Raw genomic sequence first — 56,289 nt, 5'->3', positions numbered from 1 at the left:
GTCAGCACCGCCCCCAAGGAGAAGACATCACTGGCAGGCCCGATCGGCTTCCCGGTCAACTGCTCGGGCGACATGAACCCCGGTGTGCCCACCACCATGCCGGTACGGGTCAACGCACTGGCCTCATGAGCCACCGAGATCCCGAAGTCGATCACCCGAGGGCCGTCCGTGGCGAGGAGGATGTTGGACGGTTTGAGGTCCCGGTGGACCACGTCCACCGCATGGATCGCCTCCAGCGCCTCGGCTAGACCGGCACCGAGCGCCAGCACCGGCCCCTGCGGCCAGGGCCCGTGCGCGGTGACGGCCTCGCTCAGCGCGACGCCCGGTACGTACGCCGTCGCCAGCCACGGCGGCGACCCCTCCGGGTCGGCGTCCACGACCCCGGCGGTGAACACCCCGTTGACGCGTCGGGCCGCGGCCACCTCCCGGGCGAACCGGCGCCGGAACTCGGCGTCCTCGGCCAAATCCGCGCGCACCACCTTCACCGCCACCGCCCTGCCACCGGGCGAGCGCCCCAGATAGACCCGGCCCATTCCGCCCGCGCCCAGCCGCGCGACGATCCGGTACCGCCCGATCCGCTCCGGGTCCCCCGACTCCAGCGCCTCGTACGCCTCCACCCGCAACCCCCTGCCCCGCCCGGTCCCCCGCCGCCGGCCACCCGCCCCGCGCCCTGACTCCTTGAGCCCTTGAGCCCTTGAGCCCTTGGCACCTTGAGCCCTGCCGAAGGCCCCACATCATCCCCGACTCACCCGTCCCGCACTACTGCCCCTCCCCTGCCGATGTCCACGGGGCGACCGAGGCGCCCACCGCTGAACAAGCGGTGCGGCAACCGGAGTCGGCGGGCCGGCTGCCGGGCGGCCGGGCTCTGCCCAGAGCAGATCCTCCTCCTGGGGCAGCGCCACCGCCGTACGGTCGGAGCATGAGACGTGCTGTGGTGATCGGGGCGACGGGACAGATCGGGCGTGTGGCCGTGGGCGTGCTGGCGAGGGACGGCTGGGAGGTGACGGCCCTGTCGCGGGGAGGCGGGCGGGACGACGGCTGGCCCGAGGAGGTGCGGGTCGGACGCGTGGACCGCGCGGACGACACGGCGCTGGCGGCGGCGATCGGCGACAGCTGCGACGTCGTGGTGGACATGGTCGCGTACGGGCCCGAACACGCACGGCAGTTGACCGCGTTGGCCGACCGGATCGGCTCGGCGGTCGTCGTCTCCAGTGTGTCGGTGTACGAGGACGACAAGGGCCGCAACTTCGACACCCAGACCGAGCCGGACGGCTTCCCCGAGTACCCCCTCCCCCTCACCGAGGAGCAGCGGACGATCCAGCCCGGCGAAACGTCGTACAGCACCCGCAAGGCGGGGCTCGAACGGGAACTCCTCGCCGCCGGCGACCGGTTGCCGACGACGCTGCTGCGCGCGGGCGCCATCCACGGGCCGCACTGCCGTACGCCCCGTGAGCTGTACTTCGTGAAGCGCAACCTCGACCGGCGGCCCCGGCGGATCCTCGCGTACGGCGGGCGGAGCCGCTTCCATCCGGCGAGCGTCACCAACATCGCCGAACTGATCCGCCTGGCCGCCGCCCGGCCGGGTTCCCGGGCACTCAACGCGGTCGACCCCGACGCGCCCACGGTCGAGGAGATCGCCGCCGCGATCGACGCCGTGATGGGCGTCACGGTGGAGGACGTGCTCGTCGACGGGCCCGCCCCCTCGCCCACGGTGGGCGACACCCCATGGTCCGTGCCCACGGACGTGGTGTGCGACATGTCGGCGGCCGAGCGGGAGGTGGGCTACCGCCCGGTGGTCCGGTACGCCGAGACCCTGCCGGAGACCGTCGCGTGGATCGAGAGCCGGCTGGTGGGCGGCCGGGACTGGCGGGAGGCGTACCCCAAGATGGCCGCGGCGTACGGCGACCTCTTCGACTACGCGGCGGAGGACGCCTGGTTGGCGGAACACCGGCCGTGAGCGGCCGAGTCCCCTGACACAGGGTCGGACCAGGCACATGATCGGGCCTGACACATGAAGGAAGGGCGACCGGTCGGCCCGGTCGCCCTTCACGCACTCAGTTCCCTACGGTGCCGGCGTGGCGTGCGGGGTGCACTTCACGTCGGACTTGCCCACCTTGCCGGTGAGCAGGTAGGAGTCCACGCGCTCGTTGACACACGCGTTGACCAGGCCGGTGACTCCGTGGGAGCCGGCCTTCGTCTCCGTGATCAGACGCGAGCCCTTGAACCGCTTGTGCAGCTCGACGGCACCCTCGTACGGGGTGGCCGCGTCACGCTCGGACTGGACGATCAGGACGGGCGGCAGGCCCTTCTTCGTCTTGACCTCCACCGGCGTGTACTGCTTCGACGGCCAGGTCGCGCACGGCAGGTTCATCCAGGCGTTGGCCCAGGTCATGAACGGGTAGTTCTTGTGCAGCCGGGTGTTGTCGCGGTCCCACGTCTTCCAGCTGGTGGGCCACTTGGCGTCGGTGCACTCGACCGCGGTGTAGACGGCGTTGCCGTTCTCCGACGCCGCGTTGCCCGCGGTGTCGCTGAGGTCCGGGGCGGCCGCGTCGACCAGCGCCTGGGTGTCACCGGCGGCGTACTTGCTCCACACCTGCGCGGTGGGCACCCACGCGGAGTCGTAGTACGGGGCGCTCTGGAAGAAGGAGATCAGCTCGGCCGGGCCGACGAGCCCGCCGATCGGGTTCTTCTTCGCGGTGGCGCGCAGCTCCAGCCACTTCGCCTGCACCTTGGCGCGGGTGTCACCGAGGTGGAACGTCGCGTCGTTCTGCGCGACCCACTTCGTCCAGTCCTTCCAGCGCCCCTCGAAGGCGACGTCCTGGTCCAGGTTGGCCTGGTACCAGATCTTCTCGCGCGAGGGGTTCACCACGCTGTCGACGACCAGGCGGCGCACGTGGGTCGGGAAGAGGGTGCCGTAGACCGCGCCGAGGTAGGTGCCGTACGAGACGCCGAGGAAGTTGAGCTTCTTCTCCCCGAGGGCGGCACGGATGACGTCCAGGTCACGCGCCGTGTTCGCCGTGGTCATGTACGGCAGCATCGCGCCGCTGCGCTCCTTGCAGCCGGCCGCGTAGGCGGCGGCGAGCTTGCGCTGCTTGCGCTTGTCGGCCTCGGTGTCGGGCACCGGGTCCATCTTGGGCGCCTTCACGAACTCCTGCGGGTCGACACAGGAGATGGGCGCCGACTTGCCGACACCGCGCGGGTCGAAGCCCACGAAGTCGTACGCCTTGGAGACGTTCACCCACAGCGGGTTCTTGGTGGTGACCCGGCGCGGGAAGCGCAGACCCGAGCCGCCGGGGCCGCCCGGGTTGTAGACGAGGGCGCCCTGGCGCTCCTCCTTCGTGCCCGTGCTGCCGATGTGGTCCACGGCGAGCTTGATCTGCTTGCCGTTCGGCTTGGCGTAGTTCAGCGGCACGGTGACCCAGCCGCACTGGATGGGCTTCTCCAGCCCCCATGCCTCGGGGCAGTCCTGCCACGTGACGCCCTTCTTCGCCGCCTTGGCGGCGGCGACGGCGACACCCTTGGCCTCCAGGTCCTTGCCACCGCCGCCGGCCGCGGCGTTGGCCACGGGGGCGGTGACGGCGCCGGCTATCAGGGTCGCCGTGACGAGCAGTCCGGCGGAGCCGAACGCTGCCGCCCTTCTCGTCGGCCTCATACCTCTCAAGAGGGAACTCCCCGTACATCGTTTCGAAGTTTCGAATGGTCACGGGGATCCTCGTACTTGTGAGGCATCGGGGAACAGGGGGGCGGAACGTTCTTTACTAATCCGATAACCGGTGAGGAACGTTCCGTTGAGCGGGCTGCGGGTCAGCCGTCGAGCCCGGCCAACGCCTCCTCCAACACCCGCCGCAGCAGCAACGCGTCGGGCGCCAGGGCACTGACGAGGACGGCGGGCCCGGCCAACGGAGTGAGCGTGGCCGCCTCCCCCAGCACCCGGGGTTCAGGCGCCCGCTCCGCGAACTCCGGTCGTACGACGACGAGTTGCCCGAGCGCACGATACCCGCCCAGCACGGCGGGACCGTCCCAGCCGCCGGGTGCGCCCGGACCGCAGGACACCTCCTGGTCGAGCAGCGCCCGCCCGTCCAGCCGCACGGTGAGCCGGCTGCTCAACCGCCCGGGCTCCTCCCCGGCCCGCCCCAGCACCTGCTCCTCCCGGAACACGAGCCGGGCACCGGACGCGAGATCCAGTGAGGTCGACACCCGCAGGTCGCTGCCGCAGGCCGAGATCAACTGCTCGGGCAGCCACCGCAGTTCGCCCCCGGCGGCGACCCGGACCCGCACGTCGTAGCGGGCGTCCTCCTTGCCCTGCCCCGGCAGCGCGATGGTCGCCGCCGCGGACCCCAGGTGCAGCCGGGCGCCCTCCCCGACCTCCGCCTCCACGGCAAGACGGTCGCCCCCGAGCGGGCCGCTCATGGCGCCGACCAGCATGACCCGGGCCTCGTCACCACTCCCCCGGGTGCGCCGCAGCGCGAGCGGCCCATGGCTCTCCAGCACGGGCAGAGCGGTATCGCCGCGCCCGTCGGCACGGGCGGTGAGCCGTGCGGTGGCGCGGACACCGGTCGTACTCATGGCGGGCGTACGAGCGGGACCCGCGTCCCGCGGCTTCGTCGCGCCCGTACCCCGCGGCCCAGCACCTCCCGCCGCCGTCATGCGGTCCACGCCGCGAGCCGTTCCCGTACCCAGGCGGCGACGTCGGTGACACCGGCCTCGCTCCTGAGCGACTGGAAAACGACCGGCAGTTCGGCGCGCTGCGCCTTCGCGTCTGCGGCCATCCGGCCGAGGTCCGACCCGACGTACGGCGCGAGGTCCGTCTTGTTGACCACGAGCAGATCGGCGGTGGTGACGCCGGGACCGCCCTTGCGGGGGATGTCGTCGCCGCCGGCCACGTCGATCACGAAGATCTGCGCGTCCACGAGGCCCTTGGAGAACGTGGCGGTGAGGTTGTCGCCGCCGGACTCGACGAGGACGAGATCGAGCGGGCCGACCTCGTCCTCCAGGTCCTCGACGGCTTCCAGGTTCGCCGAGATGTCGTCCCGGATCGCCGTGTGCGGGCATGCGCCCGTCTCCACGGCCGTGATCCGCTCGGGCGGCAGCACGGCCTCGCGCAGCAGGAACTCGGCGTCCTCCCGCGTGTAGATGTCGTTGGTCACGACGGCCAGGGCGAGCTCGTCCCGCAGCGCACGGCACAGCGCCGCAACGGTCGCCGTCTTGCCGGACCCCACGGGTCCGCCGAGACCGATCCGCAGCGCGCGGCGACGCCCGTCGGGCCGATACGCGTCCGCGCTCACCGCGGAGGGACCGTCATGGAGATGGTCATGGTCGAGATGCATGAAGCGGCTCCTTTGTTATTGGGCTGGCCGAAGAGTTCGGAGGCGTGGTGATCAGGCGGGTGCGGCGCGTGGGTGGTTGCTCGCGCAGTTCCCCGCGCCCCTGAAAAGCAGGGGGCACACCCGAGTCTTTTAGGGGCGCGGGGAACTGCGCGATCAGCCCACGACAACCCGCACCCGCCGACGAATCACACGCCCCCGAGCTCGAACGCGGGGGTCGAAGGGGCGCAGCCCCTGGGGATGGGACGGGTAGGGGCGGCGGGGGCGACCCCCTCCTACGAGGCGAACAACCGCACGGCCCAAGCCGCATGCACCTCCGCCCCGATCTCCAGCAACGGCCCGGAAGCCGCCGGCAGCACATCCACCCCTCCCCCGACGGCCTCCCGCCCCGCCTCGACGGCCGACCGCACCACACGGTCCATCTCGGGAGCCAACCGCGCCACCACCCCCGTCGCGTCGAACGGATCCAGGCTCAGCAACCGCACGGTCGCACCGGCCGGCCCGCTCACGCTCTCGTACACGGAGCAGTACGCGGCGTCCTCGGGCCCGAGCCCGGCCGCCCGCGCCGTGACCCCCAACACCACCGGCTGGTGCGCCCCCTTGGGGAACTCCCGTGCCAGCACGTCCAGTTCACCGGACGGCCAGGTCGCCCGGGCCGCCCGCATCAACTGCCGCCCCAGCTTGCGGGAGGCGCCCCGCAGAGCGAGCGACGGTGTCCGGGCGTCGGCCGCCGCGTCCAGTGCGACCGGGTCCACCCCGAGCGCCGCAGCCGCGGCCAGCGCCGCCGACACCAGCCCCACCGTGTGCAACCGACCCCGGCAGAACGCCTCCAGCCCTTCCGCCCCGCGGATCAGCCCGGCCTTGACGGCCGCCTCGGCCCCGCCGGAGTGCGCGTGCCCCCCGGCGGGAAAGCGGCCGTCGGCCAGTACGAGAAGAGTCGCCCTGGACATCAGAAGAGGAAGTACCGCTGAGCCATGGGCAGTTCGGAGGCCGGTGTCGCCTCCACCAGCTCGCCGTCGATGTGCACGGCGAAGCTGTCGGGGTCGATCCGCACCTCGGGCCGCGCGTCGTTCTCCCGCATGTCGGCCTTGGTGACCCCGCGCGTCGACTCGATGGCGACGAACCGCTTCCCGAGCGAGAGCCGCTCCGGCAGTCCGTCCTCGATGGCGAGCGGCGCCACGAAGTTGAACGAGTTGGAGGCCGGCGCCCGCCCGATCGCCCCGTACATCGGGCGCGGGAGGATCGGCTGCGGTGTCGGGATGGACGCGTTGGCGTCGCCCATCTGCGCGTACGCGATCTGCCCGCCCTTGATCACGAGCTGCGGCTTCACCCCGAAGAACGCGGGCTCCCACACCACCAGGTCGGCGAGCTTGCCGCTCTCCACGGACCCGATCTCACGGGCGAGGCCCTGCGCGAGCGCGGGGTTGATCGTGTATTTGGCGACATAGCGACGTACACGGTGGTTGTCGGCGCGGTCGTCACCCGGCAGGGCGCCCCGTCGCCGCTTCATCACGTGCGCGGTCTGCCAGGTGCGCAGGACGACCTCGCCCACACGGCCCATGGCCTGCGCGTCGGACGAGATGATCGAGATGGCGCCCAGGTCGTGCAGTATGTCCTCGGCCCCGATGGTCGACGGCCGGATCCGCGACTCGGCGAACGCCAGGTCCTCCGGCACCGCCGCGTTCAGGTGGTGGCAGACCATCAGCATGTCGAGGTGTTCCTCGGCGGTGTTGACGGTGTAGGGCCGGGTCGGGTTGGTGGAGCTGGGCAGCACGTGCGGCTGCGAGACCACGCTCATGATGTCGGGCGCGTGCCCGCCGCCCGCGCCCTCGGTGTGGTACGCGTGGATGCCCCGTCCGGCGATGGCGGCCAGCGTGTCGCCGACGAACCCGGCCTCGTTGAGGGTGTCCGTGTGGATGGCGACCTGGATGCCGGTCCGGTCGGCGACGGTCAGGGACGCGTCGATGACGGCGGGCGTCGACCCCCAGTCCTCGTGCAGCTTCAGGCCGAGCGCCCCGCCCCGGATCTGGGACAGCATCGCCTCGTGGGAGACGGTGTTGCCCTTGCCGAGGAATCCGATGTTCAGCGGGTACTGCTCCATCGCCTCCAGCATCCGGGCGAGATGCCAGGGGCCGGGGGTGACGGTGGTCGCCTTGGAGCCCTCCGCCGGTCCGGTGCCGCCGCCGACCAGAGTGGTCACTCCGGAGGCCAGCGCCTCGTCGGCGATCTGCGGGCAGATGAAGTGGACGTGCGCGTCGATGGCACCGGCGGTCACGATCCGCCCGTTGCCCGCGATGATCTCCGTCTCGGGCCCGATGACGAGGTCGGGGTGGACGCCGTCCATGGTGTCGGGGTTGCCGGCCTTGCCGATGCCGGTGATACGGCCGTCGCGGATGCCGATGTCGGCCTTGACGATGCCCCAGTGGTCGATGATCACCGCGCCGGTGATGACCGTGTCCGGGGTGCCGTCTGCGCGCGTAGCGCGAGCCTGGCCCATGGATTCACGGATGACCTTGCCACCGCCGAACACGGCCTCGTCACCGGCGAGTCCGGGACCGCCGGAACGGTCCTCCTCGATCTCGACGAGCAGATCGGTGTCGGCGAGCCGGATGCGGTCACCGGTGGTCGGTCCGAACAGGTCGGCGTACGCGGCACGCGAGATCTCAGGCATCGAGGGCACCTCCGGTCTCCCCGCGCAGTCCCGGCACGACACGGGCGCCGGTGAGCGGGACGAGTTCGACGTCGACGGGGATCCCGGGCTCGAACCGCACGGCGGTGCCGGCGGCGACGTTCAGCCGCTTGCCGCGCGCGGCGGCACGGTCGAACTCCAGGCCGGGGTTGGCCTCGGCGAAGTGGTAGTGGGAGCCGACCTGGACGGGCCGGTCGGCGGCGTTGAGGACGGTCAGGCGGGTGACCTCACGGCCCTCGTTGTACACGATCGGGCCCTCGGCGAAGAGGATCTCTCCGGGAATCACGGCAGCCCCCTTCAGACGATCGGGTCGTGGACGGTGACGAGCTTGGTGCCGTCCGGGAACGTCGCCTCGACCTGGACGTCGTGGATCATCTCGGGAATGCCCTCCATCACGTCGTCGCGGGTGAGCAGCTTCCGCCCGGACGCCATGAGTTCGGCCACCGTACGGCCGTCCCGCGCGCCTTCCAGGATGTGCGCGGTGATCAGGGCGACGGCTTCGGGGTGGTTCAGCTTCAGGCCCCGGGCCCTGCGCTTCTCGGCCACGTCCGCCGCCACATGGATCAGCAGCCTCTCCTGCTCGTGCGGGGTCAGTTGCACGGCGTCCCACCTCACATCCTCGCTCCGGACCGTGCGGGGTCCGGTTGCCTCGCCACCGCGCAACATCGCAGGTGGCGTGGCCGCAGGCTAATTGGGCGTCGTTTCGGTGACGTTAACCGACCGATGTTGCCCGCACATCGCCCCACGCCGATCCAGCCACCGCCGACACGGCCCGCCCCACCGGCCCGGGGCCGACGCCGGGCAACTCGGGCCTGCGCCGGGGGCCGGGGCGCGAATCCGGTCGGCTCGGGCCGACGCGACGGGCCGACGCGACGGGCTGGGGCCCACGGGCAGTACGACACCGACGGGGCCCGTCCGGAGTCACGCGGCGCGGCGCGGCGCGGGCGCGGCGTGGCGTGGGCGCGGCGTGGCATCGACGCGGCGTGGCGTCGACGCGGCGTGGCGTGGGCGCGGCGTGGCGTCGACGCGGCGTCGCGCGGCCGGCTCAGCTGCGGGCGGCCGGGTGCTCCATGCCCATCAGAGCCTTCAGCCCCAGCTCGACCACCTGGACCGGCATGTCCCCGAAGAGCGCGTACTGGGCCGCGAAACCCTGGGCGAGCGCGATCAACGTCCGCGCCACGCTGAGCGCCGGGATGTCGGCCCGCATCATCCCCGCGTCCTGGTACGCCTCGACGATCTCGATCCACGGCTGCCGCACCTGCGCGAAACCGTCGTTGAGCATGTTCTGCAACTCCGGGTTGCGGATGGTCTCGGCCCACACCTGCACCATCAACCGGGGGTAGAGGGACCCGCCACTCGGCCCCAGCGTCGTCTCCTTGCCGAGGATCTGCCGGATGACCATGCCGATGAGGATGTCCGGGGACGGCAGCGGCCGCTGGGCAGCGGCTTCCTGGAACGCGCCCCGGATCTCACTGATCACCTCCGCGACGATCGCGGAGATCAGCTCTTCCTTGCCGCTGAAGTAGCGGTAGACGGCCCCGGCGGAGAGGTCCGCCTCCTTCAGTACGTCCTGCATCGACGTGGCATGGAACCCGTTGCGGGCGAAGCAGCGGGCCGCGGCGTCGAGGATCTGGCGGCGGCGGGCGTCTAGACGCTCCTGCGATACGCGAGGCATGCCCCAAAAGTAAAACGAACGTTCCTTCTTGACAAGGCGCGCCTCGGCGAGCATGGTGAAGACAAGAAAAACGAACGCTCCTTCTTTTTAGTGGCCGGGAGCGCGCCGAGGCCGACCGAGACCCGGCACACCACCGCTCCCCACCCACCCCATCGGTATGGAGGGAAACCATGTCCGCCACGTCCACCGCACCCTCGGCGGCCGAGCCCGCCGCCCCGGCCACACCGGCCGTTCCGACCGGCTCCGGGGCGCACGTGATACCGCCGAGTCGCCGGATGGTCGCGGTCATCGTGCTGATCCCCGTCATCGCGGCACTCGCGCTCTGGGCCTTCGCCTGGCCCAACGCCCGTATCGCCCCGCGCGATCTGCCGCTCGGCGTGGCGGGGCCCGCGACCGCCGCCGCGCAGGTCGAGCAGCGCCTGGAGCAGCGGGACGGCGCTTTCGAGGTGCACCGTTACGCCGACGAGGCAGCCGCGCGGGACGCGATCGAGGACCGGACCGTGTACGGCGCGGTCGTGGTCACCGAGGCGGGGCCGAAGCTGCTGACGGCGTCGGCGGCGAGCCCGATGGTCGCGCAGTTGCTCCAGCAGGCGGTGGGCGAGCAGGCCGCTCAGGAGGGCGCCCGGGTGGAGGTCACCGATGTGGTGGCGACCCCGGCAAAGGACCCGCGCGGGTCGGTCTTCGGTTCGAGTGTGCTGCCGCTGGCGCTGGCCGGTACCGCCTCCGGCGCGGTGGTGACGCTGCTCGGGTTGCGCGGGGCGCGTGCGGCCGGCGCACTGGCCGGGGCGGCCGTCCTGGTCGGTCTCGCCGCCGCGGCCCTGGCGCACACCTGGCTGGGCGTGCTCACCGGTGACTGGTGGGCGGAGGCCGGCGTACTGAGCCTCACCACGCTCGCCGTGGGTGCCACCGTGGCCGGCCTGGCCGCGCTGCTGGGCCGGGCGGGCCTCGGTCTGGGCGCGCTGCTGATCGTGTTCCTCGGCAACCCGTTCTCGGGCGCCGCCTCGGCACCCCGGATGCTGCCCGAGCCCGCCGGGACGCTCGGTCAGTGGCTGCCGCCGGGCGCGGGCGCGACCTTGCTGCGCTCCGTCTCGTTCTTCGACGGCGCCGCCGCCCTCAGCCCGGCACTCGTCCTGACCTGGTGGGCCGTACTCGGCCTGGGCGCGGTCCTCCTGGGCCCCCTGCTCAAGCGGCCAAAGAAGCCCAACACGTCACAGCCCGCCGCACCCACCACCGGCCGCACTCCGGCCCCCACGCCCGCGTACTGACCGCGAGCGGCTCCGGGCCAGAACCGGCGTCGGATCCGGAGCCGACGCCACACGAGAAGCGGCCCCACAGACAGGCCGTGCGCCCCCGCTGTAGCGGACGGGGGCGCACGGCCTGCTCGTATATGTGGCAAGTGACGCGCCCGCGCGCCCCTAGGAGGCGCCCGACCCCCGGTGCTCCGCCGTGATGCCGAACCGCTGCTGGTCCCGGGGAGGCGACGCCACCTCTCGGACGCCGGAGACCGCGCTGATCACGGGTTCCTCCGCGGGATCCTGGAGCGCTTCGAGCTGCTCCAGATCGGCGGCGGAGACCAGGGCGACGAGGGGCTTGCCGTGCCGCGTCACGACGACGCGCTCGCCGCCGTAGACCACTCGGTTGATCAGATCGGCGAGCTCAGCCCTGGCTTGCGTCACCGGAATCTCGTAGGCCATGGGGTCCAGCTTAGACCGGGTCCCCCCGCCTCCCCGGAGCGGAAGATCCCATTCTGCCCCATGACGCTCCGTACGTTCGTACGATCACAATGACCTCCACCGGGAGGCGTTCATGACAATCAATCGGGGAGATCGATCATGTCCAGCCTTTCCAGGCGCACACTGCTCGGATACACGGGGACAGCGGCGGCGGGGACAGCGGCGGCGGGTCCCGCGCTGTTCGCCGGCGGACCGGCCCGCGCGGCCGAGAACGGGAGCGCGGACGAAAACCCGACGCCGGTGCAGGCCCAGGCCCAGGCCCAGGAGAACGCGACGGCCGACTTCCCGGAGGGCACCAAGTTCAGCGGGTACGTCCGCATGCCCGGTACCGAGATGACGGAGCTCACGGTCAGCTTCACCGTGAGCACGACGGAGGCGCCGGCGGCCCAGCGGATCTCGGCGCTCGAGGTGGCGAACGCCCTCAACGAACTCGCCGCCACCCGCGGCTGGCCCCCCATCACCTTCTACGGAACCCCCGCCCCCGCCCCGCTCAACTGACCCGACGTCCCACCCGCGCGCCCCACCCGACACCCCACCGCTTACCCGGGCCCGAGACCGATCCCCGTGGAGTCACGCTCCGCGGGGATTTTCGCTGTCGGCCAAGTCTTACCCCGAAGCGACGTACGTCCTGTACATTTTTGACAGAAGTCGATCAGAGGAGACTCCCATGCCCGCCAACCGCCCGTCGGCCCGCCATGTGCTCCCCGAATTCACCGAACGCACAAGTACGGGTCACCGAACGATGGATCCGTATGCCAAGTTGCTGGAGGAGCGGATCGTGTTCCTCGGGACGCAGATCGACGACACGTCGGCGAACGACGTGATGGCGCAGTTCATGCACCTGGAGTACCAGTCCCCTGAGCGGGACATCTCTCTCTACATCAACTCCCCCGGCGGCTCGTTCAGCGCGATGACGGCGATCTACGACACGATCCGGTTCGTCACCTGCGACGTGGAGACCGTCTGCCTCGGCCGGGCGGGAGCCTCCGCCGCGGTACTGCTGGCGGCGGGCACCCCGGGCAAGCGATCCGTGTTGCAGGGCGCGCAGGTGGTGATCCATCAGCCGGCGCTGGCCGAGCCGGTCACCGGGCAGGCGAGCGATCTGGCGATCCAGGCCGAGGAGCTGCTGCGCAACCGCCGACGGCTGGAGGAGCTGCTCGTACGGCACACCGGGCAGAGCCACGAGCGGATCAGCGGCGACATCGAGCGGGACAAGATCCTCGACGCGCACGGAGCCGTGGAGTACGGCCTGGCCGACCGGGTCGTGCCGAGCCGCAAGGGCTCGCGGGCGCTCCCCGGCGCGAGGTGAGCCGCCGATGCTCCCACCCGAGCTGCCGCCGTTGCCCGCGCTGACGCGCGCCGAGGCGGAGTTGATCGACCGTTATCTGGACGTGGTCGACCTGCTGGGCCGGATCAACCCGGCCCGCCCCGGCGACACGTATCGCGGGCTGCGGGCCGCACAGGCCCTCGTCAGCCGGGCGACGGCGCTGCGCGACGCGCTCGAACTCATGCACGCGCGTGGTGAGAACGAACTGCACGCCCCCACCCTGGCCCGTGCCCTGCGGGTCCTGGACGGGGAGCGACGGGCGGCCCGGGTCACCCTTCCGCCGGAACCCGAGGACTCCCCCGCCTGACCCCGAGGACTCACCCGCCTGAACCGATCGGGCGTCGCGCGCCGTACTACTGACGGGCCCTCCGGTCCGGGTCTCGACCCTCCGGACGGCCTACGCGGAACAACCCATCGGCCCATCCGTCCCCGAAACCGCCGGAGTTGCGCATCATGCCTGCAAGAGTGCCGGAAGCTGCCATTCCGATGCTGGTACGGACGTCCTCGACTCTGTGGACAGAACAGCTGAAAAAGGTCTGTCCACCCGAACGGGCGAGTGGTGAGTAACACCACAAATCCCTGATTCCGTTGGGATTTTCGGACTTCAGTGCGTCAAGATCCCTTCCTGACGACAAGCCCCCGCCGCAGCGGCGGGGCGATCCGGGCGGACGCCGAGTCCTGCCGCCGTCCGGATGACCGGTCGACAGGAGTGGATCGGCAGGAGTGGAGGACCCAAGCACGACGGGTCGCCGGGACGGTCACGCCATGACCGGGCCGAGCAGCCCTTGGGGTGAAGCCGCGTCAGCGGCCGGGCAACTTCGCCAGCCCGAATCCGACAGGTCATCCTTCACAGGCGGCTGACGAAGGGTTGCGCATGTCTGCGCTCAATCGTGTCCCGTCGCTGTTGACCCGGGCCGGCACGGCCTCGGCTCTCACCATCGCCGCCGTCGGCGGCAGCATCGTGGTCCCGGGCGTCGCATCGGACGCCGAGGCCGCCACAGTGGCGTCGAAGGCACTTCAGGTCGCGGCTTCCAAGAAGGGCTCCCCCTACCGGTACGGCGCGACGGGCCCCGGCAGGTTCGACTGCTCAGGGCTGACGCTCTACTCGTTCAAGAAGGCGGGCAAGAAGCTGCCCCGTACTGCCCAGCAGCAGTACAACAAGACGAAGCACGTCTCCGCGAGCAGCCGCAAGCTCGGAGACCTCGTCTTCTTCCACTCGGGATCGAACGTGTACCACGTCGGGATCTACGCGGGGAAGGGAAAGATCTGGCACTCGCCGAAGACGGGTGACGTCGTGCGACTGCAGAAGATCTGGACGAAGAGCGTCTGGTACGGCCGGGTCCGCTGACCCGCCGGGGGGCGGCCGGAGCACCGGCCGCCCCCTCGGTCGCCCCGGGGCCGCCCTCTCGGTCACCCCTGCCGCGGCCTCGTCGTCCCCGGCCGCCCTTTGTGCCTCCGGCCGCTCCCAGGTCGGTACCCAGGTCCCCCAGTGCCTCAGAACCCTCTTTCGCCCCCTCCTCGGCAGGCGTGACACGGGCCCGGATGGTTACTCGCACAGCTATGGCCGACGAACGCATCAGCCCCGCTCGCAACGAGACGCCTCTCGAGCGGGCCGACCGCAACTTCTCCGAGTTGCTGCAGGAGCTGCGGGTCACCCAGACGGGGGTGCAGATCCTCTTCGCGTTCCTGCTGACGCTGGCCTTCACCCCGCGTTTTCCGGACCTGGACTCGTTCCAGCGCGGCACCTACGTCACCACACTGCTGCTGGCGGTCCTCGCGGCGGCCCTCTTCACCGCCCCGGCCGCCCTGCACCGCTCGCTGTTCCAGCAGAACGCCAAGCCCACCATCGTCCGGGTCTCGTCCAGGCTGGCCGGCGTCGGCCTGGGAGTGCTCATGCCGGCCTTCGCGGGATCGGTCCTGCTCGTCGTGGACGTGACACTCGGCCGGGCCGCGGGCCTCACCGCCGGCGGTGGCACGCTCGTGGGCTGTCTGCTGCTGTGGGGCCTGCTGCCGAGGCTGGTGGGACGCTCCGTCCGCGGGAACCGCACACCGCCCGCGCCGCGCCCCAGCGGGACGGTCCCCGCTCCTCAGGGGCGGGACTCCGTCAGGGCTCCTGCGAACCGCCTGCCCTGACCGGCTGCACGGGGACGGCCCACGGAAGCTCGATCGCCACCGTCTTGCCGCCCTCCCGCGTGGGTCTGACGCTCAGCCGCCCACCGCACTCGGCGGTCAGCCAGCGGATGATGACCATGCCCCGCCCGTTGTCCTGCTGGACGGCGGCGGGCAGACGTTTCGGGAAGCGCGGATGACTGTCGGTGACGCCGATGTGCAGATGCTCGTCACGGTCGAGGACGAGGTCCACGGTGAACGTGGGTGACTGACCGAAGGTGTGCTGAACGGCGTTGGTGGCGAGTTCGGACACGATCAGGCGCACGGTGTCCGCGATGTCCGTGTCCCTCGGCAGGCCCCATTCGGCCAGCACGGTGGCGACGTATCTCCGGGCCGCGGACACCGAGGCGGGATCGCTCGGCAGAGTGACGGATGCTTCCTGGTGATCTGCCATGGCGGTGCGTCCCTTTCCCACGGGACCGATGTCCGACTGGGAGCGGATGACTCGAGTACGGTCCCGGACTGGTGCTTCGCGCCAGACTGCCACTACCTGGGCCGTCACGGGTGGCGATCCACCAAGATATGCATATATCTGTCGCTCGAAGCGGTGAACTCTCCGACGGCCGACCGTATTCGAGGGGCCCCTCGGGCCATCCTCTACCGTCACCCGACTTCCCGCGCCGGGCGGAAGGAGACACCCATGCAATACGGTCCGGCGGTGCGCCGCCGCAAGCTCGGCGCCGAGTTGCGCCTCCTGCGCACCCGCGTCGGCATCACCAGCATCGAGGCCGCCCGTCTCGTGGGCTGGCACCAGTCGAAGGTGAGCCGCATCGAGACGGGCGCCAGCGGGGTGAAGCCCGCGGACGTCCACCGGCTGCTGGACGCCTACGCGATCGACGACACGGAGTTACGGGAACTGCTGATGGCGCTGGCGGGCTCCGAGGACGGGGGCGGACGGCACAACTGGTGGCACGCGTACCGAGGGGTGCTGCCGCCGACGTACCGGGACTTCATCAGCCTGGAGTCGCAGGCGAGCGGGATGCGCACCCTGGAGACCTCGGTCGTGCCGGGCCTGCTGCAGACCCCCGAGTACGCACGGGCGGTGACGCGGGCCGCGGTGGAGGGGCTGGAAGACGACAAAATCGACGCGCTCGTGGAAGTGCGGCTCGCGCGGCAGGACGTTCTGCGCGGGCGTCCCCCGATGGAGCTGAGCGCCGTGCTCGACGAGGGCGTTCTGCGACGTGAGGTGGGCGGACCCGAGGTCATGGCCCATCAGCTGGAGCGGTTGATCGAAGCGGCGCGTCTGCCTCAAGTGAGGCTGCAGGTGCTGCCGTTCACTGCCGGGGCGCACATCGGCATCACCGGTCCTTTCGTAATCTTCTCATTTCGAAGCACTTCCGATCTGGACGTGGTTGTTCTGGACCACTTGACGAGTAGCCTCTACCTCGAACGGAAAGAAGACCTCAGGGCTTATGTCGAGGCCTTCAACACCCTTCAGATCCACGCCCTTTCGCCCGAGGACTCGTTGGATTACATCGCCGGACTGGCTCAGGGCTAGCTTCCGGCGCGTAAGGAGGCACCATGTCAGCTCTGCCTCGGAACGTACCCACCAGTACCGCGCTACACGGTGTGCGCTGGCTGCGCAGCAGCCGCAGCACGGGGATGAACAACTGTGTGGAAACGGCCCGTCCCGGGTCCGGCCGACTGGCCGGACTGGTGGCCGTGCGCGACTCGAAGAACACGGCCGGGCCCGCCCTGCTGTTCACCCCCGAGGCATGGGAGGGATTCGTCACCACACTTCGGTGAGCACCACCGACCGCACCACCGGTTCCGCTTCTGGCGACACACGGCCGCGACGCCGACTCACGGTCGCGTATCGCCGATGATGCCCACGGCTCGGTCGATCTGCGCCTCGGTGAGATCCGCCCGGGCGGTCAACCGCAGCCTGGAGATGCCGTCGGGCACGGACGGTGGGCGGAAACAGCCGACGGCGAGACCCGCCGCCCGGCAGTCCGCCGCCCACCGCACCGCCTGATCCGGAGACGGCGCCCGCACGGACACCACGGCGGCGTCGGGCCGCACCGCTTCATGGCCCGACGCCGTCAGCCGTGTGTGCAGCGCCCGAGCCACCTCACGGGCCCGGGCGGCCCGCTCCGGCTCACGGCGCAGCAGTCTGAGCGCGGCGAGGGCGGCGCCCGTCGCAGCCGGGGCGAGCCCTGTGTCGAAGATGAACGTCCGGGCCGCGTTGACCAGGTGGTCGATCACCTTCGCCGGTCCGAGGACGGCACCGCCCTGGCTGCCCAGCGACTTCGACAGGGTGACCGTCACGACGACGTCCGGCGCCCCGGCCAGCCCCGCCGCATACGGCGCGCCCCGGCCGCCGTCGCCCAGCACGCCGAGCCCGTGGGCGTCGTCCACGACGAGCCCGGCGCCGTACGCGCGGCACGCGGCGGCCAGTCCGGCCAGCGGGGCGGCGTCGCCGTCCACCGAGAACACCGTGTCGGAGACCGCGATCGCGGGTCCCTTGGCCGTGCCGAGCGCCTTGCGGACCGCGTCCGGGTCGGCGTGCTCGACGACCTGCGTGGTCCCGCGTGCGAGTCGGCAGCCGTCGATCAGGGAGGCGTGGTTGCCCGCGTCGGACACGACCAGCGAGCCGTGCGGGGCGAGCGCGGTGACGGCGGCGAGGTTGGCGGCGTAGCCGGAGGAGAAGACGAGGGCGGCCTCGAAGCCGCAGAAGGCGGCCAGTTCGCGCTCCAGCTCGCCGTGGAGTTCGGTGGTGCCGGTGACGAGCCGGGAGCCGGTCGCCCCGCCGCCCCAGGTGCGTGCCGCGTCGGCCGCGCCCTCGATGATCTCGGGGTGGTGGGCCAGCCCCAGGTAGTCGTTGCTCGCGAGGTCGAGCAGGGGCGAGTCGGCGGGGCGGGGGCGCAGGGTCCGTACGAGCCCGGCGCGGCGGCGCGCCGACGCCTGCTCGTCGATCCAGCCGAACGCCATGAGTCCTCCGGGGGTCGCGTGGGCAGCCCTCGGCGCCGGTGCTGTCATCGGGCAGCGCGGCGGGGGCTTTTGTAGGCAGTGCACAGACACTAACGGGACGGCCGGTCGCCCACGATGTGGCGATACCCACACGTCGATCCGACTCTGTTGTCCGAAGTCTCCTTGGCCGGGAGCGGTCCGGTAGGACAGGATCGGCTCTCATGGACCTGCTGAACACGCTGGTGGACAAGGGGCTCCGGCGCGAGCCGCTGAGCCGTGCCGAGGCGCTCGCCGTTCTCGGCACCTCCGACGACGACCTGCTCGACGTGGTGGCCGCGGCCGGAAAGGTGCGCAGGCACTGGTTCGGGCGACGGGTGAAACTGAACTATCTCGTCAACCTGAAGTCCGGGCTGTGTCCCGAGGACTGCTCGTACTGCTCCCAGCGGCTCGGCTCGACGGCCGGGATCCTCAAGTACACCTGGCTGAAGCCCGACGAGGCGTCGAAGGCCGCCGCGGCCGGTCTCGCCGGCGGTGCCAAGCGGGTGTGTCTGGTGGCGTCCGGGCGCGGCCCGACGGACCGTGACGTCGACCGGGTCGCGGGCACCATCAAGGCCATCAAGGAGGAGAACGAGGGCGTCGAGGTGTGCGCCTGTCTGGGTCTGCTCTCCGACGGTCAGGCCGAACGGCTGCGCGAGGCGGGCGCGGACGCCTACAACCACAACCTCAACACGTCGGAGTCGACGTACGGGGAGATCACGACCACCCACACGTACGCCGACCGGGTGGACACCGTGCAGAAGGCGCACGCGGCGGGTCTGTCGGCGTGCTCGGGTCTGATCGCGGGCATGGGCGAGACCGACGAGGACCTCGTCGACGTCGTCTTCTCGCTGCGTGAACTGGACCCGGACTCGGTGCCGGTCAACTTCCTGATCCCGTTCGAGGGCACCCCGCTGGCCAAGGAGTGGAACCTCACGCCCCAGCGGTGCCTGCGGATCCTCGCCATGGTGCGGTTCGTCTGCCCGGACGTCGAGGTGCGCATCGCGGGTGGCCGCGAGGTGCATCTGCGGACGATGCAGCCGCTCGCGCTGCACCTGGCCAACTCGATCTTCCTCGGCGACTACCTCACCAGCGAGGGCCAGGCCGGCAAGGCCGACCTGGAGATGATCGCGGACGCCGGGTTCGAGGTGGAGGGCGCCGACCAGGTCACGCTGCCGGAGCACCGGGCGGCCGGGGGCGGCTGCGGGTCCCACGAGAGCGCCGGGTGCGGTGCCCACGAGGGCGGCGGCTGCGGGTCCCACGACAGCGGTGGCGGGTGCGGGTCGCACGAGGGGGGCGGCGTCTGCGGGTCCGCGGCCACCACCTCCTCCACGGCGGCCCCGCAGGCGGGCGAGGCCCGGACGGATCTGGTCGCCGTGCGGCGTCGGGGTGCCGGAACGGATCTCGCGCCCAATGCCTGAGGGGCCCGACCCGAGCGTGGCCGAGCTGCTGGACCTCGACCGGCGGCATGTGTGGCATCCGTACGGTCCGATGCCGGGCCGGGTGGACCCGCTCGTCGTGGAGTCGGCGAGCGGGGTCCGGCTGCGGCTCGCCGACGGCTCGGGCGAACTCGTCGACGGCATGTCGTCCTGGTGGTCTGCCATCCACGGCTACAACCACCCGGTGCTCAACGAGGCCGCGCGCGAGCAGCTCGGCCGGATGAGCCATGTGATGTTCGGCGGGCTCACCCATGAGCCCGCCGTACGACTGGCGAAGCGCCTTGTCGACATGTCGCCCGATGGTCTGGAGCATGTGTTCCTCGCCGACTCGGGTTCGGTGTCGGTCGAGGTCGCCGTCAAGATGTGCCTGCAGTACTGGCGTTCGCTCGGCCGTCCCGGCAAGCAGCGCCTGCTCACCTGGCGCGGCGGCTACCACGGGGACACCTGGCAGCCCATGTCGGTGTGTGACCCCGAGGGCGGGATGCACGAGCTGTGGCAGGGCGTGCTGCCGCGGCAGGTGTTCGTCGAGGCGCCGCCGGCGGAGTACGACGAGGCGTACGCGGAGCGGTTGCGCTCGGCGATCGAGCGGTACGCCGACGAACTGGCCGCGGTGATCGTGGAGCCGGTGGTGCAGGGCGCGGGCGGGATGCGGTTCCACTCCCCCGCGTATCTGCGGGTGCTGCGCGAGGCGTGCGACGCGCACGACGTGCTGCTGGTGTTCGACGAGATCGCGACCGGGTTCGGCCGGACGGGCGCGCTGTTCGCGGCGGAGCACGCGGCGGTGACGCCGGACGTGATGTGCGTGGGCAAGGCGCTGACTGGCGGATATCTGACGATGGCCGCGACGCTGTGCACGGCACGGGTGGCCGACGGGATCTCGCGGGGCGAGGTGCCCGTGCTCGCCCACGGGCCGACGTTCATGGGCAATCCGCTGGCCGCGTCCGTGGCGCTCGCCTCGATCGAGCTGCTGCTGGGGCAGGACTGGCTCGCGGAGGTCCGGCGGATCGAGGCGGGACTGCGGGAGGGGCTGGCCCCGGCGCTCGACGTGCCGGGGGTGAAGGACGTCCGGGTCCTCGGCGCCATCGGTGTCGTCCAGCTCGACCACGCGGTGGACATGAGGGCGGCGACGGCGGCCGCGGTGCGCGAGGGCGTGTGGCTGCGGCCGTTCCGCGACCTCGTGTACACGATGCCGCCGTACGTCACCGGTGACGAGGACGTGGCACGGATCGCGCGCGCGGTGTGCGCGGCGGCACGGGAGGGATGACATGGCGATCCTGGTGGTGACGGGGACGGGCACGGAGGTCGGCAAGACGGTCGGCACGGCGGCCGTCGCAGCGGTGGCGGCGGCCGCCGGCCGGTCCGTGGCGGTGCTCAAGCCCGCGCAGACCGGGGTACGGCCGGACGAGCGCGGCGACGCGGACGAGGTGGTGCGGCTCGCCGGGGACTCCGTCGCCGCGCACGAACTCGCCCGCTACCCGGAGCCGCTGGCCCCCGCGACGGCCGCCCGGCGGTCCGGGCTGGCCCCGGTCCACCCCGAGGAGGTCGCCGAGGCGGCGGCGAAGCTGGAGACCGACCACGACCTGGTCCTGGTCGAGGGCGCGGGCGGCCTCCTGGTCCGCTTCGACGAGGCGGGCGGCACGCTGGCGGACACGGCGCGGCTGCTCGGCGCGCCGGTACTGCTGGTCGCCTCGGCCGGGCTGGGCACGCTCAACACGACCGAGCTGACGGCCCGCGAACTCGCCACGCGGGAGGTTCGGCTGATGGGCGTCGTCATCGGCAGCTGGCCGAAGGCACCGGATCTGGCGTCCCGTTGCAATGTGGCGGACCTGCCGGTGGTGGCGGGAGCGCCGCTGCTGGGGGCGGTGCCGGAGGGCGCGGGCGCGCTGTACCCGGCCGAGTTCCGGGCGGGGGCGGGCGGTTGGCTGGCGCCGGCGTTGGGCGGCACGTGGGACGCGGCGGCCTTCGCGGCGCGGGAGACCGTGTAACGGTCGGCCCTCTTGGAATGGCCCCCGGCGCTGTCGGCTGTGCCCACCCGTTCCGCCCTGCGGAACGACTGCCCACAGCGGTGACAGGAGGTCACGGCAGCGGTGGCTCGGTATGACGATGGCGGCTCGGTGCGACGGTGGCGGGGTTCAGTTCGCCGTTTCTCCCAGCAGGCGCACCAGTTCGATGCGGGATCTGATGCCCAGGCGGGCGAAGACGCCGCGGAGGTGGTGGTCGATCGTACGGGGGCTCAGGAGGAGGCGGGCGGCGATCTCCCGGTTCGTGGCGCCGTCCGCGGCCATGCGGGCGATGGTCAGTTGCTGGGCCGTGAGCCGGCCGGTGAGGTCGTCGGGGCCCTGGGCGGCGGGTGCCCTCTCGCCGAGGGCGCGGAGTTCGGCGCGGGCCTGGTCGGCGCAGTGGGGCGAGCCGAAGTGGTCGAAGGCCTCCAGCGCGCTGTGCAGCCGGTCGCGGGCCTCGGTGCGGTTGCGGAGTCGCCGCAGCGCGCTGCCGAACAACAGTTCCGTGCGGGCCCGTTCGAAGTCACGGGTGCCGGAGGCGTGCAGATCGAGCGCGGCCCGGTAGTGCTCCACGGCCTCCTCCCCCGTCGCGAGCAGCGCCCGGCAGCGGGCGCTGAGGGCGAGGTCGTCGGCGCTGCGGACGGTGCGGGCCCAGTGGTCGTAGTCGGCGTGCGCGGAGCGGGCCACTCGGGTGTCGCCGGTGCGGACGGCGGCCTCGACGTAGTGCGGGGTGGCGAGGTGGCGGATGGCCCGGTGCCCGTGCCCGGGGCCGAATCCGGCGAGCGCGCGCAGGCGGGCCGCCGAGGCGGCGTAGCGGCCGGCGGCGAGGTCGAGGAAGGCGAGGGCGTACCTGGCGAGCGCGGCCGGGAGTCCGAGGCCCCGTTCCAGCGCGTGGGCGCGGGCGGACTCGGCGCGCTCCCGGCACACCTGCTCGTCCCCCGTGACGGCCGCGAACATCGCGAGGGCGGCCTGAAGATGGCAGGCCCCGTTGTCCTGCCCGGTGGCGTACGCCTGCCGCAGGGCCTCCACGGCGGCGGCCTCGGCGGCCCTGGGGCGCCCGGTCCAGAACTCGGCGTACGCCCGGAACTCCATGGCCTGCGGCACGGTCACCGTCTCGCCCCTGGCGCGGGCGGAGGCGGCGGCGCGGGCGGTGGCGGTGAACGCGCGGGTGTGGTCGCCGAGCAGCAGGGCGGCGATCCCCGCGTGGATCAGCGCGGTGGGGTCGCCGCCGGGGCCGCAGCGGCCCGCCGCGGCTTCGAGGACGTCGCGGGCGTCGTCGTAGCGTCCCTCGAACGCGGCGGCCAGCGCGCCGAGGGTGCTCGGCGGCAGGATGCCGAGCCGGTCGGCGACGGCGGCGGCCTCCCGGCAGCGGCGCAGGTCCCCGGTGTAGATGGCGGCCTCGGTGGCCCGTGCCAGCAGATGGGCGGCCGTGTCCGGGTCGTGGTCGCCGCCGTGCCGGACGGTGGCGGTGAGCAGGGCGTCGAAGGCCTCGGAGGCGTTGCCGGAGCGGAGGGCGAGGAGGCCGGCGAGGGCGTCGTCGTCGGTGGCGGCGACGAGTCGGCGGGCCCGGTCGCCGTCGCCCGACTGCCAGGCCTCCGCCGCCGCCCGCGCGAGCAGGGGCATGCGTTCGGCGGGGTCGGGGGTGAGGGCGGCGGCGCGTTCGGCGAGGGCGGAGGCCAGCGCGGGCTCCCCGATGGCACGTGCCACCTTCGCCGCGAGCCGGAGTTCGGCGGCGAGCCGGCGGCTGGGGCCGAGGGCGGTGGCGGCCCGGTGCCAGGAGCGTCCGGGTCTCTCGCCCTCGCCGCTGAGGACTCCGGCGAGCAGGCGGTGGGCCGCGCGGCGGTCGGCCGTGGAGGCGGACTCGTAGACGGCGATACGGGTCCAGGCGTCCCGGAAGACGACGCCCTGGGCCGTGGTGTCCGCGATGCCCGCCGCCTCGGCCGCGTCGAGGAGCCGGGTGTTGAGTCCGGCGGCCGTGACGGCCCGCTCGTAGGCGTGGGTCGGGATCGGGTACTGGTCGGCCGCGGCGAGGAGCAGCAGGAAGCGGGTGTCGTCGGGCAGGGCCCGTACGTCCCGCCGGTGGGCCCGTAGCAGGGCCGGGGCGAGCGCGAACGGCTCGGCGGGCAGCGGGTCGAGCCCGATGGCCTGGCGCGGGGTCAGGGCGGCGGCGAGTTCGGCGGCGGCGCGCGGATCGCCGTGGGCGGCGTGCAGCAGACGTACGCGCACGCCTTCGGACAGCAGTGGCGCGGGCACGCCTTCGGGTGGCGTCGGCGCGGCGGCCGATGCCGTGTTCGGGCTCGGCCGCGTGGTCCTGGGGGGCGGTGGCGAGCGATGCGGAAGTCGTGGGGGGTTCACCGGAGTCACCACACTCATCACGTTACTTGCGAGTTAACCGACCAGTAAAGACCGGCGATTTCACCGATGCGGCGCGCGTAGACCCCGCTGACACTCCTGACGAACCCCACCCGTTTCAGGAGGCTCCATGCATCGCCGCATGCGCCGTATCGCCACGGCCCTCGCGACCGTGACCAGCACGCTCCTGCTGTCCCTGACCTTCTCCGCGGCCCCCGCCCGGGCCGCGACCCACAACCCGGTCGTCTTCGTGCACGGTCTGAGCAGTTCGTCCAGCAGCTGGGACGACTGGATCGCGTACTTCAAGGCGGACGGTTACGCCGCCTCGGAGCTCCACTCCTGGTCGTACGACTGGGGCCAGTCGAACGCCACGACGGCGGCGCAGCTGAAGACGAAGATCCAGAGCGTGCTCGCCTCGACGGGCGCCTCCAAGGTCGACGTGGTCGTCCACTCGATGGGCGCGCTCAGCTCCCGCTACTACCTGAAGAACCTCGGCGGGACGGCGTACGTCGACGACTTCGTCTCCACGGCCGGCGTCAACCACGGGACGACCGTGGCGGGTTGGTGTCGCTGGCTGTACACCTCGTGTGCCGAGATGTACACCGGCAGCTCGTTCCTGACCTCGCTCAACTCAGGTGACGAGACGCCGGGCAGTGTGTCGTACGCCAGCTACTGGTCGAACTGCGACGACGCGCTCACCCCGGACACCACCGCGATCCTGAACGGGGCCACGAACGTCGAGGTCGGCTGTATCTCGCACGACGAGATGAACAACGACCACGGCGTCTACGAGCAGGTGCGGAACTTCATCGCCTGACGGCCGGCATCGCGGAACACCGCCCGCCGTACGACCGGTGCCCGTCGCGCGACCTCCTCCCCAGGGCCGCGCGGCGGGCGCCGTCGTGTCCGCCTCTCGGCGCGGGACGGGTGAGCCGGTCCCCGACGGGGGACAATCCGGGTATCTGTCGTCCTCCTCGGGAGGTCCGTCATGGTCCGTGCCGGCCTGGACGCCGTGCGCCATCCCCTGTTCGCCCGGTTCTACGCCCGGCTGAGTGTGTCGGCGGAGCCGATGGTCGGCCCGTTGCGCGACGAGTTGCTCGCCGGGCTCTCGGGGCGGGTCATCGAGATCGGCGCCGGCAACGGCCTGAACTTCGCGCACTACCCGCGTACGGTCGCGGAGGTCGTGGCGATCGAACCGGAGCGCTCCCTGCGGAAGTTGGCCCTGGAGGCGGCGCTGCGCGCCGATGTGCCGGTGGATGTCGTGCCGGGCGCGGCGGAGGCCCTGCCGGTCAAGAGTGAGGCGTTCGACGCTGCCGTGGTGTCGTTGGTGCTGTGCAGCGTGCGGGATGTGGAGCGTGCGCTGCGGGAGATCCGGCGGGTCCTGCGTCCCGGCGGTGAGCTGAGGTTCTTCGAGCACGGCGGGGGCGGCGGCCGGGTGATGCGCACGACCCGGCGGGCGCTGGACCACACGGTGTGGCCCCTGCTGTTCGGCGGCTGCCATGTGTCCCGCGACCCGTTGGGCGCGATCGGCGCCGCGGCGTTCGAGATCGAGTCGGTCAAGGAGCTGTCCCTGCCGCCGCGGGGCCCGCGCCTGCCCAGCTCGCACCACGTACTGGGCCGGGCCCGGCGCTCCGGCCCGGACGAGGAGGTCGCGGGTTAGGGCCGGCCTACGGAATCCGCTCGGCGGCGTGGCGGCGGGCGGTCGGTCACCGGCTCCACTGGCGCAGTTCCTGGGCGATGTCCTGCACCGTGGCCTCGCCGCTCTTGACGAGTCTGGCCAGTTCACGCACCTGCTCGGCGGAGGTGACGACCTTGACGCCGCTGGCGACGAGGTAGCCGTAGGCGACGGCGGAGGCGAACAGCGCGTTGGAGCGCTCCAGGGCCGGGACGTGCATCAGCAGCTGCAGGAGGGAGGCGGCGCGGGCGTGCGGGGTGTCGTAGACGGGGACGTCGAAGATCTGCGCGTCGTGCCGGGCGACGGCCGCGACGAGGGCGCCCCAGTCGCTGACCTGGGGATCTCCGGGCGTCTTCTGTTCAGCGACCATCAGCAGCCAGGCGAGGTCGATTCTGAGCTGACTCAAGGGATCAGTGACGTCCCTCGCGCCCGCCCCCGGGTTCCCCCGTCGTTTTCGGCGTCGTCCGAGTGGAGGCGCCGTCGAACTCCTCGGCGAAGACCGCCTCGTACTGCTTCATGAAATCGGCCGCGGACTCCACGAAGGTGTGGCCCACCTCTCCGGTGTCCTGTCTGACCAGCTCCTCGATGTACCGGTTGACACTCATCCCGCGCTCCAGGGCTCGCTCCCGGGCGGCTCGCGCCGTGTCCTCGTCCACCCGTACGTTCAGCTGGGTCTTGGCCATGCCTCGACGCTAGCGCCGGAGTGCTAGCACGGCAAGGGCCCTTAGGCGCGCGACACCCATGCCCCTTACACCGACATCGGGTGCCCGACCTGCGACGGAGGCCGCGTCGGACCTGGGAGGGATACCCCGTGTGGACTGGATCACATTAGGCTCGTCCGGGAACGTCTGGAATGCGAACTCGTTCGAGCAGGGAGGCCGTTTTGTCCACTGCTGCCGCTGAGCACTCCCTCGGCCGCGCGGAAGCCGACGGTGTCGCCGCCCGCGCCCGGGGCCTGACGAAGGCGTACGGCTCGGGTGAGACGGCGGTGCTCGCCCTCGACTCGGTCGACGTGGACATCACGCGCGGCCGCTTCACCGCGGTGATGGGCCCCTCGGGCTCGGGGAAGTCCACGCTGATGCACTGTCTGGCCGGGCTCGACACCGTGTCGGCCGGGCAGGTGTGGCTCGGGGACACCGAGATCACCGGGCTGAAGGACCGTGAGCTGACCCGGCTGCGCCGGGACCGCATCGGCTTCATGTTCCAGTCGTTCAATCTGATCCCGACGCTGAACGCGGCCGAGAACATCACCCTGCCGATGGACATCGCGGGCCGGAAGCCCGACGAGAAGTGGCTGGACCAGGTCATCGACACGCTCGGACTGCGGAACCGGCTGGGGCACCGGCCGTCGCAGCTGTCCGGCGGCCAGCAGCAGCGGGTCGCCTGCGCCCGCGCCCTCGCCTCCCGGCCCGAGCTGATCTTCGCTGACGAGCCGACCGGCAACCTCGACTCGCGGGCCGGGCTGGAGGTGCTGGGCTTCCTGCGCGAGGCCGTCGACCAGCTGGGCCAGACCGTCGTCATGGTCACCCACGACCCCGGGGCCGCCGCCCACTCCGACCTGGTGCTCTATCTCGCCGACGGACGGATCGTGGACCGGATGGAGCACCCCACGGCCGAGGCGGTCCTCGAACGCATGCGCCTCTTCAGCGGGAGCGGCGCCCAGCCCTCCGGGCTCGACCCGCGCGCCACGGCCGACGGGGCCGGCGCCCCCGCCGACGCCCGCACTGCCGGGACCACCGACCTCGACAAGGACTGAGACCGTGCTGAAGGCGACCCTGCGGAGTTTCCTGGCGCACAAGGGGCGGCTGGTGCTCTCGGCGCTGGCCATCGTCCTGTCCGTGGCGTTCGTCGCGGGCAGTCTGATCTTCTCGGACACGGTCACCCGTACCTTCGACCGCCTCTTCGCCTCCACCTCGGCCGATGTCACCGTCGGCCCGAAGGACGACGACCTGGAGGGGCAGATGCCGTCCGGGGCCGTGGACACCGTTCCCGCCTCGCTCGCGGAGCGGGTCGCGAAGGTCGACGGCGTCGCGGACACCCATGTCGACGCGGCCGTGGAGAACATCACCGTCGTCGACCGGGACAACGAGTCCGTGGGCCCGACGACGGGCGCCCCCACCATCGCGACCAACTGGTACCCCACCGACCGCAGCCCCGTGGAGCTGACCAGCGGCCACGCGCCCGAGGGCCCCGGTCAGGCGCTGCTGGACGCCGACACCGCGAAGAAGAAGAACGTGGCGATCGGTGACACGCTCACCGTGCTCGCCGCACCCGGCTCCTTCAAGGTGAAGATCGTCGGCATCGCCACCTTCACCACCACCAACCCCGGCGCCGCGCTGGTCTTCCTCGACACCCCGACCGCGCAGACCCGGCTGCTGGGCGACCCGGACGCCGCCACGAGCATCTCGGTGACCGCGGCTCCCGGTGTCGGCGACACCCAACTGAAGGAACGGATCGCCGCCGCGCTCGGGCCGGGCACCTACGAGTACCAGACCGCCGACGAGCAGGCCGATTCGGCGGCCGCCTCGCTGGGCGGGTTCCTCGACGTCATCAAGTACGTGATGCTGGGCTTCGCGGGCATCGCGACGCTCGTCGGGGTCTTTCTCATCGTCAACACCTTCTCGATGCTCATCGCCCAGCGCACCCGTGAGCTGGGCCTGCTGCGCGCCCTCGGCGCCGACCGGCGGCAGGTGCGCCGGTCCGTGCTCACCGAGGCGGCGCTCCTCGGCCTCGTCGGGTCGACGCTCGGCCTCGCCGCGGGCATCGCGCTGGCCTTCGGGCTGATCGAGCTCATGGGCGCCTTCGGGATGAACCTCAAGTCCACCGAGATGGTGGTCGGCGTGGGCACGCCGATCGCGGCGTACGTCGTCGGGCTCGGGGTGACCTTCGTGGCGGCGTACCTGCCGGCGCGGCGCGCGGCGACCGTGTCGCCGATGGCGGCGCTCACGGACGCCGAGATCGCCGGGATGGGCCGGCCGCTGCGGACGCGGGCGGTGGTCGGCGCGGTCGTCGGCGCGGCCGGCGCCGCCGCACTCGTCGGGTGCGCGCTGTCGTCGGACACCGGCTCGGCGGCCTCGCTCCTCGGTCTCGGCGTCGTTCTCACCCTGATCGCGACCGTCATCGCGGGCCCGCTCCTGGTGAGGCCCGTGATCCGGGTCCTCGGCGGCGCGTTCCCGGCGCTGTTCGGCTCCGTCGGCCGGATGAGCCAGCGCAACGCCCTGCGCAACCCGCGCCGTACGGGAGCCACGGCCGCCGCGCTGATGGTGGGGCTCGCGCTGGTCGCCGGGATGTCCGTGGCGAGCGCGTCGATGACCAAGTCGTTCGACAATGAGATCGACAAGACGCTGGGCGCGGACTTCGTCGTCCAGAGCCAGAACTTCCGCCCGTTCCCCCAGGAGGTCACCGACAAGGTCCGTGACACCGAGGGTGCCGGCCTCGTCGTACGGCAGCGGTTCGCGCCCGTCGCCGTACGGCTGCCGGACGGCAAGCGGATCGAGACCACCGCCGCCGCCTACGACCCCCGGCTCGACGAGGTCGCGAACGTCACCTACGCCGAGGGCGACAGCGGCGCCGCGCTCGCCGACGGCGCCCTCGGCATGGACGTGGACTTCGCCCGCGAGCACGACGTGACGATCGGCGACACGGTCCCGGTGCGGTTCCCGGGCGGGAAGGACGCCGAGCTGAAGGTCGCCGCGCTCACCGACCAGGACACCGCCGACGGCTTCGGGATGCAGGGCGGCCTCTTCTTCGGGACGGGCACCGTCGAGCGGTACGTGCCCGAGGGCCAGGACTCGGCGCTGTACGTGAACGCCGCCTCCGGGGTCGGCGCCGACCAGCTGCGCGCGAACCTGGAGCGGACGCTGGACGCGTACCCCCAGGTCCAGGTGCGGGACCAGGCCGACTACAAGGAGCTGGTCCGCGGCCAGATCGCCGTGCTGCTGTACCTGGTGTACGCGCTGCTCGGCCTCGCGATCGTGATCGCCGTGCTCGGCGTGGTGAACACCCTCGCCCTGTCGGTGGTCGAGCGCACCCGGGAGATCGGGCTGCTGCGCGCGATCGGCCTGGGCCGGCGGCAGTTGCGGCGGATGATCCGGCTGGAGTCGGTGGTGATCGCCGTGTTCGGCGCTGTCCTCGGGCTGGCGCTGGGACTGGTGTGGGGGGTGTGCGTGCAGCAGGTGCTGGCGCTCCAGGGCATGAAGGCACTGGCGATCCCGTGGGGCACGGTCGTCGCCGTGGTGATCGGCTCGGCGGTGGTGGGGGTGGTGGCCGCCCTGCTGCCGGCGCTGCGGGCGTCGCGCATGAATGTGCTGGCGGCGATCGCGCACGAGTGACCGTCCGGAGGGGCCGCGGGCCGGGCGGCCAGGCGGCCAGGCGGCCAGGCGAGCCTATGCCGCGGCCGAGCGTGCGGGGGCCCGCAGGCCAGGCTTGCGAGGGTCCGCAGGCCGGGCGTGCTGGCAGCGAGCGCGCCCGGGTGGTGTACTCGCCGGGACACACAGGCTCAAATCCCCTGTCGGTGAGGAGAGTTCATGCCGCGCCCGTTCCGTTTCGGAGTCAACCTGCTCAATCCGACCTCGGCCGAGGAGTGGCGCGCGAAGTGCCGCAGGGCCGAGCGGCTCGGCTACGACGTGATCCTCGTCCCCGACCATCTGGGCATGCCGGCCCCGTTCCCGGCGCTGGTCGCCGCGGCGGAGGCGACCGAACGGCCGCGGGTCGGCACCTTCGTGCTCAACGCGGGCTTCTGGAACCCGGTGCTCCTCGCCCGCGAGGTGGCCACCACGGACGCGCTGACCGACGGACGCCTGGAGCTGGGGCTGGGCACCGGGTACGTGCCGGCCGAGCACGAGAAGGCGGGCCTGCCGTGGGGGTCGCCGCGCGAGCGCGTCGACCATCTCTCCCGGACCATCGCGGAGTTACGGCGGCTCCTCGACTCGGAGGCGCACCAACCGCGCCCCGTGCAGCGGACCGTACCGCTGCTCGTCGGCGCCAACGGCGACCGGATGCTGCGGGTCACCGCCGAGCACGCGGACATCGCGGCGTTCACGGGCGCCCGGCCGGGGGCGGGCGGCACGCTGGAGGCGCTGACGGCGGAGGAGCTGGACGAACGGGTCGGCCGGTACCACGAGTTCGCCGCCGGCCGGGAGGAGCCGGCCGAGCTCAACCTGCTGATCCAGATCGTGGAGTTCACCGAGGACCGCGGCGCCGCCGTACGGCCGTGGCTCGGGCACATCCCGCATCTGAGTGAGGAGCAGGTCCTGCGGCTGCCGCTGGTCCTCGTGGGGACGCTGGACGAGATCGTCGAACAGGTACTGGCGCAACGGAAGCGGTACGGCTTCACGTATCTCACGGTCCTGGAGCCGAACATGGAGGCGTTCGCCCGCGTCATCGAGGCGCTGCGCGGCAGGTGAGGGGAAGGGGACCCTCGCCAGAACGAGGGGCGCGGTGGCGGAAAATCCGTTCGCCGGACAGGCGAGCGCTCTGCTTGGCTCGTCCTATGAGTGATCTTCGCATTCGCTGCGCCGCCCCCTCGGACATCGACACCGTGCTGCGGTTCTGGCGCGACGCCGCGGAAGGAACGAGCATCAGCGACGACCACGACGGAGTGACCCGGCTCCTCACTCGGGACCCCGAGGCGCTGATCCTCGCGGAGCGCGACGGCGTCCTCGTGGGAACCGTCATCGCCGGCTTCGACGGTTGGCGGTGCTCGGCCTACCGGCTGGCGGTGCACCCGGACCGCCGTCGGCAGGGCATCGCCACCGCGCTGCTGGAAGCGGTGGAGCAGCGGTTCGTCGCCCTCGGCGGGCGGCGCGTGGACGCCATGGTCCTGGAGGCCAACGAACAGGCCCACCACACCTGGGCGGCCACCGGGTACCACCGCGAGGACCACTGGCGACGCTGGGTCAAGCCCCTGTAGACACCCGGACGCCCCGGAAGCCCCTGACGCCGCGCGGCGGTGCGCACGGAGCGGCGATGCGCGCCGGCGCGGCAGACGGCTCATGCGCGGCGATCGCCTGGGTACCTGCTCAGGAGGATCGGGGGCGGTGGGTGAACCGCCGCTCGGGCCGAGGAGGCCGACGCGACCGGGACGGCGAGCGCCACTTTGCCGACCCTTTACCATAGGTGGATCAGTGAACCTCTACGGAAAGGTCGTGAGCGTCCGCCCATGGGCGAGCCTCCCAGCAGCCGGCCCGGCGCCCGGCGCGCCCGAGCCGGTGCACGACATCGCGCGATCATCCTGCCCCTGCCGGATCATGGGACGGGGGTGACCCGATGACCGAAGTGCTCCTCCTCCTGGTGGCGGTGCTGCTGTCGCTGGTCTGCGGCGCGTTCGTGGCCGCCGAGTTCTCGCTGACCACCGTCGACCGCGGCCGGCTGGAGCAGGCCGTGGAGCGCGGCGAGCGTGGTGCCGCCGGCGCCCTGAAGGCCGTACGGAACCTGACGTTCCAGCTCTCCGGCGCGCAGCTCGGCATCACCGTCACCAATCTGGTCGTCGGCATGCTCGCCGAGCCGTCCATCGCCAAGCTCATCGCGGGCCCGCTGGAGGCGGTGGGCGTGCCCGCCTCGGCGTCGATTTCCGTCGCCCTGGTGATCGGTACGGCCCTGTCCACGATCGTGCTGATGGTCGTGGGCGAGCTGGTGCCGAAGAACTGGGCGATCTCCTCGCCGCTGTCGGTGGCGAAGAAGGTCGCGAACCCGCAGCGCTGGTTCAGCGCGGCGTTCCGCCCGTTCATCACCCACCTCAACAACTCCGCCAACCGTCTCGTCCGCCTGTTCGGGATCGAGCCCGCCGAGGAGCTGGCCTCCGCGCGTGGCCCCCAGGAGCTGGCAGCCCTCGCCCGGCACTCCGCCAAGGAGGGCGCGCTGGAGCCGGACACCGCCGAGCTGTTCGTGCGGACGCTGAACCTGGCCGACCTGACCGCGCAGAACGTGATGACGCCGCGCGTGCAGGTCATCGCCCTCGACGCCCAGGCGACCTGCGAGGACGTGGCGAACGCCACCCGGGCGACCGGTCTGTCCCGCTTCCCCGTCTATCGGGGCAGCCTCGACTCCGTGGTCGGCACCGTGCACATCAAGGACGTCCTCGCCGTGCCCGCCGAGCGTCGCCTGCGCACCTCCGTGGCGGAGCTGCTGCGCGAGCCGCTGCTCGTCCCCGAGTCACTGACCGTCGACCGGCTCCTCGACCGGCTCTCCGGCAAGCGCACGATGGCCGTCGTGATCGACGAGTACGGCGGCACCGCGGGCGTGGTGACGCTGGAGGACATCGTCGAGGAGGTCGTCGGTGAGGTCCGCGACGAGCACGACCCGCACGAGACACCCGACCTGGCCCCCGTCGGCACCGACGAGGACGGCCGTGAGCTGTACTCGGCGGACGGCGCCGCCCGCACCGACCAGCTCGCCCGCGTCGGGCTCAAGGTGCCGGAGGGGCCGTACGAGACGCTCGCCGGCCTCGTCGCCACCGAGCTGGGTCGTATCCCGGCCGTCGGCGACACCGTCGAGGTCGCCGGCTGGCGGCTCGACGTCGTGGACGCCTCCGGTCGGCGGGCCGCCCGGGTGCTGCTGCACGCACCGGTCGACGCCGGCGACGAGCACGAGGAGGAGACGCGATGACCGCCGTCCAGCTGCTGATCGGCTTCGCGACCCTCGTCGTCAACGCCTTCTTCGTCGGCGCCGAGTTCGCGCTGATCTCGGTCCGCCGCAGCCAGATCGAACCGTACGCCGAACAGGGCGACCGCCGGGCCCGCAGCGTGCTGTGGGGGCTGCGGCACGTGTCGGCGCTGATGGCGGCCGCGCAGCTCGGCATCACCCTGTGCACCCTGGTCCTCGGTGTGGTCGCGGAGCCCGCGATCGAGCATCTGCTGGAGCCCGTATTCCACGCGGTGGGCGTGCCGGAGGGCGCGGGACACCTCATCTCCTTCGTGATCGCGCTGACCCTCGCCACCTATCTGCACATGCTGCTCGGCGAGATGGTGCCGAAGAACATCGCGCTGGCGGAGCCGGTGCGCTCCGCCCTGCTGCTCGGCCCGCCGCTGGTGACACTGTCCCGGGCGCTGCGGCCGGTGATCTTCACGGTCAACGCCTTCGCGAACGCGCTTCTGAAGCTGATGCGCATCGAGACGAAGGACGAGGTGGCGGCGACCTTCTCGGACACGGAGCTGGCCCGGCTGGTCCGCGACTCCACCGAGGCCGGTCTGCTCGACGACCGTGCCCGGGAGCGGCTGCACGACGCGCTCGAACTGGGCCGCAGGCCCGTCCGGGACGTCGTGCTCCCGCTGGAACGCGTCGTCTACGCGCGCGTGGGCGTCACCCCGGAGGAGCTGGAGCGGCTGTCGGCGGAGTCCGGGTTCTCCCGCTTCCCCGTGGTGGACGAGGGGCGCCGGATCGTGGGCTACCTCCACGTGAAGGACGCGCTCGACGCGGCCCCGCGCGACGTGCCCTTCACGATCCGGGACATGCGGCCCATCGCCCGCGTCCGGGAGACGACACCCCTCGACGACGTGCTCACCGCGATGCGCCGCAGCCGTACGCACCTGGCGGCCGTGCTGGGCGCGGACGGACGGCTCGGCGGGATCGTGACCATGGAGGACGTCCTGCGGGAGCTGTTCGGACAGCCGGCGGCCTGACACCGGCGTGGCGCACGGCCTGACACCGCTGCGGGGAGAGGCTGACCGACCGCTGGGTATGTGAAGGCGATAGCATCGGGTACGCCATGCAGACGAACGCCACACACACCCACGACACCCCTCCCCCGTACTCCAGCCTCGTCGCGGTCGGCGACTCCTTCACCGAGGGCATGTCGGACCGGCTGCCCGACGGTTCCTACCGCGGCTGGGCGGATCTCCTCGCGAGCCGGATGGCCGCACGGTCGCCCGGCTTCCGGTACGCCAACCTCGCGGTGCGCGGCAAGCTCATCGGCCAGATCGTCGACGAGCAGGTCGATGTGGCGGCCGCCATGGGCGCGGATGTGATCACGCTGGTCGGCGGTCTGAACGACACCCTGCGCCCGAAGTGCGACATGGGCCGGGTGCGCGGGCTGCTGGAGGAAGCCGTGGAGCGTCTCGCGCCCGCCTGCAAGCAGCTCGTCCTGATGCGCAGCCCCGGCCGCCAGGGCCCGGTGCTGGAGCGGTTCCGGCCGCGCATGGAGGAGCTGTTCGCCTGCGTCGACGACCTGGCCGCCCGGCACGGCGCGCTCGTCGTCGACCTGTACGGCGCGCCCTCGCTGTCCGACCCGCGCCTGTGGGACGTGGACCGGCTGCACCTGACCGCCGAGGGGCACCGCCGGGTCGCCGAGGCCGTGTGGCAGGCCCTCGGACATCCGGCGGAGGACGCCGAGTGGCGTACGCCGATGGCCGCGACTCCGCCGCCCGCCTGGGTCGCCCGGCAGATGGCGCACGCGCGGTTCGCCCGGCAGTACCTGCTGCCGTGGATCGGACGCCGGCTGACGGGCCGCTCGTCGGGCGACGGGCTGCCGGCGAAGCGCCCCGAGTTGCTGCCGTACGAGGGCCCGGCAGCCTAGAGTCGACGGGGGTCCGACGAGGGTCCGGACCGAAGGGAACCGAACGTGACCACGACCGTGATCAACCTGAAGGGCCGTATCCAGGACTTCGGGCCGCGGTTGGAGAAGGCCCCCGACGACGTCGTGTACATCGGCCGCCGCTGGACCATGGGCCACTGGGACCTGCCGCAGCACCCGCTGTACAACCCGTTCCAGCCCGACACGGACAAGAAGAAGCGGGACGGGACACGGGCCGAGGTCATGGCGAAGTACCGGGAGTACCTGTCGGCCCGGCCCGAGCTGCTGGAGCTGGTCCGGGAGCTGCGAGGCAAGACGCTGGCCTGCTGGTGCGCGCCGGAGCTGTGCCACGGGAACGTCCTGGCCGAGCTCGCCGACGAGCGCTGAGGCAGCCCTCCGGACCCGTCGCCGAGCTTGCCGACGAGCGCTGAGGCGACCCTCAGGACCCGTGCCGACCAGTGCCGAGACCGCCCTCCGCGCCCGTGCCGGGCGGGGCGGCCCCAGCCGCCCCGGGGCTGTGACCGGGCTCTCGTAGGTTCCGACGAGCAGGGCCGCGGCGCTCACCTGCATGAATCGCCAGTAGAATCCGTACACGTGACTTCTGCGCCAGCCAAGCCCCGCATCCCGAACGTCCTCGCCGGACGTTACGCCTCCACCGAGCTCGCCACGCTCTGGTCGCCCGAGCAGAAGGTGAGGTTGGAGCGACAGCTCTGGCTGGCCGTGCTGCGGGCCCAGAAGGACCTCGGCATCGAGGTGCCGGACGAGGCGCTCGCCGACTACGAGCGGGTCCTCGACACCGTCGACCTGGCCTCCATCGCCGAGCGCGAGAAGGTCACGCGGCACGACGTGAAGGCGCGGATCGAGGAGTTCAACGACCTCGCCGGGCACGAGCACGTCCACAAGGGCATGACCTCCCGCGACCTCACCGAGAACGTCGAGCAGCTCCAGATCCGGCTCTCCCTGGAGCTGATGCGCGACCGTACGGTGGCGGTCCTCGCCCGCCTCGGCAAGCTGGCCGGCGAGTACGGCGAGCTGGTCATGGCCGGCCGTTCGCACAACGTGGCCGCGCAGGCCACCACCCTCGGCAAGCGTTTCGCGACCGCCACCGACGAGCTTCTCGTGGCGTACGGCCGGGTCGAGGAGCTGCTCGGCCGCTACCCGCTGCGCGGCATCAAGGGCCCCGTGGGCACCGCCCAGGACATGCTGGACCTGCTGGGCGGGGACGCCACGAAGCTGGCCGAGCTGGAGGACCGGATCGCCCGGCACCTGGGCTTCTCCCAAGCCTTCACCTCCGTCGGCCAGGTGTACCCCCGCTCCCTCGACTACGAGGTCGTGACGGCGCTGGTGCAGCTGGCTTCGGCCCCGTCGTCGCTGGCGAAGACGATCCGGCTGATGGCCGGGCACGAGCTGGTCACCGAGGGCTTCAAGCCGGGCCAGGTCGGCTCCTCGGCGATGCCGCACAAGATGAACACCCGCTCCTGCGAGCGCGTCAACGGCCTCATGGTCATCCTGCGCGGCTACGCGTCGATGACCGGCGAGCTGGCGGGCGACCAGTGGAACGAGGGCGACGTGTCCTGCTCGGTGGTGCGCCGGGTCGCGCTGCCGGACGCGTTCTTCGCGCTGGACGGTCTGCTGGAGACGTTCCTGACGGTGCTCGACGAGTTCGGCGCCTTCCCGGCCGTCGTCGCGCGGGAGCTGGACCGCTACCTGCCGTTCCTCGCGACGACCAAGGTGCTGATGGGCGCCGTGCGCGCGGGTGTCGGCCGCGAGGTCGCCCACGAGGCGATCAAGGAGAACGCCGTCGCCTCGGCCCTCGCGATGCGCGAGCAGGGCGCCGAGCGCAACGAACTGCTCGACAAGCTGGCGGCGGACGAGCGCATCCCGCTGGACCGGGAGCAGCTCGACGCGCTGATGGCGGACAAGCTGTCCTTCACGGGCGCCGCGGCCGACCAGGTCGCCGCCGTCGTCGGCCGGGTCGAGGAGATCGTCAAGCAGCGCCCGGAGGCGGCCGGTTACACGCCGGGAGCGATCCTCTGACGCGCTTCACCCCGCAGGAGCTGGAGGCCGCCCGCGACCGGCTGGTGCCGGACGTGGTCGCGGACGGCCTCCGGGTGCTGTTCTGCGGCATCAACCCGGGGCTGATGACGGCCGCGACCGGCCATCACTTCGCCCGGCCCGGCAATCGCTTCTGGCCGGTCCTGCACCTGTCCGGTTTCACGCCGCGGCTGTTGAAGCCGTCCGAGCAGGGCGAGTTGCCGTCGTACGGGCTCGGCATCACGAACGTGGTCGCCCGGGCGACGGCGCGTGCCGACGAGTTGACGGCGGAGGAGTACGTCGAGGGCGGCCGTCTGCTCACCACGAAGGTGGAGCGGCTGCGGCCGCGGTGGCTCGCGGTGGTCGGTGTGACCGCGTACCGGGCCGCGTTCGGTGACCGCAAGGCCGTGGTCGGTCCGCAAGAGCGGACGATCGGCACGTCCCGGGTGTGGGTCCTGCCCAACCCCAGCGGCCTGAACGCGCATTGGACGGCGGCGACGATGGCCGAGGAGTTCGCCCGGCTGCGGGTGGCGGCGGAGCACTGAGCCGAGGGGATGGCGGCAGAGGACTGAGCGGAGGGCCGCGCGGCCTGCCGGTCGTGGGGTCCGGGACCCGCCAAGCGTGGGACCCGTCACGCGTGGGACCCGCTCGGTCAGGGAGGGTCCGTCTCCGTTATCAGGGCGACCAGTTGGAACGGCAGCTCCTTGTCCCACTGGGAGACGCCGAGGGCGACCCAGCGGCCGTCCACCTGCCACAGGTGCACATCGGGGACGTGCGAGCTGAGCACCGCCCACGGCTCCGGTATGTCCTCCCCCTCCATCGAACGGTCCTGAACGCTCCAGAGGCTGATCACGTCCGGTGCTCCCCAGCGGTCGGCGAGCCGCTCCGACAGGGCGTCCCGGTCCGCCTCGTACTGCTCCTCGGTCTCCTCCCGGCGGGTGCCGTCGTCCTCCCAGAAGTCGGCGCTCGTCTGTAATTCGGCGATGTGGTAGCCGGGACCGCCCGTGCCGGCGTCCGACCGGCCGGGCTCCGCAGGGAACTCGGCGGAGCACAGCCTCTCGATGAGGGCGAGGTGCCGGGTGATGCTCATGCGTCCAGTAAAGCGGGCACCACTGACAATTGGCGTCCCGTCAGTGGCCCGCCCCCGCGGCCCGACGCCGGACAGGACGGTCGGGGAGGGGAGCGGGACCCGAGGCCGGGCGGCTGCTCGGTGGGGCTCGCGTCCGGCGCGGGGTCCGACCGGCGCGGGGTCCGACCGGCACGGGGTCCGACCGGCGGGGCGACCGGCCGAGCGGGGCGACCGTCGGCCGACGACGGCGGGGGCGGCGACCGTCGGCCGAGGGCCCGAGGGGCGACGGCCGACGAAGTAGCGACGGCGGGCAGGCGGCGCGGCGACGGTGGGCCCGTGGGGCGGCGACAGTGGCATGTAGGCGCGGCAGCGGGGGGCCTGCGGGGTGCTCGGCAGGTCGGGGGCGGTGGGCACTCGCCGGGGTCCCCCTTGGCGAGTACCATCCGGCAGACACGCGTGCTAGCTGGGAGGACGGACGTTGGGGCAGCTGACCGGCGGGGATCCTTCTCTGCTCCGGAGAATCAACTCGGCGGTGGTGCTGCACGCGCTGCGCGCCACGGATCACGCCACGCTCACGGAGATCACCCGGGTCACCGGGCTGTCCCGGCCCACGGTCGAGGGCGTCGTCGAAGGGCTGGTCGAGGCCGGGCTGGTGGTCGAGCGGGCCGCCGAGGAAGGGGCCGCCAGGCGCCAGGGCCGACCGGCGCGCCGGTACCGGTTCCGGGCGGAGGCGGGGCACCTGCTCGGACTGGAGGTGGGCTCGCACGGCGTCACCGCGCTGCTCGCGGACCTCGACGGGCGGGTGCTGGGCTCGCTGGCCAAGGACGTGGCCGAAACCGCGCCGGCCGACGAACGGCTGGAACGGCTGCGCTCGATCGTCGCGGAGCTGCTCCGCAGGTCCGGTGTCGCGCGGGACTCGCTGCGCGCGGTCGGCGTGGGCACCCCCGGCATCGTCGAGGCGGACGGCACCGTACGGCTGGGTACGGCCCTGCCGGAGTGGACGGGGCTGAACCTGGGCGAGCGGCTGAGCCGTTCCTTCAAGTGCCCGGTCCTGGTGGAGAACGACGCCAACGCCGCCGCGGTCGCCGAGCACTGGAAGGGCGCGGCCACCGAGTCGGACGACCTGGTGTTCGTGCTGGCCGGGCTGAGCCCCGGCGCGGGTTCGCTGATCGGCGGGCGGCTGCACCGGGGCTACGGGGGCGCGGCCGGGGAGATCGGCGCGCTGCATCTGCTGGGCCGGGAGGCCACCCCGGAGGCGCTGCTGTCGACCACCGGCGAGCCGCTGCACCCGCTCGACGAACAGGCCGTCGCAGAAGTGTTCCGGCACGCGCGCGAGGGCGACGAGCGGGCCCGCGCCGCCGTGCAGCGCTTCATACAGCGGCTGGTGCACGACGTGGCCGCGCTGGTGCTGGCGCTCGACCCCGAGCTGGTCGTCGTCGGCGGCTGGGCGACCGGCATCGACGACGTCCTCGAACCCCTGCGGCAGGAACTCGCCCGCTACTGCCTGCGCCCGCCCCGGGTGGACCTGTCCCGGCTGGGTGAGACGGCCGTCGCCATGGGCGCGCTGCGGCTCGCGCTCGACCATGTCGAGGAGCAGCTGTTCGCGGTCGAGGGCACGGTCACGGCCCGGCGCTGAGCCTTCTCGACACTTGACGCACCCTTCACCCCATGTGAAACGCCGTGCCCCGGAGTGTCCGGGGCACGGCGGATGCGGCTCGTGGAGCCGGTGTCCTCAGGACGCGCGGCGTTCCGGGCCGTGGTGGATCTCGACGTCGCCCGAGGCGCCGAAGGTCAGGCGGCAGGTGTCGGCACGGTAGGTGGCCAGGGAGACCGCGGCGGCACGTCCCTCGGCGAAGAAGCGGGTCGTGACGACGAGGACGGGCGCCCCCGGCAGCCGGTCCAGTTCCTTCGCGTCCTCCGCGCGCGCGGAGCCCAGCTCCACCGAGCGGTCCTGCCCCTCCAGTTCCAGCCGCTGCAACTCGCGCAGCACCGCACGCGCGCGTGCCGCGCCGGAGGGCGCGTCTATGGCGGAGAGGGCGGGCACGGAGGCCGCCGGGATGTAGAGCAGCTCGGCGGCCACGGGCTGGCCGTGGGAGACGCGGGAGCGGCGTACGACATGGACCTGCTCGCCGTGGAGGGTGTCCAGGATCTCGGCAACCGCGGTGGGCGGCGCCGCCTCCGCACAGTCCACGGCCTGCCAGGCGTCCCCGGCCGTGCCCGGCCAGGCGTGCTGCTCGCCGCCGACGGAGACGCCCACGCGCGGCGGGGCCACCGTGGTGCCGACGCCGCGCCGGCGCTGGAGCCGGCCTTCCAGTTCGAGCTGTTCCAGTGCCTGGCGGAGCGTGGCCCGGGCGACGCCGAAGCGGGCCGCCAGGTCGCGCTCGTTGGGCAGGATCTCGCCCACCGAGAACTCGGAGTCCAATGCCTCACTGAGCACGGTCTTCAGGTGCCAGTACTTCGGTTCCGGCACCGATTCGAGCTGCTGGGTCCCCACCCTGTCCTCCGCTGCTTCGCCGTGTCCCGGCGGCGTTTTTAGCGCCCTTGTTTATTAAAGGTTGTTGCACTTTCTTGCGACCATAGGCCCGCCCCCACCCTTGGTCAAGACCAATCCTCGAAGCCTCGGGCATCCGCCGCGCGGGGCGTGGCACAGCGTTCACGGAGCCTTCATGAGGGCATGCCGAACCGCCGTACGACCGGTCATCTGACGGGTCGTACGGCGGTTGACGGGCGGATGCCCGACGGCCCACCGGCTACTGGTCGAGCGGCAGGGCGAGCAGCTTCTCCGGGTTGCGGACGATGTGGATGCACTGAATTCGTCCGTCGGCGACGTCGAGCTGGAACACGGCGTCGGGCTTGCCTCCGGTGAGGACGACCAGCGCGAAGCCGCCGTTGATCTCCATGAAGCGGAACGAGGCGTCCGCGACGCCCTGGCCGGACACTCCGTGCAGGAAGCGCCCCACCTTGTCGGCGGACTCGATGATCCGCACCGGGGCCTTGGCGAGGCCACCGCTGTCGGCGACGAGGCGGACGTCCGGGGCGAGCAGCGCCATGAGCCCGTCGAGGTCGCCGCCGGCCGCCGCGGCGAGGAACCGCTCGGTGAGCTCCCGGCGTTCGGCCGGGTCGACCTCGTAGCGAGGGCGCCGCTCGTCGACGTGCCGACGGGCCCGTCCGGCGAGTTGGCGCACGGCGGGCTCGGTGCGGTCGAGCATGCCGGCGATCTCGGCGTACGGGTAGCCGAAGGCCTCCCGGAGCACGAACACCGCGCGTTCCAGGGGGGAGAGGGACTCCAGGACGACGAGGACGGCGAGGGAGACGGTGTCGGTGAGCACGGCGCGTTCCGCGGTGTCCGGGACGGTGGCCTCGTAGTCGGTGACGTACGGCTCGGGCAGCCACGGGCCGGGATAGGCCTCGTTGCGCGACTGCACCTGGCGGAGCCGGTCGATGGCGAGGCGGGTCGTCACACGGACCAGGTAGCCGCGGGGTTCGCGTACGTCGGACCGGTCGGCTCCGGTCCAGCGCAGCCAGGCCTCCTGGACCACGTCCTCGGCGTCGGCGACCCTGCCGAGCATGCGGTAGGCGACTCCCATGAGGACGGGGCGGTGCTCTTCGAAGACATCGGTCGCGGTGTCAGTGGTCACCGTCCCATCCCATCCGACGCGTGGGCCGGTGTCCAGGGCGTTTGTTACCCACGAGGACTACCCGTCGGTAGTAGTTGCTGACAAGCTGTCTAGGAATGCCGTTCGACGGCGCGCCCCACCCTCACAGACGAGGAGCTGCACCATGTCCGCCACGGTCTCCTTCCAGGTCCCTTCCCCGCTCGGCCCGCGGTCCGTGACGGTCTCCTACGCGCGCGAGGGCACCGGCGAACCGCTGCTCCTGCTGCACGGAATCGGCCACCACCGGCAGGCCTGGGACCCGGTGGTGCACCTGCTGGCGGCCGAGCGCGAGGTCATCAGCGTGGACCTGCCCGGCTTCGGCGCGTCCCCCGGCCTCCCGGACGGCCTGGCCTACGACCTGCCCACGACCACCGCCGTGTTCCGCGCCTTCTGCGAGACCCTGGAGCTCGACCGCCCCCATGTCGCGGGCAACTCCCTCGGCGGTCTGCTCGCCCTGGAACTGGGCCGGGAGAAGCTCGTACGGTCGGTCACGGCGCTGTCGCCCGCCGGGTTCTGGAACGAGGCCGAGCGGCGCTACGCGTTCGGCATCCTGCTGACGATGCGGCACCTCTCCCGGCGGATGCCGCTGCCGCTGGTTCAGCGCCTGTCGCGTTCGGCGGCCGGCCGGGCAGCCCTGACGAGCACCATCTACGCCCGCCCGAGCCGCCGTTCACCCGAGGCCGTGGTCGCCGAGACGCTCGCGCTCGCGGGGGCCACCGGGTTCGACGCGACCCTCAGGGCCGGCGGGAGCGTCCTGTTCACCGACGACATCCCGGAGCTGCCGGTCACCGTGGCCTGGGGCACGAGGGACTGGCTGCTCGTCCCCCGGCAGGGCGTCCGCGCCAAGCGGGTCATCCCCGGCGCGCGGCTGGTGCGGCTGCCCGGCTGCGGCCACTGCCCGATGAACGACGACCCGGCGCTGGTGGCCCGCGTCATCCTCGACGGCAGCCGCTGAACCGCGGCGCACGGTCAACCCGGAGCCCAGGGCGACCCCGGCGCCCACCAGGGCGCTGCCCACCGCCTGGGCGGCGCCGTAGGGGCCGGTGCCGACGAGGGGCGCGGTGCAGGCGGCGGCCACCGGGATGAGGCCGGAGAAGAGGGTGGCGCGTTCGGCGCCGATGCGTTGCATGCCCATGTACCAGCACACGAACCCGATGACGGTGACGACCGCCGCCTGCCACACCAGTGCGGCGGCCTCCGTGCCGTCCGGGCGGCGCAGCCAGTCACCGCCGTCGACGCTCAGCCCGACGGCGGCCGACTCGGCCGCGGCGACACCGCACACGGTCGCCGACAGCAGCCGTGGTCCGAGCGGCCGCAGGACCGGCACGGCCAGCACCGCGAAGCCGACCTCGCCGGCCAGCGCGCAGACGGAGAAGGCGATCCCGGCGCCGTCCGTGCGGCCCCAGCCCTGGACGGTGAACGCGCCCGCCGCGACCAGCGACGCCCCGTACAGCACGGTCCGTTGGGGGCGCCGCCCCTCCGACAGGGGGACCAGGACGGCCACGACGACGGGGGCGCAGCCCACGAACACGCCGGGCACGGCCGGTTCCGCCGTGCGCTCGGCGGCGAGCACGGCGAGGTTGAAGCCGACCATGCCGACCGCCGCGAGCAGCGCCAGCCGCAGCCACTGCCGGGCGGTGAGGCGGCGCAGCGGTGCGGTGCCGCCCCGGCCGAGCAGCGGGAGCAGCACCAGGAAGGCAAGCCCGTAGCGGAGGAACTGGCCGCCGGCGTACGGGTAGTCGCCGAGGACGCTGTTGGCGGTGAAGGAGCCGCCGACGAGGACGCAGGCGAGGGCGGCGGGCAGGGCTCCACGAGCCGTGGTGGCGTTCATGACGGTGACGCTAGGGACGTGGGCGGACCGGTTTAAGGTCCACTTCCATGACGTCATCGGGGACCAATTCGCCGTCGGGGACCACTCCTCCGCCGGACGCGCCCGTGGACGGCGAGGGGGCCGCGCCCTGGGCCGCCGCCTGGGAGTTGCTGCTGCCGGTCGCCTCCGCTCCCGCACGCGCGCGTGGACGTACGTTGCAGGCGGCGCTGCGGGAGGCGATCCGTTCGGGGCGGCTGGCGCGGGGGACCCGGCTACCGTCGAGCCGGGACCTCGCCGCCGATCTGGGGGTGTCGCGCGGGCTGGTGACCGAGGCGTACGAGCAGTTGGCGGCGGAGGGGTATCTGCGCAGTGGTCGGGGCGCGGGGACCTGGGTGGGGGCGGCGGTCCGTGGCGGACCGCCACGCGCGCGTGATCTCGCCCCCCGCTCCCCCGGCGCCCGTGCCGACTTCGTCCCCGGCACACCCGACCTGTCGCTCTTTCCGCGCGCCGCCTGGGCCGCCGCGCAGCGCGGGGTGCTCGCGGAACTCCCCCACGACGCGCTCGGCTACCCGGACCCGCGCGGGCTGCCCCGGCTGCGTACCGCGCTCGCCGAACTGCTCGCCCGGCGCCGGGGCGTGGTCGCCGATCCGGAGCGGCTGGTGGTGGTCTCCGGGGTCGCCCAGGCGATGACCCTGCTGGGGCTCGTGCTCCACGCGCGCGGGGAGCACGCCCTGGGCGTCGAGGACCCCGGCAGCCCGGAGCACGCGTCCCTGTACGCCGCCGCCGGGATGGGCACCGTGCCGCTGCCACTGGACGGGGCGGGTCTGGCCATGGGGCCGCTGCGCGACTCGGGTGTGCGGGCGGTGGTGACGACGCCGTCCCACCAGTTCCCCTCGGGCATCGCCTACTCGGCGCGGCGCCGCACCGAACTGCTCGACTGGGCGCGGTCGGTGGACGGTCTGATCGTGGAGGACGACTACGACGGCGACTTCCGCTACGACCGCGCCCCCGTGGGCGCCCTCCAGGGACTGGACCCGGAGCGGGTCGCGTACACGGGTTCCGTCAGCAAGTCGCTCGCGCCGGGACTGCGGCTCGGCTGGCTCCTCGTACCGGCGTCCCTGACCGAGGAGGTCGTCGAGCGCAAGCGGACCATGGATCTCGGCCATCCCACCCTCGACCAGGCCCTGTTCGCCCGGTTCGTGGAGCGCGGCGAACACGACCGGCAACTGCGCCGCTGCCAGCGGGCCTACCGCGAACGCCGGGACACCCTGGTGGCCGCCCTCACCGAGAACCTGCCCGGCACGCGCGTGTCCGGGATCGCCGCCGGGCTCCATGTGATCGCCACGCTGCCCGAGCGGTACGGACCGTGCGACCGCTTCGTGGAGCGGGTAACGGCGGCGGGGGTCGCGGTGCGTGAGTTGGGGCGGTACGGGCGCGTGCCGGACGACCTGCCCCGGCTGGTCCTCGGGTACGCGCATCTGTCACCGGCACGGATCCGGGAGGGGGTACGGCTGATGGCGGAGGCGGCCGGACAGGACGGCCGCGCGTGAATCCTGCTGCCTGACCGGGCCGGGAGCGACATGCCTCTCCCGGGCCCGGCGCGACCTGCCCCTCCCGGGCGGGCGGGCGCGCGGCACATCCCGCCCGGTCCCGCGCGACACACCCCTCCCGGTCCCGCACGACACACCCCTCCCGGACTCGCGCGACACACCCCTCGCGGGCGTCGCGGCCTGCTTCCCCCGCAACCCCGGTCAGTTGTTCACTTGTCGTTTCCGCGTGCGCCTCGGCGCACCAGTACTTGTGGCACTGCGCATTGGCCGAATCCGTCCCAGGAGGCTCATTCATGTCACACCGCCCGCCGATCTCCCTGCCCGGCCGCCGCAGTGTGCTGCGCGGTTCCCTGGCCGCGTCGGCGGCCCTGGCCCTGCCCGGCTCGCTCGCGGCGGCGCCAGCGTTCGCCCTGTCGGGGCGGCCGCGGGCCGGATGGGGTGTGCAGGCCGGAGACGTGAGCGCGCACTCCGGTCTCGTGTGGGTGCGCTCGGACCGGCCGGCGCGCATGATCGTGGAGACGTCCGCCACCGAGTCGTTCCGCAACCCGCGCAGGTGGCACGGCCCGCTGCTCGGGGCCGGCACCGACTTCACCGGGACGACCCGGTTGCGCGGCCTGCCGGCCGGTGAGCAGATCCACTACCGGGTGCTCCTCGCCGACCCGGACGACCCGCGCCGCACCGGCGAGCCGGTGACCGGCACGTTCCGGACGACGCCGGTGAAGCGGCGCTCCGGCGTGCGGTTCCTGTGGTCGGGCGACCTGGCCGGGCAGGGCTGGGGCATCAACCCGGATCGCGGCGGCTACCGCGTCTTCGACGCGATGGGACGGCTGGACCCCGACTTCTTCCTGTTCAGCGGGGACACGATCTACGCCGACGGCCCCATCGCCGCGACGGCGCCCCTGCCCGGCGGCGGGACCTGGCGGAACATCACCACCGAGGAGAAGGCCAAGGTGGCGGAGACGCTGGCGGAGTTCCGCGGCAACTTCCGCTACAACCTGCTGGACGAGAACCTGAAGCGGTTCAACGCGCAGGTGCCGTCGATCGTGCAGTGGGACGACCACGAGGTCACCAACAACTGGTACCCGGGAGAGATCCTCACCGACGCCCGCTACACGGAGAAGAGCGTGGACGTGCTGGCGTCCCGGGCGCGGCGCGCCTTCAGCGAGTACTTCCCCATCTCGACGCTGCGGCCGGGCTCGCGCGAGGGCCGGGTGCACCGGGTGATGCGCCACGGCCCGCTCCTCGACGTGTTCGTCCTGGACATGCGGACGTACCGCGGCGCCAACTCGCCCGGCAAGCAGACCACCGACCCGGTGGGCATCCTCGGCGCCGAGCAGTTGCGGTGGCTGAAGAGGGAGCTGTCTCGTTCCCGTGCCGTGTGGAAGGTGATCGCCTCCGACATGCCGCTCGGCCTGGTCGTGCCGGACACCGGCGACGGGAAGCCGAACATCGAGGCGGTGGCCCAGGGCGACCCGGGCGCGCCGCTCGGGCGTGAGCTGCAGATCGCCGAACTGCTGCGGTTCATCAAGCACCAGAGGATCACCGGGACGGTGTGGCTGACGGCCGACGTGCACTACACCTCGGCGCAGCACTACCAGCCGTCGCGGGCGGCGTTCACCGACTTCGAGCCGTTCTGGGAGTTCGTCTCCGGGCCGCTCAACGCCGGTGCCTTCCCGGCGAACGCCCTCGACAACACGTTCGGTCCCGAGCGGGTCTTCCTCAAGGCGCCGACCACGGCGAACGTGTCGCCCGCGGGTGGTTACCAGTTCTTCGGCGAGGTCGACATCGACGGCCGCAGCGGGGAGTTGACGGTGCGGCTGCGCGAGCAGGACGGCACCGTGCTCTACACCAAGACGCTCCAGCCGGGGCTGGTGGGACAGTGACCCGCACGGCCTGAAACGGGGGGCCGGCGAACCTGGCCCCCAGTCATATGGCGGACGGCTCGGCAACACCGGGCCGTCCGCCGCGTTTTCGCAGGTCATCGCCCGTTGTCAGTGGTCGCTCCTACGGTTTTCCCATGACGCGATCTTTGCAGGCCGTGGCCTATACCCGACCCTCCGTGCTGGAGTCCGCGGCGGGCGGAAGCCGGCTGGGGCTGGAGACCTCCCGGGGTGCGACCCCGACGGGCTTCCAGGACCATCCGCGGTTCTTCACGGGCTTCCTGACCTCTCCTCAGGTGGCGGCGGCCGCCCTGCTGGCGGTCGCCGACGTGGCGGCGGCGCGCTACTACCAGCAGCAGCTACGGGCCTCCCTGGACCCGGTGGTGACGGGCAACGGGGACCGGCTGCGCTTCGAGTCGTTCTCCGGCTGCGGCGGGGTGTACGCCCGGCTCGACGTCCTGGAGCCGGGACTCGACGGGGGTGAGGTCGGCCACGGCACGACCAACGTCGACGTCAACAACCCACTGCGCGAGGCGCTGTCCCGCGTCGGCTCCGACGATCCGCTGCATCTGCGGGTCGGCCCAGACGAGTTGGCGGTGACGACGCTGGACGGCCCGGTGGTGGAGAAGAAGGTGCCGTTGCCGGACCGCTGGCTGCGCGGTTTCGCCGAGGCGCAGGTGATCGCCGCCGGTTTCGATCTGCGGGCCGAGCTGCCCGCCGCCGAGGCCGTACGGTTCCTGCGGTCGCTGCCGCGCGGTGGCGGGCGGGGCGCGTCGCGGGGCGCCCAGTGGGTCGTGCCCTCGGGCCGGGTCCTGCGCCCGACGACGCGGCCGGTGCCGGGCGCGGTCTGCCTGCCCGGCCCGGAGCGGCTGGTGGCCCTCCAACGGGTCCTGCGCCACGCGACCGCACTGCGCGTCTACGGCCCGCCGGCCGCCGGGGCGGCGGCCCTGGCGAGCGCCTGGGAGGTCGAGCTGCCCGGTATGCGGCTCACCCTCACGCTGTCCCCGGAGGCCGCGCGCGGCTTCTCCGGCGAGGGCGGTGTGCTGGAGGCCCTCGCCACCGACGAGGCCGCCGAGGACGCGGAGCTGATCTCGGTCCTCCTCGCCTGGGAGCCCCGCATCGACATCGGCGACCTGGCCGCGTCCTCCGGCCTCACCGCCGAGCGGGTACGGGCGGCGCTGACCCGGCTGGGGACCTCGGGACGCGTCGGTTACGACACGGCGGAGGCCGCCTACTTCCACCGGGAACTCCCCTACGACGCCGACCGCGTCGAGCGGCACAATCCGCGGCTACGCTCGGCCCGCGGCCTGGTGGCCGCCGGGGCGGTCTCCCTGGACGGCTCGCTCGGCACGGTGACCGCCGAGGACGGGCATGTCCACCGGGTCCGCGACGACGGGGGCACACTGAGCTGTTCCTGCCTGTGGTGGGCGAAGTACCGCGGCGGCAGGGGCCCTTGCAAGCACGCGCTGGCGGTGCGGATGGTCCGCCGGGGCGGGGAGGCGGGGACCGGAGGGACACCGGCACCCGGGGAGCCGGACAGCACGACGACCGAAACCACGATCGACATGGAACCGAGCGGGACGAGCATCGACGGGGGTGCGCGATGACGGCGACGACGCTGGTCAACGCGGTACGGGCGGGAAACACGGGTGACGTGGTCACCCTGGCGGACGGTATGACGGACGCCGAACGACGAGCGTGCATGCCCGAGTTGAAGGAACTGCGCAAGAAGCTGCGGTCCGAGCCGTGGGGTTCGCCCCTGCAGCGCGCGTATCCGGCGCTGCACGTGGCCGGCGCGGCCTGCCAGACGGGCGCGGCGGCGGTCGCCGACTGGATCGCGGGGTCCGACATGCGCTGGCGGCAGGCGCCGGCACCGGTCCTGATCGATGTGCTCGGCGACCGTGAGCCGCGCTGGCTCGACGACCTGGTGCACCGGCTGGCGGAGCGCCCGCTGACCGCGCAGGTGCCGTACGAGCTGATGTCCGGTCTGGTGCGGCTCGCGGGCTGTGCGGTGCCGACGTCCGAGACCTATGTACGGGGCTGGATGGAGCACATCGGCCGGGCGCGCTGGAAGGCGGGCACCGTCATCGGCAATCTGCGCAAGGACCCGCACCTCGCGGACCTCGTCACCGCCCTGTTCGACATCGCGGAGATCGGCGCCCGCAGCGACTGGCGGTACGGCGAGGGGCTGAACAACTGGACCTACGCCCTCACCCAGCTCGCCGAGGAGGGCCTCCTCGACCGCAAGACCCTCATCGACGGCTGTGTGTCCCGGCTGCTGCGCGGCGGCGGCTCCACGGCCGACAACAAGGTGTTCCTCGGCCTGCTGACCTCGCTCGACCTCACCCGTGACGAGCGGTGCGAGCGGATCGCGGACTGGATGTCCCTGTGCGCGGACGCCCCCTCCTCCGTGGCCGGGCACGCCCAGTCCGTCCTCGCCGAGTTCGCTCTGGACGGCGCACTGGGGTCACGCCGGCTCATCGAGATGTCCGGCGCCGTGCTCTTCCGCCCCGAGCGGAAGCTCGTCCGCTCCCAGCTGATCCTGCTCGGCAAGGTCCTCAAGCAGGACCCGTCCACCGCGGGCGCGCTGCTCCCCGTGGTCGCCCAGGCGTTCGGGCACGAGGACACGGAGGTGCAGGAGCGGGCGCTGAAGCTCGTCGAGCGGCACATCGGCGACGTCGCCGACGAGGACGCCGCGCGCGAGGAGATCACCGGCGCGGCCGCCGATCTGAGCCCCGGCCTGCGGACCCGCGCCCAGGACGTCCTCGGTATCTCCCCGGCCGAGGAGAGCCCGGAGGCGTACGAGGAGCTGCTCCCTCCCGTGCCCGAGCCCACGCGACTCGCGCCGGCCCCTGAGACGGTCGCCGAACTCGCCGAGGAGGTCAACGCGCTGCTGGCCTCGGACGGCGACATCAGCGCCTTCGAGCGGACGCTGGACGGGCTCGTACGCCATGCGCACCGGGATCGCGAGGCACTCGTGGAGGCGCTGGGTCCGGTGGCGGCGGGGCGTTGGTGGGCGGAGATGGAGCCGGCGTACGTCGACCGGTACTTCCGGGACTCGCCGCACGACCTGGAGATCGTCCTGGCGTCGCTGTTCGAGCGGGTCCGCGTCTCCGTCCTGCACGAGGCGCGCTCGGACGCCCCCACGTCCGGAGGGTGTGTGCACAGCGGCCTCGCCGGGGTCCGCGACGCCCGACTGTGGGAGGTCGCCCATCGCGTCCGCACCGAGCCGCTGCCGTTCCTGCTGGCCACGCCCACCTGGAGCACGGGGGCGCTGGAGCCCGGGGAGCTGGTGGCGAGACTCGACTCCTACCGGCGGCTCGGGGCCCGGCCCGGTCGGGCGGACTTCGCGCAGGCGCTGCTGCGGGTGCGGCGCGCCGACCCGGCCGCGTCGGCGTCCGCCGCGGTGGCCGCCCGGGAGCTGGGCACCCCGGAGGGCGACCGGCTGGCGGAGTGGCTGGCGACCGACGTGCCGTCCCGGCCCGTGCGGAGCAGCCGTACGGAAGGGCCGAGGGTCCTCGTGGAGTTCGGGGAGCTCCCGGAGTTGCAGAGCGAGTCCTTCCCGCCGCAGGTCCGCCGGCTGGGGCGCCCGCTGTCCGAGTACAAGGGCCTCTGGTACTGCTCCCACTGGGACGACGCCGAGTGGCGGCACTGGCTCGCGGTCGTGCCGGAACGCCCGGAGCTGGTGGCGGCACGCGTGTTGCGGGACATTTCGCAGGCGGTCATCGAGGACACGGGGGCCGGGTTCTCGTTCCTGCCGACGCTCGCCGAGGCGGAGGGCGAGACGGGCGAGGCCGTGCGGTTGTGCGTGGTGTACGGGCTGGGCGCCAAGCGGCCGGAGGACCGGCTCGCCGCCGTGGACGCCCTGCTGGTGCTGGCGGCCCGGGGGCAGCTCGACGTCGAGCAGGCCGGCGCCGACCTCGGTCGACTGGCCGTGATCAGCTATCTGAAGCCGCTGCGGATCGCCGAGGCGATACGCACGGCGGCGTCCACCGGCGCGTACGGCACGGCCTGGGCGGTCCTGCGGGCGGCCCTGCCGCACCTGCTCGCCGAACTCTCCGACGGGCAGGGCGAGGACGGCGGCAAGGACCGGGCCAGGGCCACCACGCCGGTTCGGGGGCTCGGGGAGCTGCTGGCCGTCGCCGCCGAATGCGTGGAACGGTCCGGGGCGCGCGGGGAGCTGCCCCACCTCGATCTGGCGGCGGACCGAAGGGGCTCGTCCCGGCTGGTCACCGAGGCACGGCGGCTGCGCGCGGCGCTGGCGGTCTGACCCGGTCCATCAACTGTCCGGACTGCCGTGGCCCATCGGTCGTCCAACCTGCAACAAAAGGGACGGAACGATGCTTTTACCGGCCGGTCACAAAGCGTTCGTGATCACGCAACACCCTTCCCTCACAGTGGCCACATGACTCCAGACATGTCTGATGTGACGCGGGCGAGGAACGGTCGCCCGGTGCGCCACTGGCGGCGGGCCGTGGTCGGTCTCGCCGCGCTCCTCGCGGCGGCGGCCGTGGCCGACGCGGTGGTGGGCTCCACCGCGCGGGGCACGGGCGGTGCGGTGCTGTTGGCGGTCACGGCGGCCGTCCTGCCCGCGGCTGTCGGGTTCCACACATGGTGGACACGACGCCACGGTCACGCGCCGCCCACGAGCGATACCGGCGCCCGGCCGTCGCTCCCCGCGGAGCGGCAGGCCGGGCCGGCCGGAGCGGGCGAGGCGGATGTGGCGGACGCCGGGGCCATGGCAGGGGCGACCGTGTTGTGGCGGATGCGGACGACCGTGAAGGACGAACCGGGGTCGCTCGCGGCGCTGTGCACGGCGCTGGCGGCCCACCGGGTCGACATCCTGAGCCTGCAGACGCACCCGTTGGCCGAGGGCACCGTGGACGAGTTCCTGCTGCGGGCGCCCGAGGAGCTGTCCGCCACGGAGATCAGCGGGTCGGTGTCCGACGCGGGCGGCAGCGAGACCTGGATCGAGCGCGGCGACGCCCATGACCTGGTGGACGCGCCGACGCGGGTGCTCGGCCTGGCGACGCGTACGGCGCTGGACGCCGCGGAGCTCCCGCTGGCGCTGCGGCAGTTGCTGGGGCGCTGCACCATCCGTTCGCTGCCCGCCACCGCTCCCGGCTCGGGCCGGGTCCAGGAGGGCGCGCCGGTCGAGGGGGCCCTGGAGGGCACGGTGATGCGGCTGCGGGCGCCGGAGGGCGGGACGATCACGGTGGAGCGGCCGTATCTGCCGTTCACGCCCACGGAGTTCGCGCGGGCGCGGGCCCTGGTGGAGCTGGACACGCGGCTCGGGCCGCGGATCCCGCGCAGCCAGGACGTGCTGACACTGCCCGAGGGCAACGACCTCACGGTGCGCCGTGCCGACGCGGGCGATCTGCGCGCGGCGAAGGCCATGCACGACAGGTGCTCGGCGCGGACGCTGAGCATGCGGTACCACGGGCCGGTCGGCGACGCGGACCGCTACCTCAAGCATCTGCTGAGCCCCCGTTTCGGGCGGACGCTCGCCGCGCAGACCACCTCGGGGCGCCTCGTCGGACTGGGCCATCTGCTCTGGGACGGCGACGAGACGGAGATCGCGCTGCTCGTCGAGGACGAGTGGCAGCGGCGCGGTATCGGCAGCGAGTTGCTCCGCAGGCTGGTGGCCATGGCGGGCGACGCCGGCTGCGCGAACGTATATGTCGTGACGCAGTCGTCCAACACGGGGATGGTCGCGGCGATGCGGGCGTTGGATCTGCCGCTCGACTACCAGGTCGAGGAGGGGACGCTGGTGATCACGGCCCGCCTGGACGCCGTGGCGGCGCACCGGGCCGAGGGCGCGGAGGGGGTCCGCAAGGGGCGGTGACCTGCCCCGACAGCAGGCCCGACAGCAGGAGGGCCTTACCAACAGCGCGGGAGCCGGTGACGGGCTCCCGCGCTTCGCTGTCACCGGGTCCCGCCCACCGCCTGCTGGAGGCCGTCGAGGATGAGGTCCAGCCCGAAGTCGAACTCGTCGCCGTAGGCGTACCCGGGCCGCATGACGTGCTCGGTCGCGATCTCGGTCAGGTACGGGTACTCGCCGTCCCCGAAGCCGCTCATGATGGCCTCGGCCACGTCGGCGGTCTGCTCCGGGGTCTCGAAGGGCAGGGCCTTCTCCTGGAGGGCGAACCCGTAGATGTAGCCGTCGAGGACCGACACGGCGTGCGCGGTGAGGGTGAGGGAGAAGCCGCCCCGGCGCAGACAGCCGAGCACGGCGTCGTGGTGCCGCAGGGTGGCGGGCCCCGGTGTGGCCCGTGACGCCATCAGCCCGATCGCCCAGCGGTGCCGGGACAGCACCTGGCGCATCGAGGCCGCCCGCTGCCGCATCGCTTGCCGCCACTCGTCGTCCGGGGAGGGCAGGTCGACCTCGCCGAAGACCAGGTCGACCATGCCGTCGAGCAGGTCCTCCTTGTTGGCCACGTGGTTGTACAGGGACATCGCCTCGACGCCCACGGCCTCGCCGAGCTTGCGCATGCTGAGCGTCTCCAGGCCGCCGCTGTCGGCGAGTTCGACGGCGGCGCGCAGCACCCGCTGCCGGGTGAGTGTCTCGCGGGGCGGCTGCGGGGCGGTACGTCGCGTCACGGGGGACGGTCACTTCCTCTCACGGTCTCCGGGCGTTGACGAGCTTACGGCGTAAGTGCTCTACTTACGCCGTAAGTGCTGCACTTACGGCGTAAGTCCAGCGAGCACCCGAAGCGGGAGACGACGATGCGGAGCACCAGCGAGGCGGCGCGAGCCGGGGAGACCGGGACGATGGCGGCCGTCGTGCAGGAGCGCTACGGCGCCGAGCCGGAAGCCGTCCTGCGCATGGGGCGGCTCGCCCGTCCGGCGGTCGGGCCGGGGCAGGTTCGAGTGCGCGTGCGCGCCTCCAGCGTGGACCGCGGTACCTGGCACCTGATGGCCGGTCTGCCGTACGCGGTCCGGCCGGTGAGCGGGCTGCGCGGGCCGAAGCTCCCCAACCCCGGCCGCAACATCGCCGGTGTCGTCGAGGCGGTCGCCCCGGACGTGACCGGGTTCGCGCCCGGCGACGAGGTGTACGGCACGGCGGCGGCCGCGTTCGCCGAGTACGCCGTCGCCCGGCCCGACAGGATCGCCCCCAAGCCGGCCGGGCTGACCTTCGAGGAGGCGGCGACGGTACCCGTCAGCGCGCTCACCGCGCTCCAGGCGGTTCGCGACAGGGCGCGGCTCCAGCGGGGCCAGGAGGTCCTGATCACCGGAGCGTCCGGTGGGGTCGGCACCTTCGCCGCCCAACTCGCCCATGCCTTGGGGGCACGGGTCACGGCCGTCGCGCGCACGGCCAAGGTCGAGGCCGTGCGGGCACTGGGCGCCGACGAGGTGATCGACCACACCCGTCAGGACTTCCTGGCCGGCCCGCAGCGGTACGACGCCATCATCGACATCGCGGGCAACCGCACCCTGCGGGATCTGCGCCGCGCCCTCACGCCGCGCGGGCGGCTGGTCATCACCGGCGGGGAGACGGACGGCCGCTGGCTCGGCGGCACCGACCGACAGCTCCGTGCCCAGCTGCTGTCGCCGTTCTCCGGCCGGCACCTGGGCACGTTCATCGCCTCCGAGCACGCCGACGGGCTGCGGGACCTGACCGCGCTCATCGAGGCGGGCACACTCGGCCCCGTCGTGGACCGCGTGTACCCGCTCGCGGAGGCCGCCGCGGCCGTCAGGCGCCTCCGCGACGGCGGCGTCACGGGCAAACTGGCGCTCAGCGTTCCCGCGGAGTGAGACCGGGGCCCGGACGCGGGCACAGATCAGCGGCCCCCGGAGCAGCGCGACACAAGCCTGAGCCACGGCCCCCCGAGGGCGCTGCGCAGGCCAAAGCCACGGCCCCGGATCAGTGCTGCGCAGGCAGAGCCGCACGCCCCGGAGGTCCCAGGCAGAGCCCGGTGGGCCGGGGCAGTCCGGCCCCGGCCCTAGACGGCCGCTCAGTGGCCGGACGCCGCCCCCAGGCTCGCCACAGGGTGATCGGCGTCGGCGTCGACCCCCGTGGTGGTGGTGTCGGCCGTGGCGCCCAGCGCCGCGTCCAGGTCCGCCCACAGGTCGTCCACGTCCTCCAGGCCCACCGACATCCTCAGGAGCCGGTCGCTCACCCCGGCGCCCCGGCGGTCGGTCTCGTCCACGATGCGGTGGCTGATGGAGGCCGGGTGCTGGATCAGGCTGTCCACGCTGCCGAGGCTGACGGCGGGGGTGATCAGCCGGACGCCCGCGATGACGTCGTGGGGGTCGCCGTGGACCTCGAAGGCGATCATCGCGCCGCCGACGCGAGGGTAGTGGACCCGCGCCACACGAGGGTCGGCGTCGAGGCGGCGGACCAGTTCCGCGGCGGTCGCGGAAGCCGCCCTGACCCGCACGGGGAGGGTCGCGAGGCCGCGCAGGAGGAGGTAGCCGGCGAGCGGGTGGAGGACACCGCCGGTCGCGAAGCGTATCTGCCGCAGCCGCCCGGCGAACTCCTCGTCGCAGGCAACAACCCCGGCCATGACGTCCCCGTGACCACCGAGGTACTTGGTGGCACTGTGCAGGACGAGCCGCGCCCCCTGCTCGACGGGCCGCTGAAGAACCGGCGTCGCGAAAGTGTTGTCCGCGAGGAGCGGGACCGAGCCGCAGGAGTGGGCGAGGGCCCGCAGGTCGAGCTCGGCGAGCGTCGGGTTGGCCGGGGTCTCCACCAGCACCAGACCGGTGTCGGGCCGCAGCGCGTCCGCGACGCCGGCCGAGTCGACCCAAGTGACCTCGGAGCCGAGCAGCCCCGCGGTGAGGAGATGGTCGCTGCAGCCGTACAGGGGTCGTACGGCGACGACATGGCGCAGGCCCATGGAGGCGCGAGCAAGGAGCACGGCGCTCAGCGCGGCCATGCCGCTGGCGAAGGCGACGGCGCTCTCGGTGCCCTCCAGGCGGGCGAGGGCGGTCTCGAAACGGGCGACGGTCGGATTGCCGAGGCGTCCGTAGATCGGGGTGCCCTCGGGTTCGGCGCCGTCGACGGCGAAGGAGTCGATGCGGGCGGCCTCACCGCGGCTGTCGTACGAGGGGTAGGTCGTCGACAGGTCGATGGGCGCGGCGTGCAGGCCCAGGCGCGCGAGATCGTCGCGGCCGGCGTGCACGGCCTCGGTGTCCAGCGCTCTCGGCGTGGTGCGTGCGGGGTCGTACGCGTGCGTGCTCGCTGAGTTCATGGGCGTCAGGGTGAACATCGGCCGGGCCGTACGGGTCGGCCTCCGTGTTACGTTCGAACAATGGCCGAATCTGTCGTACTGGATCCGGTGGACCTCCACCTTCTGCGCCTGTTGCAGAACGACGCACGGGCGACCTACCGCGATCTCGCCGCCCAGGTGGGGGTCGCGCCGTCGACGTGTCTGGACCGGGTGACCCGGCTGCGTCGCTCCGGAGTGATCCTCGGTCATCAGCTACGCCTCGATCCGGCCAAGCTCGGGC

At 72.6% G+C, this 56,289-nt stretch carries 53 protein-coding genes, 1 pseudogene and 1 riboswitch (1 of these 55 only partly in view); of the genes and pseudogenes, 33 read left to right on the top strand and 21 right to left on the bottom strand.

From position 1 onward, the window contains the following. Positions 1–617: the 5' end (the start) of a serine/threonine-protein kinase gene (locus M8J73_RS18215; protein WP_249828806.1), read on the bottom strand. It extends 1,729 nt beyond the left edge of the window; 617 of the gene's 2,346 nt are visible here — the first part of the coding sequence; it begins with the start codon at positions 615–617; its stop codon lies off the left edge, out of view. A gap of 314 nt (positions 618–931) precedes the next feature. Between M8J73_RS18215 and M8J73_RS18210 the strand changes: the two genes are divergently transcribed. After that, positions 932–1,957, top strand: coding sequence for an NAD-dependent epimerase/dehydratase family protein (locus tag M8J73_RS18210; RefSeq protein ID WP_055542548.1), 1,026 nt, complete (start codon positions 932–934; stop codon positions 1,955–1,957). Positions 1,958–2,062: 105 nt separating this feature from the next. Here the strand turns inward: M8J73_RS18210 and M8J73_RS18205 are convergent, their stop codons facing one another. The 8 genes from M8J73_RS18205 to M8J73_RS18170 all read right to left on the bottom strand — a co-directional run bounded on the left by M8J73_RS18205 (position 2,063) and on the right by M8J73_RS18170 (position 9,688). Beyond that, positions 2,063–3,652 carry an alpha/beta hydrolase gene (locus M8J73_RS18205; RefSeq protein WP_055542547.1) on the bottom strand — a complete coding sequence of 530 codons (1,590 nt, stop codon included), beginning with the start codon at positions 3,650–3,652 and terminating at the stop codon, positions 2,063–2,065. Between the two features lie 152 nt (positions 3,653–3,804). After that, on the bottom strand, positions 3,805–4,566 hold the full coding sequence (locus M8J73_RS18200) for an urease accessory protein UreD (RefSeq protein ID WP_055542546.1): 762 nt from the start codon (positions 4,564–4,566) through the stop codon (positions 3,805–3,807). A 77-nt stretch (positions 4,567–4,643) separates the two neighbouring features. Then, positions 4,644–5,327: an urease accessory protein UreG gene (gene ureG / locus M8J73_RS18195; RefSeq protein ID WP_055542545.1), complete on the bottom strand. Its 684-nt coding sequence runs from the start codon at positions 5,325–5,327 to the stop codon at positions 4,644–4,646. A 272-nt stretch (positions 5,328–5,599) separates the two neighbouring features. Next, on the bottom strand, positions 5,600–6,274 hold the full coding sequence (locus M8J73_RS18190) for an urease accessory protein UreF (RefSeq protein ID WP_249828805.1): 675 nt from the start codon (positions 6,272–6,274) through the stop codon (positions 5,600–5,602). Then, positions 6,274–7,995: an urease subunit alpha gene (locus tag M8J73_RS18185; RefSeq protein ID WP_249828804.1), complete on the bottom strand. Its 1,722-nt coding sequence runs from the start codon at positions 7,993–7,995 to the stop codon at positions 6,274–6,276. The genes M8J73_RS18190 and M8J73_RS18185 overlap by 1 nt, the downstream gene beginning before the upstream one ends. Then, complete coding sequence (locus tag M8J73_RS18180) at positions 7,988–8,299, bottom strand: urease subunit beta (protein WP_055542776.1); 312 nt, start codon at positions 8,297–8,299, stop codon at positions 7,988–7,990. The genes M8J73_RS18185 and M8J73_RS18180 overlap by 8 nt, the downstream gene beginning before the upstream one ends. Before the next feature lie 11 nt (positions 8,300–8,310). Further along, positions 8,311–8,613, bottom strand: a complete 303-nt coding sequence (locus tag M8J73_RS18175; protein ID WP_048819736.1) for an urease subunit gamma — start codon at positions 8,611–8,613, stop codon at positions 8,311–8,313. A 445-nt stretch (positions 8,614–9,058) separates the two neighbouring features. Next, a complete protein-coding gene (locus M8J73_RS18170; protein WP_055542778.1) occupies positions 9,059–9,688 on the bottom strand; it encodes a TetR/AcrR family transcriptional regulator in 630 nt (209 codons plus the stop codon). A 170-nt stretch (positions 9,689–9,858) separates the two neighbouring features. Between M8J73_RS18170 and M8J73_RS18165 the strand changes: the two genes are divergently transcribed. After that, positions 9,859–10,953, top strand: coding sequence for an ABC transporter permease (locus M8J73_RS18165; RefSeq protein WP_055542775.1), 1,095 nt, complete (start codon positions 9,859–9,861; stop codon positions 10,951–10,953). Positions 10,954–11,103: 150 nt separating this feature from the next. Here the strand turns inward: M8J73_RS18165 and M8J73_RS18160 are convergent, their stop codons facing one another. Continuing rightward, on the bottom strand, positions 11,104–11,382 hold the full coding sequence (locus M8J73_RS18160; protein ID WP_055542774.1) for a type II toxin-antitoxin system Phd/YefM family antitoxin: 279 nt from the start codon (positions 11,380–11,382) through the stop codon (positions 11,104–11,106). Between the two features lie 138 nt (positions 11,383–11,520). Between M8J73_RS18160 and M8J73_RS18155 the strand changes: the two genes are divergently transcribed. The 5 genes from M8J73_RS18155 (at position 11,521) to M8J73_RS18135 (ending at position 14,881) form a co-directional block, all read left to right on the top strand. Then, complete coding sequence (locus M8J73_RS18155) at positions 11,521–11,919, top strand: hypothetical protein (RefSeq protein WP_249828803.1); 399 nt, start codon at positions 11,521–11,523, stop codon at positions 11,917–11,919. 169 nt (positions 11,920–12,088) lie between these two features. After that, positions 12,089–12,730 (top strand): ATP-dependent Clp protease proteolytic subunit, encoded by a 642-nt coding sequence (locus M8J73_RS18150; protein ID WP_055543075.1) that lies wholly within the window; start codon positions 12,089–12,091, stop codon positions 12,728–12,730. 7 nt (positions 12,731–12,737) lie between these two features. Beyond that, positions 12,738–13,055, top strand: a complete 318-nt coding sequence (locus M8J73_RS18145) for a hypothetical protein (protein WP_055543074.1) — start codon at positions 12,738–12,740, stop codon at positions 13,053–13,055. Between the two features lie 365 nt (positions 13,056–13,420). Continuing rightward, positions 13,421–13,619, top strand: a riboswitch (cyclic di-AMP (ydaO/yuaA leader). 3 nt (positions 13,620–13,622) lie between these two features. Continuing rightward, positions 13,623–14,096: a C40 family peptidase gene (locus M8J73_RS18140; protein ID WP_249828802.1), complete on the top strand. Its 474-nt coding sequence runs from the start codon at positions 13,623–13,625 to the stop codon at positions 14,094–14,096. 212 nt (positions 14,097–14,308) lie between these two features. Then, on the top strand, positions 14,309–14,881 hold the full coding sequence (locus M8J73_RS18135) for a DUF6328 family protein (protein ID WP_055542750.1): 573 nt from the start codon (positions 14,309–14,311) through the stop codon (positions 14,879–14,881). Here the strand turns inward: M8J73_RS18135 and M8J73_RS18130 are convergent. Next, positions 14,853–15,311, bottom strand: coding sequence for an ATP-binding protein (locus tag M8J73_RS18130; RefSeq protein WP_055542751.1), 459 nt, complete (start codon positions 15,309–15,311; stop codon positions 14,853–14,855). The two genes, M8J73_RS18135 and M8J73_RS18130, sit on opposite strands and share 29 nt — an antisense overlap. 246 nt (positions 15,312–15,557) lie before the next feature. On the opposite strand from M8J73_RS18130, the gene M8J73_RS18125 reads away from it, so the two are divergent. Both M8J73_RS18125 and M8J73_RS18120 read left to right on the top strand, forming a co-directional pair. Further along, positions 15,558–16,415: a helix-turn-helix domain-containing protein gene (locus tag M8J73_RS18125; protein WP_055542752.1), complete on the top strand. Its 858-nt coding sequence runs from the start codon at positions 15,558–15,560 to the stop codon at positions 16,413–16,415. Positions 16,416–16,438: 23 nt separating this feature from the next. Further along, positions 16,439–16,663: a DUF397 domain-containing protein gene (locus M8J73_RS18120; protein ID WP_055542753.1), complete on the top strand. Its 225-nt coding sequence runs from the start codon at positions 16,439–16,441 to the stop codon at positions 16,661–16,663. Positions 16,664–16,720: 57 nt separating this feature from the next. Here M8J73_RS18120 and M8J73_RS18115 read toward each other — a convergent pair whose 3' ends face one another. Further along, the gene (locus M8J73_RS18115) at positions 16,721–17,848 is read right to left on the bottom strand and encodes an 8-amino-7-oxononanoate synthase (protein ID WP_055542754.1); all 1,128 of its coding nucleotides are present in this window, start codon (positions 17,846–17,848) and stop codon (positions 16,721–16,723) included. 200 nt (positions 17,849–18,048) lie between these two features. Here M8J73_RS18115 and bioB point away from each other — a divergent pair, with 200 nt between their 5' ends. The 3 genes from bioB to bioD are packed head-to-tail and all read left to right on the top strand — an operon-like array spanning position 18,049 to position 21,287. Further along, complete coding sequence (gene bioB, locus M8J73_RS18110) at positions 18,049–19,284, top strand: biotin synthase BioB (protein WP_055542755.1); 1,236 nt, start codon at positions 18,049–18,051, stop codon at positions 19,282–19,284. Next, on the top strand, positions 19,277–20,566 hold the full coding sequence (locus M8J73_RS18105) for an adenosylmethionine--8-amino-7-oxononanoate transaminase (protein ID WP_055542756.1): 1,290 nt from the start codon (positions 19,277–19,279) through the stop codon (positions 20,564–20,566). Before bioB ends, M8J73_RS18105 begins: the two co-directional genes overlap by 8 nt. A gap of 1 nt (position 20,567) precedes the next feature. Next, entirely contained in the window at positions 20,568–21,287 is a 720-nt protein-coding gene (gene bioD / locus M8J73_RS18100; protein WP_249828801.1) for a dethiobiotin synthase, read from the top strand. Positions 21,288–21,434: 147 nt separating this feature from the next. Here the strand turns inward: bioD and M8J73_RS18095 are convergent, their stop codons facing one another. After that, entirely contained in the window at positions 21,435–23,528 is a 2,094-nt protein-coding gene (locus tag M8J73_RS18095; protein WP_249828800.1) for a helix-turn-helix transcriptional regulator, read from the bottom strand. Positions 23,529–23,784: 256 nt separating this feature from the next. Between M8J73_RS18095 and M8J73_RS18090 the strand changes: the two genes are divergently transcribed. Together M8J73_RS18090 and M8J73_RS18085 are read left to right on the top strand one after the other, a co-directional pair. Next, positions 23,785–24,471: an esterase/lipase family protein gene (locus tag M8J73_RS18090; protein ID WP_055537474.1), complete on the top strand. Its 687-nt coding sequence runs from the start codon at positions 23,785–23,787 to the stop codon at positions 24,469–24,471. A 171-nt stretch (positions 24,472–24,642) separates the two neighbouring features. Further along, positions 24,643–25,314 carry a class I SAM-dependent methyltransferase gene (locus tag M8J73_RS18085; protein WP_055537473.1) on the top strand — a complete coding sequence of 224 codons (672 nt, stop codon included), beginning with the start codon at positions 24,643–24,645 and terminating at the stop codon, positions 25,312–25,314. A gap of 46 nt (positions 25,315–25,360) precedes the next feature. On the opposite strand, the gene M8J73_RS18080 is transcribed toward M8J73_RS18085, so the two are convergent. Together M8J73_RS18080 and M8J73_RS18075 are read right to left on the bottom strand one after the other, a co-directional pair. Further along, positions 25,361–25,735 carry a hypothetical protein gene (locus tag M8J73_RS18080; RefSeq protein WP_055537472.1) on the bottom strand — a complete coding sequence of 125 codons (375 nt, stop codon included), beginning with the start codon at positions 25,733–25,735 and terminating at the stop codon, positions 25,361–25,363. A 4-nt stretch (positions 25,736–25,739) separates the two neighbouring features. Further along, positions 25,740–26,012 (bottom strand): hypothetical protein, encoded by a 273-nt coding sequence (locus M8J73_RS18075; protein ID WP_055537471.1) that lies wholly within the window; start codon positions 26,010–26,012, stop codon positions 25,740–25,742. Between the two features lie 200 nt (positions 26,013–26,212). Here M8J73_RS18075 and M8J73_RS18070 point away from each other — a divergent pair, with 200 nt between their 5' ends. The 10 genes from M8J73_RS18070 (at position 26,213) to mug (ending at position 37,416) form a co-directional block, all read left to right on the top strand. Next, on the top strand, positions 26,213–27,085 hold the full coding sequence (locus M8J73_RS18070) for an ABC transporter ATP-binding protein (protein WP_055537470.1): 873 nt from the start codon (positions 26,213–26,215) through the stop codon (positions 27,083–27,085). A 4-nt stretch (positions 27,086–27,089) separates the two neighbouring features. Next, the gene (locus M8J73_RS18065; protein WP_055537469.1) at positions 27,090–29,660 is read left to right on the top strand and encodes an ABC transporter permease; all 2,571 of its coding nucleotides are present in this window, start codon (positions 27,090–27,092) and stop codon (positions 29,658–29,660) included. 195 nt (positions 29,661–29,855) lie between these two features. Then, the gene (locus M8J73_RS18060; protein WP_055537468.1) at positions 29,856–30,734 is read left to right on the top strand and encodes an LLM class F420-dependent oxidoreductase; all 879 of its coding nucleotides are present in this window, start codon (positions 29,856–29,858) and stop codon (positions 30,732–30,734) included. A gap of 86 nt (positions 30,735–30,820) precedes the next feature. Beyond that, complete coding sequence (locus M8J73_RS18055; RefSeq protein ID WP_055537467.1) at positions 30,821–31,240, top strand: GNAT family N-acetyltransferase; 420 nt, start codon at positions 30,821–30,823, stop codon at positions 31,238–31,240. Between the two features lie 356 nt (positions 31,241–31,596). Beyond that, entirely contained in the window at positions 31,597–32,934 is a 1,338-nt protein-coding gene (locus tag M8J73_RS18050) for a hemolysin family protein (RefSeq protein WP_055537466.1), read from the top strand. Then, complete coding sequence (locus M8J73_RS18045) at positions 32,931–33,947, top strand: hemolysin family protein (protein WP_055537465.1); 1,017 nt, start codon at positions 32,931–32,933, stop codon at positions 33,945–33,947. The genes M8J73_RS18050 and M8J73_RS18045 overlap by 4 nt, the downstream gene beginning before the upstream one ends. 86 nt (positions 33,948–34,033) lie before the next feature. After that, complete coding sequence (locus tag M8J73_RS18040) at positions 34,034–34,840, top strand: SGNH/GDSL hydrolase family protein (RefSeq protein WP_055537464.1); 807 nt, start codon at positions 34,034–34,036, stop codon at positions 34,838–34,840. Between the two features lie 45 nt (positions 34,841–34,885). Beyond that, complete coding sequence (locus M8J73_RS18035) at positions 34,886–35,224, top strand: DUF4326 domain-containing protein (protein ID WP_055537463.1); 339 nt, start codon at positions 34,886–34,888, stop codon at positions 35,222–35,224. 207 nt (positions 35,225–35,431) lie between these two features. Beyond that, positions 35,432–36,874: an adenylosuccinate lyase gene (gene purB / locus M8J73_RS18030; RefSeq protein ID WP_055537462.1), complete on the top strand. Its 1,443-nt coding sequence runs from the start codon at positions 35,432–35,434 to the stop codon at positions 36,872–36,874. Positions 36,875–36,918: 44 nt separating this feature from the next. After that, positions 36,919–37,416: a G/U mismatch-specific DNA glycosylase gene (gene mug / locus M8J73_RS18025; protein ID WP_055537461.1), complete on the top strand. Its 498-nt coding sequence runs from the start codon at positions 36,919–36,921 to the stop codon at positions 37,414–37,416. Positions 37,417–37,523: 107 nt separating this feature from the next. Here mug and M8J73_RS18020 read toward each other — a convergent pair whose 3' ends face one another. Beyond that, a complete protein-coding gene (locus M8J73_RS18020) occupies positions 37,524–37,961 on the bottom strand; it encodes a hypothetical protein (protein ID WP_055537460.1) in 438 nt (145 codons plus the stop codon). Positions 37,962–38,418: 457 nt separating this feature from the next. Between M8J73_RS18020 and M8J73_RS18015 the strand changes: the two genes are divergently transcribed. Beyond that, positions 38,419–39,576 (top strand): ROK family transcriptional regulator, encoded by a 1,158-nt coding sequence (locus M8J73_RS18015; protein ID WP_249828799.1) that lies wholly within the window; start codon positions 38,419–38,421, stop codon positions 39,574–39,576. Between the two features lie 96 nt (positions 39,577–39,672). Here M8J73_RS18015 and M8J73_RS18010 read toward each other — a convergent pair whose 3' ends face one another. Continuing rightward, entirely contained in the window at positions 39,673–40,434 is a 762-nt protein-coding gene (locus M8J73_RS18010; RefSeq protein ID WP_055538382.1) for a GntR family transcriptional regulator, read from the bottom strand. Between the two features lie 256 nt (positions 40,435–40,690). Then, on the bottom strand, positions 40,691–41,578 hold the full coding sequence (sigJ, locus tag M8J73_RS18005) for an RNA polymerase sigma factor SigJ (protein ID WP_055538381.1): 888 nt from the start codon (positions 41,576–41,578) through the stop codon (positions 40,691–40,693). Positions 41,579–41,720: 142 nt separating this feature from the next. On the opposite strand from sigJ, the gene M8J73_RS18000 reads away from it, so the two are divergent. Beyond that, the gene (locus tag M8J73_RS18000) at positions 41,721–42,551 is read left to right on the top strand and encodes an alpha/beta fold hydrolase (protein WP_055538380.1); all 831 of its coding nucleotides are present in this window, start codon (positions 41,721–41,723) and stop codon (positions 42,549–42,551) included. 87 nt (positions 42,552–42,638) lie between these two features. Here M8J73_RS18000 and M8J73_RS17995 read toward each other — a convergent pair. Continuing rightward, positions 42,639–43,427 (bottom strand): annotated as a pseudogene (locus M8J73_RS17995) (EamA family transporter); the annotation flags it as partial. A 47-nt stretch (positions 43,428–43,474) separates the two neighbouring features. On the opposite strand from M8J73_RS17995, the gene pdxR reads away from it, so the two are divergent. The 5 genes from pdxR to M8J73_RS17970 all read left to right on the top strand — a co-directional run bounded on the left by pdxR (position 43,475) and on the right by M8J73_RS17970 (position 52,681). Then, positions 43,475–44,956 (top strand): MocR-like pyridoxine biosynthesis transcription factor PdxR, encoded by a 1,482-nt coding sequence (gene pdxR / locus M8J73_RS17990; protein ID WP_249828798.1) that lies wholly within the window; start codon positions 43,475–43,477, stop codon positions 44,954–44,956. 293 nt (positions 44,957–45,249) lie between these two features. Next, positions 45,250–46,839 carry an alkaline phosphatase D family protein gene (locus tag M8J73_RS17985; RefSeq protein WP_055540757.1) on the top strand — a complete coding sequence of 530 codons (1,590 nt, stop codon included), beginning with the start codon at positions 45,250–45,252 and terminating at the stop codon, positions 46,837–46,839. A gap of 134 nt (positions 46,840–46,973) precedes the next feature. Beyond that, positions 46,974–48,443, top strand: a complete 1,470-nt coding sequence (locus M8J73_RS17980) for an SWIM zinc finger family protein (RefSeq protein WP_079055046.1) — start codon at positions 46,974–46,976, stop codon at positions 48,441–48,443. Beyond that, positions 48,440–51,106 carry a DUF6493 family protein gene (locus M8J73_RS17975; RefSeq protein ID WP_055540756.1) on the top strand — a complete coding sequence of 889 codons (2,667 nt, stop codon included), beginning with the start codon at positions 48,440–48,442 and terminating at the stop codon, positions 51,104–51,106. The genes M8J73_RS17980 and M8J73_RS17975 overlap by 4 nt, the downstream gene beginning before the upstream one ends. Positions 51,107–51,253: 147 nt before the next feature. Further along, a complete protein-coding gene (locus tag M8J73_RS17970; RefSeq protein WP_240501556.1) occupies positions 51,254–52,681 on the top strand; it encodes a GNAT family N-acetyltransferase in 1,428 nt (475 codons plus the stop codon). 80 nt (positions 52,682–52,761) lie between these two features. On the opposite strand, the gene M8J73_RS17965 is transcribed toward M8J73_RS17970, so the two are convergent. Continuing rightward, positions 52,762–53,436: a TetR/AcrR family transcriptional regulator gene (locus M8J73_RS17965; RefSeq protein WP_249828797.1), complete on the bottom strand. Its 675-nt coding sequence runs from the start codon at positions 53,434–53,436 to the stop codon at positions 52,762–52,764. 126 nt (positions 53,437–53,562) lie between these two features. On the opposite strand from M8J73_RS17965, the gene M8J73_RS17960 reads away from it, so the two are divergent. Continuing rightward, the gene (locus tag M8J73_RS17960; RefSeq protein ID WP_249828796.1) at positions 53,563–54,591 is read left to right on the top strand and encodes an NAD(P)-dependent alcohol dehydrogenase; all 1,029 of its coding nucleotides are present in this window, start codon (positions 53,563–53,565) and stop codon (positions 54,589–54,591) included. Between the two features lie 200 nt (positions 54,592–54,791). Here the strand turns inward: M8J73_RS17960 and M8J73_RS17955 are convergent, their stop codons facing one another. After that, the gene (locus tag M8J73_RS17955; protein ID WP_249828795.1) at positions 54,792–56,030 is read right to left on the bottom strand and encodes a trans-sulfuration enzyme family protein; all 1,239 of its coding nucleotides are present in this window, start codon (positions 56,028–56,030) and stop codon (positions 54,792–54,794) included. Positions 56,031–56,090: 60 nt separating this feature from the next. On the opposite strand from M8J73_RS17955, the gene M8J73_RS17950 reads away from it, so the two are divergent. Then, the coding region (locus tag M8J73_RS17950) for an Lrp/AsnC family transcriptional regulator (RefSeq protein WP_249828794.1) at positions 56,091–56,289 on the top strand (199 nt) is incomplete at its 3' end.

It is taken from the genome of Streptomyces neyagawaensis (assembly GCF_023516595.1).
Taxonomy (GTDB): domain Bacteria; phylum Actinomycetota; class Actinomycetes; order Streptomycetales; family Streptomycetaceae; genus Streptomyces; species Streptomyces neyagawaensis.
Note: the sequence above shows the minus strand (reverse complement) of the source record. Positions and strands in the feature narration are given on the sequence as shown.

Excerpts from the sequence above, each read along its gene's own strand:
- M8J73_RS18205 (WP_055542547.1), bottom strand. The coding sequence starts at position 3,652 with ATGAGGCCGACGAGAAGGGCGGCAGCGTTCGGCTCCGCCGGACTGCTC.
- M8J73_RS18200 (WP_055542546.1), bottom strand. The coding sequence starts at position 4,566 with ATGAGTACGACCGGTGTCCGCGCCACCGCACGGCTCACCGCCCGTGCC.
- ureG (WP_055542545.1), bottom strand. The coding sequence starts at position 5,327 with ATGCATCTCGACCATGACCATCTCCATGACGGTCCCTCCGCGGTGAGC.
- M8J73_RS18190 (WP_249828805.1), bottom strand. The coding sequence starts at position 6,274 with ATGTCCAGGGCGACTCTTCTCGTACTGGCCGACGGCCGCTTTCCCGCC.
- M8J73_RS18185 (WP_249828804.1), bottom strand. The coding sequence starts at position 7,995 with ATGCCTGAGATCTCGCGTGCCGCGTACGCCGACCTGTTCGGACCGACC.
- M8J73_RS18170 (WP_055542778.1), bottom strand. The coding sequence starts at position 9,688 with ATGCCTCGCGTATCGCAGGAGCGTCTAGACGCCCGCCGCCGCCAGATC.
- M8J73_RS18165 (WP_055542775.1), top strand. The coding sequence starts at position 9,859 with ATGTCCGCCACGTCCACCGCACCCTCGGCGGCCGAGCCCGCCGCCCCG.
- M8J73_RS18160 (WP_055542774.1), bottom strand. The coding sequence starts at position 11,382 with ATGGCCTACGAGATTCCGGTGACGCAAGCCAGGGCTGAGCTCGCCGAT.
- M8J73_RS18155 (WP_249828803.1), top strand. The coding sequence starts at position 11,521 with ATGTCCAGCCTTTCCAGGCGCACACTGCTCGGATACACGGGGACAGCG.
- M8J73_RS18150 (WP_055543075.1), top strand. The coding sequence starts at position 12,089 with ATGCCCGCCAACCGCCCGTCGGCCCGCCATGTGCTCCCCGAATTCACC.
- M8J73_RS18145 (WP_055543074.1), top strand. The coding sequence starts at position 12,738 with ATGCTCCCACCCGAGCTGCCGCCGTTGCCCGCGCTGACGCGCGCCGAG.
- M8J73_RS18140 (WP_249828802.1), top strand. The coding sequence starts at position 13,623 with ATGTCTGCGCTCAATCGTGTCCCGTCGCTGTTGACCCGGGCCGGCACG.
- M8J73_RS18135 (WP_055542750.1), top strand. The coding sequence starts at position 14,309 with ATGGCCGACGAACGCATCAGCCCCGCTCGCAACGAGACGCCTCTCGAG.
- M8J73_RS18130 (WP_055542751.1), bottom strand. The coding sequence starts at position 15,311 with ATGGCAGATCACCAGGAAGCATCCGTCACTCTGCCGAGCGATCCCGCC.
- M8J73_RS18125 (WP_055542752.1), top strand. The coding sequence starts at position 15,558 with ATGCAATACGGTCCGGCGGTGCGCCGCCGCAAGCTCGGCGCCGAGTTG.
- M8J73_RS18120 (WP_055542753.1), top strand. The coding sequence starts at position 16,439 with ATGTCAGCTCTGCCTCGGAACGTACCCACCAGTACCGCGCTACACGGT.
- M8J73_RS18115 (WP_055542754.1), bottom strand. The coding sequence starts at position 17,848 with ATGGCGTTCGGCTGGATCGACGAGCAGGCGTCGGCGCGCCGCCGCGCC.
- bioB (WP_055542755.1), top strand. The coding sequence starts at position 18,049 with ATGGACCTGCTGAACACGCTGGTGGACAAGGGGCTCCGGCGCGAGCCG.
- M8J73_RS18105 (WP_055542756.1), top strand. The coding sequence starts at position 19,277 with ATGCCTGAGGGGCCCGACCCGAGCGTGGCCGAGCTGCTGGACCTCGAC.
- bioD (WP_249828801.1), top strand. The coding sequence starts at position 20,568 with ATGGCGATCCTGGTGGTGACGGGGACGGGCACGGAGGTCGGCAAGACG.
- M8J73_RS18090 (WP_055537474.1), top strand. The coding sequence starts at position 23,785 with ATGCATCGCCGCATGCGCCGTATCGCCACGGCCCTCGCGACCGTGACC.
- M8J73_RS18085 (WP_055537473.1), top strand. The coding sequence starts at position 24,643 with ATGGTCCGTGCCGGCCTGGACGCCGTGCGCCATCCCCTGTTCGCCCGG.
- M8J73_RS18075 (WP_055537471.1), bottom strand. The coding sequence starts at position 26,012 with ATGGCCAAGACCCAGCTGAACGTACGGGTGGACGAGGACACGGCGCGA.
- M8J73_RS18060 (WP_055537468.1), top strand. The coding sequence starts at position 29,856 with ATGCCGCGCCCGTTCCGTTTCGGAGTCAACCTGCTCAATCCGACCTCG.
- M8J73_RS18055 (WP_055537467.1), top strand. The coding sequence starts at position 30,821 with ATGAGTGATCTTCGCATTCGCTGCGCCGCCCCCTCGGACATCGACACC.
- M8J73_RS18050 (WP_055537466.1), top strand. The coding sequence starts at position 31,597 with ATGACCGAAGTGCTCCTCCTCCTGGTGGCGGTGCTGCTGTCGCTGGTC.
- M8J73_RS18045 (WP_055537465.1), top strand. The coding sequence starts at position 32,931 with ATGACCGCCGTCCAGCTGCTGATCGGCTTCGCGACCCTCGTCGTCAAC.
- M8J73_RS18040 (WP_055537464.1), top strand. The coding sequence starts at position 34,034 with ATGCAGACGAACGCCACACACACCCACGACACCCCTCCCCCGTACTCC.
- M8J73_RS18020 (WP_055537460.1), bottom strand. The coding sequence starts at position 37,961 with ATGAGCATCACCCGGCACCTCGCCCTCATCGAGAGGCTGTGCTCCGCC.
- M8J73_RS18000 (WP_055538380.1), top strand. The coding sequence starts at position 41,721 with ATGTCCGCCACGGTCTCCTTCCAGGTCCCTTCCCCGCTCGGCCCGCGG.
- pdxR (WP_249828798.1), top strand. The coding sequence starts at position 43,475 with ATGACGTCATCGGGGACCAATTCGCCGTCGGGGACCACTCCTCCGCCG.
- M8J73_RS17985 (WP_055540757.1), top strand. The coding sequence starts at position 45,250 with ATGTCACACCGCCCGCCGATCTCCCTGCCCGGCCGCCGCAGTGTGCTG.
- M8J73_RS17980 (WP_079055046.1), top strand. The coding sequence starts at position 46,974 with ATGACGCGATCTTTGCAGGCCGTGGCCTATACCCGACCCTCCGTGCTG.
- M8J73_RS17975 (WP_055540756.1), top strand. The coding sequence starts at position 48,440 with ATGACGGCGACGACGCTGGTCAACGCGGTACGGGCGGGAAACACGGGT.
- M8J73_RS17970 (WP_240501556.1), top strand. The coding sequence starts at position 51,254 with ATGTCTGATGTGACGCGGGCGAGGAACGGTCGCCCGGTGCGCCACTGG.
- M8J73_RS17960 (WP_249828796.1), top strand. The coding sequence starts at position 53,563 with ATGCGGAGCACCAGCGAGGCGGCGCGAGCCGGGGAGACCGGGACGATG.
- M8J73_RS17955 (WP_249828795.1), bottom strand. The coding sequence starts at position 56,030 with ATGAACTCAGCGAGCACGCACGCGTACGACCCCGCACGCACCACGCCG.